Origin of the sequence: Bacillus sp. FSL R9-9492, assembly GCF_038007365.1 — a bacterium.
GTDB classification, from domain to species: Bacteria; Bacillota; Bacilli; order Bacillales; family Bacillaceae_G; genus Bacillus_A; species Bacillus_A mycoides.
In genome coordinates this window covers 1634676-1692346 of record NZ_JBBOXC010000001.1, presented here as the reverse complement: position 1 = coordinate 1692346, position 57671 = coordinate 1634676, and the positions used below count along the sequence as shown (strand labels likewise).

Here is a 57671-nt window from a genome sequence, read left to right as displayed (position 1 = left end):
TATTTGCTGTTGGTAAGTGCATTACATTCGTTTGATATAAATCTGGATTACTCTTTAAATCCGCAGTATTTTTTTTGTATAATGCACTGCTCATATTCATTTGCTCAGCAAATGTTACATCTTGTGCTTTATAGCCAGGTGTATTCGCATTTGCAATATTACTAGAAACGGTATTTCGCTTCGTTACTAAATAGTTCATATAATGACTTACATCACTAACTAAATCTGGCATATTCCACACCCTTCCTTTTCCATCATGCTCGTTTAGCGCATGATCATCCACTGATGGAAGTTTCACTTTATTATTCATTTTCCTATATGTATTTATTTATTAAAATATTATCTATTTTGTACCCTTACATATTTTATTCCATTTTTCCATTGTTGTCTTTAGAAAAATACAAAAATATAAAAAAGAATATAAAAAACTGTATACGCGTAGTAATCCATGTAACATTTTGATATATAAACAATAAAAAAAGAGCTTCCATACACTTCTCTCCATAAAATAAAGACATCTTATTTTTCATTGTTTGGATTATTACCATTCTTTTTATTACAGTCATAAAGTGAAACCTCAATCAGCGGAACGCCTTATTCAAACAATGGAATGGATCCCCTTTTAAAAGGGGTATCCATTTCCATACTTTTCTATTAAAATTTACCGTAAAACGAATTCGCTTTCATTCGTCCATCATTTGTCATAATCATTTCTTCCAAAATCTTTTGCTTATCTCGAATATGCTGTGCTGCCTTAATTATTAATGGACTCACTTCCGCTGCAACATCTGCGCGCGTCTCTTCATCCAATGTCATCATCCAGCGATTTAACATTGCACTCTTCTCAGCAAATTCTTCATCTGACACTTGTAATTCACCGATTTCATTAAAACAGCCGACAAACGCTCGATAAATATCATTGTTCATTTTCAAGTGCTCCGCGGTAACCGTCTATTAAATCTTGTAACACTTGCACAATCGCATCCATGTCTTTTACTTCACGCGTTACTTTCATCGTCTGAATTTGAATGCTAATCCAATCGTATAAACCGAATAGACTATCATATAAATCTTTAGTGATCTCTGGATTTAATTGAAGCTTTAACTCTTCAAAAATACGTTCTAATTTTTCAAGAAGCGCGTCTCCTTCTTGCAATTTAAAACTATTTAAAAGTTCTTCTAAATTACGAAACTCAACGATACATCTTTCATAAATAAAAATTGTGTTTTTAATTGGATTACTCGTCATAATATCATTTTGCATATAACGTTGCCATGCTTGCATACAATCACTTCCTTAACTTTCATTAATCATCACTTTTTTGTTTTGTCATTGCTTTAATTGTTTTCAGCTGGCTATCAAGCGCCGCTAATGTACTTTCTAATTTTTGATACTTTTTCACAATTTCATCTTGCTTTTGCAAGTTTTGCTTCTCAATATCTCTAATCTTTTTATCTAAATCACTTACACGTGAGTCAATGTTCTTTACTCGCTCTCCGACTACACCTTTATCACCAAATAGTCTTTCAAGTGGCTCTTCCATCATTTTACCTAAACCGTTAGAACCAAAGAAAAATTGCTTCGCTGCATCTGGTTTTTCTTTTAGTGCTTGTGTTAATTTTTCTTCATTAACTTCCATCGTCCCATCTTGCTTTAATTGGATACCAAATGAAAATAAATAATTATCATCTTGCGAGAATGTCACGACGTTATTCAACGCTTGACGTACGCTTTGCATAATTACCTGCCCTTGGAAAACTCCATCTTTCCCAGCAAAAAGATCCACTGTAGAAACTGCTTTATTATACTCTGCTACCATCTTTTTAATAATATTGGCTGCGTCTGTTACGTTGGAATCACTTACCGTAAATTTTAATTCTACACCTTTTGCTTTTGGATCTGTTGTTGTACCTGCATCTGGTGTTCCTTCTACTTTCGGCTCAGTCACCTTTAACAATTCAATTTTCACGCCCGGAAGAGCTTCAATTGTATTTGTAAAACTTTCAGCTCCAATACCATTAATACTATATTTGGCATTTTGTGCTTCATTAATTGTATTGACTGCTGTCCCATCCGCCTTAACTAAACCAATATCTTGAAACAGTGTAGATGTGTTCCCTGAAAAATCAATTTTCCCATCTGTTCCTTCTTTTTTCGAGGACATAAAAATTTTATCTCCAAGTGTATAAGCCGATACGCCATAATCTCCATCATTAATTTTATTTATTAAATCTTTATATGTCATATCAGTTGTTACTTTTAGATCTTTACCGCCTAGTTTTAATGTTTCATCTTTAGGAAGCTTCGCATTTATATCAGCAATCTTATTAGAAGCTATTTGATGACGCTGCGCAAGCTGTGTAATCGTCATATTAAAAGTCCCTGCAATCGCTCCACCATCAGCTTTTACATTAATGTAACCGTCTTGTGTCGTTGTAACTTTTTTCTCATTCCCTTTAAAAGCTGCTAAATCTTTAAACACTTGAGTAAAAGGGGTAAATTGTGTCTTTAAACTTGCATATACTTGTTTATCTTGCGTAAGTTGTTGCTTCTCAGTAGTATATGGTGTTTTTCTCATATCTAACGCTTGCATTTCTAATTCTACAAAGTTAGATGTATCGATCATATTATTTCCGAGGTTCCAAATCTGTTGTCTACCACCAATACCTGTTAACGTCCCTGCCATATTTCTCACTCCTTATTGTTTACATGTAATCTAAAATGCTCGTTTTACTCATCGTACTAACTGCTTTAAGCGTTGCTTCATAAGTTGCATTAATATAAGCTAGGTCAGAAATTGCTACCGCTAAATCAACATCTTCAATTTCTTTACGATTTTCTTGAAGCGCTAAATTTTGCTCGCTTAAAATTGTTTTAAACGTCTCCATCGTGTTCATAGTTGAACCAACTTCAGTTGTACGGTTAATGACGCTATCTAAGTTTTTCTTATTTTCTCCTAATAACGGTTGTAACGCTTTTTGGTCACCATTTTGCATCGCTTCACTCATCTGTTTTAACGTTTTTATAACCGGGGATAATAATGCTTCTCCGTTACGAAATGCTTTTAATTGATAACCGTCATTTAGTTGCCAGTTCACATCATTTTTTCCACCTTGATACGTACCATCTTCTGTAAATGGAGCTTGTTCAGCACTATCCCCACCGAAAATATAACGGCCTTGCTCTTTCGTATTCGCTAAATATACAACTTGTTTTAAAATTTGATCAATCTCTGCACCGATTGCCTTCAATTCTTTTTCGCTATTTGTCCCATTTAACGCTTGCACTGTTAATTGATCCGCTCTTGTTAAAGATTTAAAAACACCTTGTAAAGTATTTTCAGTTTGTGTTAATACATTTTTCGAATCCGCTAAATCTTTTTGCATTTGTTCAATATTTGCTAACGAATGCTGAATCGCAAATGATTTACTTGCCGCAAGTGGGTCTTCGCTCATAAAAAGATTTTTTTTCCCAGAAGTTACTTGATTTCGATGATATTGCTGCTGCACATTCAAATCCATCATCTGATTCTTTGCCCAGTTTGCATTTTGAAACGTAGATACTCTCATCTCTATCTTCTCCTTTATCTATATTTGACTGGGCTAGAGAAGCAACTGCAACTATGTACTGTTAGTTTCTTCCCTAGCCTTCAACCATTTCATATCTCTGATCTAACACGGCTTGGCCCACTAAAAGGCTCTATCCGCTTCCACACTATACCGGATCCTCTCTCTACACATAAAAAAGGGGCTTCGTTTCTATTTGACATGGCTGTTCTCTAAGCTAACTTATCCCACAACCACTTCATATCTCTGGTCTCATATCGCTCGGTCCACTAATAGGCACTGACCGCCTCTATCTAACTCAGGACCCTCTCTCTAATCATAAAAAAGGGGGCTTCGTTTCTATTTGACATGGCTATTCTCTCCCTTAACTTCCCCTTCACCCATCTCATATCTCTGGTCTAACATGGCTTGGTCCACTAAAAGGATCTGTCCGCTTCTACCTTGCGCCGGATCCTCTCTTCCCTCATAAAAAAAACTTTTTCGATCCTTCTACATGTTATCTAATAATCGAAAACAAACTATCAAACACTTCATTCATCGTCGTAATAGCTTTAGAGTTTGCGACAAAATATTTTTGGAAAGCCATTAAATTAACCATTTCTTCTTCCATATTTACGCCTTCAATACTCATTTTTTCTTGTTGAATACCTTCTAATAAATCTTTATGAATATTTTGATAAGCATTCACTGCACTTTTATCAGAAGCTACACCAACTATAAATTGGTCTAATGCTTGTTTATAAGAAAGACCTTCTTTATAATCTCCATCTGTAATTCCTGCTAGTTTATTTGCTGTTTCAGCGGAGATTTTCATTTTCGAAACATCTTTTGCGAATTCAGGGTTTAACTGAATATCTTTCGCATGATCTCCAACGAAGAAATCTTTTCCCATCACTGTATTCACTTGACCTTTTACAGAACTCATTAATTCTTCAAGGTTTTTCTTATAACTAGCAATCTTCGCTTTCGTATCTATCGCTGATTGAATTGCTCCACCATTTAAAGGAATATCCGATCCATAAATCGCAACAGACATTGGTTCTTTTTCTTTATTTAATTGAAGTGGATATGTATCTTGTCCATTTACTGTTAAAACACCATTCATTCTAACACTCGCGATATTAGGATTCATAGATTCATAAGATACTTCAATATTGGCATACTTAGACATCTCTGTAACGATGCGATCACGTTCGTCTAATAGTTGATTAGGTACTTGTGTCCCTGCTTGTCCAATTTTTTTATTCGCCTCTGCTAAACTAGCACCAAGACGATTAAATTCATTCACATGTGCTTCAATATCTTCTGTCGTCTGTGCTTCTGCTGTATCTAAGTTTTTCGCAAGACGATTTATCTGACTTGTGAACTTCCCAGTTTCAGAAACTAATGTATCGTAGTAGTTTGGTTGTTCTGGATTTTTTGCAACTTCACGAAAAGCATTGAAGAATCCATCCATTAAACTAGATAATGAATTTTTCCCTGTCGTTCCTACCATAGACTCTACTCGTGATAAAGTAGAATTCATATATGCGTAGTAAGAGAACTGTGACAACTGATCATTAAATTGCTTCGTTTTCACTTCATCTGTAATACGGTCAACTCCTAATGTTTGTACACCATAACCGATTCTCTGTTCAGGCGTATGACCGTTACTTGCTCCAACAGATCCGTAATTTACCATTTGACGAACATAACCCGGCGTATGAATGTTAGATAAGTTTTGTTTTGTCGTTTGTAATCCCATTTGGGCCGCTAGCATACCAGATAACGGCGTATTATAATCAGATAATCTCATAATGCTTCACTTCTCCTTTACAATAGTTCATTCATAAAGATTTGCGAATTATTGTTTTTCTCCAAATTGTATTCAGAAACGGAATCCACAATACTTTCTGTAGTTTTTAATAGTACGTTTAAGTAATATTGATTTTTCAAAAGAATCATTTTTACATTTTCTTCTAATTCATTTAAACTTTTTTGTAATTCTTCCATTTTTTCATTTTCTTCCTGTGAAAAATACGAAAATAGCGAACGCATACGCAACGGTTCAACTTGTTTTTCTTTACAAAGCTGAACAACCATTTCCTCAAAAGATCGCGATAATCCTTTAACACCTTCTATGTACTGCAATTGCTCTACTTGCAACTTTTGCACTGCATTTACATTTTTATTTTTTAAATTCTCATATATTTGTTCCCCAAGCGTTTGAATATTTTCATATGCCTTTTGAATAATAACGAGCTTTTCATATAATTGTATGTACATATAGCTTCCTTTCCTTTACAAGACTAAATTTACAATCAAACCATGAATTTCTCCAATTTGATTTAACATTTCTAAATGCCCTGTTTTCGTATTAATTAAATTCATAACATCTTCTAACTCAGTTAATCCCATTTCAGCTTGTTTTACGATCGTCATTTTCTGCGAATATCCGTAACGCGGATGACGAGACATAACATCTTTATACTGCAATACGTTATCAACGTAAAAATTCAAAAATGATTTTACAGTATTTTTGTATTCCATTACATTATCGAGCGTTAACTCTAACTCGATTTTCTCTTTAATTTCTCCAATGTTATCAACAAGTGCTTCCATTTGTTCTAACAATTTATCGTTTTTCGGATCTGCATGCAAATTATCCGAAAAAGCAAGTCCTGTCCTGACATTTGCTTCTTTCGGCATTTGAGTAGCAGGCGGTATATGCGATAAAATTGGATTATGCGAGATAGAACGCAGCATATATATCACCTATTTATTTTTTTATTTCCTTCTAAACTTAATCGTAAAATCTAGTTATTTATAATTATACTCTGTACAATGATATTTTGCAGTTATTTTTTATAGAAGATATGTTACAATTTAGCATGAGGTGGCACAAATCTATGAATATTTTTCTTTGTGGTTCAAATCAATTAACAGCATTAGATCAGGAAGAAATAAAAAAAATTTTAATTGACTATGCTCACAAACATAAAATTTACATATTATGTTATAAATCTATTGAAAATGAAGTTCTTCGTTTTTTCATTGAAAATGAAAGACTCGCTCAAAATTTATGCTTTTACACGCTACAACCGTTACAAGTATTAACAGACGAATTTCAAGAAGTCGTTGATTACTTAAAAAAACACGGAGCCGAGTATATTGCTTTTGATCATCCTTCCGACTCCATTTATCGATCAGATTATATGTTTTTTGTAAAGCAAATTGTCGAAGATACCGATTTAGTTCTCTGTTTTTATAACGGAGATAAACATACGTCTGTCATTCCCGTTGACGTTGCAAAAGAAGCAGGAATTGATGCTGTTATTTATGATTTACCAGGCTTACATGAAAAGCAGATGAAAAAAAGCTTTGAACAAAAAATTCGTATGATGTAAAGGGGGAGGCACAATATCGTTATTGTGCCTATTGTAAATATGATAACTGAACAAGATTACAATCAATTTGTCGTAAGTTTTAAACAGCACTTTAATATGGATATCGCTTCCTATAAACAAGATAGAATGCGCCGAAGAATCGATGCTTTCATTTCGAGAAAAGGTTTTGAAAATTACACAAACTTTTCAAATCATTTACGTACTGATCAAACGTTATTTTTAAGTTTTATTGACTATATTACAATTAACGTATCAGAGTTTTTCAGAAATAAAGAGCGCTGGCAAACGTTAGAGACGAAAGCTCTACCAAAGCTACTTGAACAAAATAACGGTAAATTAAAAATTTGGAGTGCTGCTTGCGCTGCCGGTGAAGAACCATATACACTTTCTTTAATATTATCGAAGCATCTAGCTCCATTTCGCTTTGAAATCCAAGCAACAGATCTCGATTACCATATTTTAGAAACTGCAAAACGTGGTCAATATACGGAACGCTCTTTGAAAGAATTACCTAATGATTTAAAACAACGTCATTTCACAAAAGAAGATGATACATATATATTGCATCAAAATATTAAACAGCAAGTTACATTTAAACAACATGATTTATTAATGCAGACATTTGATACGAACTACGATTTAATCATTTGTCGAAATGTAATGATTTACTTTACAGAAGAAGCAAGAATAAAGCTTTATGAAAAGTTTAGTCGTTCTTTACGAAAAGGCGGCGTACTATTCGTTGGTAGCACAGAACAAATTTTAACACCCGAACGCTACAACCTTCAGCGTTTTGATACATTCTTCTACGAAAAAATATAGAAAAAGGTCGTCATAATTGAAATGACGACCTTTTTTTATTATATAATACGAATCAATATGATACCTATAACCCATATAAAGAGAAATAGAGCTGTAACAGACCATTTATGCTCTTGAATCGTATGTTTCAACGCATGCGATAATTGCGTCATATTCATTTCTGCAAGTGCTCTCCACACACTTGCATCACGTTCTTTAGAAATACGATCCGTACCGCTAATTAAAATTGTTTCGTTAGACAATTTTGTCATGTAAGCTGTAATAACTGTTATCATTAAATTCGTATTTCCTTCTGATGTATCTTGTTCCACTCTAGAAATGAGCGCACTTACATCAAGTAACGGAATATGCACTTTTCTTCCAAACGAAAGCTGCACTTCAGCGAAATCATACGTTCCGTCTAATAACGGAACTCCCTTTATATGAGCTTGTTTAATAAGCCCCTGCAAACTTTTAACAATTTGTTCATATATTTTTTCCGATTGCTTTCCTTCCTCAGACAACATATGTAGCTTTGAAAACAACTGCAACACGGTATCCATTTCCTTAGAAAGCATATCTTTTACAATCTTTCCATCACCTAAACTCGCAAGTAGAATCCCTATTTCATTATTTTTCGAAATGATTTGGGACCGCCCGGTAAACACAAGATTACTCCGTTTTCGCTCTTTTTGAATTTCATGTTCTGAAATAGCTGCAGGCTGTTTTAATGGTTGTAGCGTCTTATTTTCAATTGTAGTACGTTTAATTTCCATCTAAGCGCCTCCACTACTATCAAATTATTAGCCCCATTCTTTATTACTCTTTAAAACTAAAAACAGTACAAATAATCCTGACATAACAGCAAACACATTAGAAGCCTGTACTCCCTGCTCACTTTTTTCCTCTTTCTTTTCTTGTTGTTCTTCTATTTTCTCTTTCTTTTTAGAAACGACTTGATTGTCATTTCCGCTTTTTTTCTCTTTATGAACCTTCACATTATTTACTTCCTTGTTGTCTGTTAACGACTCTTTTATAACGTAGTTGATTTCCTCTTTTTCTTTCAACGGCTCTTTTATATAAGAGTTCACTTTCTCTTCTTGCTTTGGAATTTGAACAACTGGAAGTTTTTCTTCTGGAAGCGGCATCTCTATTTTCGGATCTTCCTGCTTCTCAATTTCTTTCTTATCTTCTACTTCATTTTGATTCTCTTGCTCTTCTATCTTTTCATCATCTTTCACTTTTTGTTCGATAATAGAAATGGTATATTCACTCTCTGTCACAAGTTTGTTACCTGCCCCATCTGTTACTTCCACAATAAGTTGATGTGGCCCAACAGGTAAAGCTTCTGTTATTTCAAATATTTTCTGCCAATCCATGTCGTGTTTATTATAGTCTAATAAAAAAGTAATATCGTTACCTTCTTCTTTTCCTTTTAATATAACGCGCACTTCTTTAACAACCGATTCTATATCTACCGTTTGTACTCGTATATGAACGGATTCTCCCTTTTTCCGTTCAATTAAGTTCCCTTTTGCCTCATCAATACTAACTTTCTCTAACTTTGGCAATTCTTTATCTATAGTTGGTGCTTCATTGTTTATACGAATGAGCGGGACATTTAATTCGTTCTCTATTACTTCTTCCTTCTCATCTTCTTTATAGCTTTCAACGAGCCTAAGGTTCCAATCACCTTGTAAATCATATATTCCGGCCTTATAATTAGCGATCCATCGCTTCGTTTCTTCTTCATACTCAAAAGATATTATTCTCTCTTGTCTGTACTGCTCACCATTTTTTTGTAATTGTAATATACCTTTTACACTTTGAATGTTTTTTTCATTTGGTTCTACAGCAATCCGCACTTCTTCGCCAACCTTTAGCTCCTGCTTATTAACTGTAATAACCCCTCGGTCTGTTTCTATCGTTCTTTCTTCTTTTTTTTCTTTCCCTTGCTCATTTTCTACTGCTTTTTTTTCATCTTCAACCGAGGGCATTTCCACTTGTTCCGGCTGTTCCTGAACTTCTTTATTTTTTCCCTCTTGGTCATTCATTTCGCTTATATTTTGATCTTGTACACTTTTTTCTTCTGCTTGCCCTTGTGATGGTAAAAATATACATATATGTAAGAATAGCCAACTAACTAGAAAAAACTTTACGTTTTTCATCTATTTGTTCAAACTCCTATTTTGACGCCTTATAGCGATTTCGTCACTTTTACTCCGAAAAACCCATCTACATTTACAAGTTCTCCATACGCCACTAATACATCGTTCACATAAATTTGAATCGGTTCATCAATATCTTCATCAAGTACGACCGCTTCATTTTCTTGTAGACTTAAAATATCTTGAATTGTTCTCACTGTACTTCCAAATACAAATTTAACATTCATTTCTACATTTTGTAGAATAGATGTATCCATATATACTGGCTCAACTTGCTTGACTTCTTTATATTCAATTGGCTGTACGACTGGTGCAGGAATTTCTTCCTCTTCAACAACTTCCTCAACTATTTCTTCTTGCTCTTCCACCATCGGATATAGAAGTCTTCTAACCATTTCTTTCGCTTCTGATATCGGTAGTATTTGATACATCTTTGATTGAAGGAGATCACCAATTTCAAGATTAAAAGTAATTTGAACGAGTTCGTCAACTGCCATCGACTCTCCCAAATATTCCATTTCTTCTTTTAAAGAAACAAATTTAACGTCTGGTGGTGTCATATCCATTTTTTCTTTAAACATTTCTGACATCGCTGTTGCAGCATGCCCCATCATTTGGTTCATAATTTCTTTAATGCCACTTAACTCTAATTCACTTAGCTCTTTCTCCGGATCAATTTCACCCGTTCCCATCATCATTAAATCTACCATTGTTAAAGCAACATCTTTCGTAAATACGAATACATTCTCATTTTTTAGTCCTTCAACGAAATCGACATTTAAAATAACAAACGGAACCGGTACTCCTTCATAATGACGAACATTAATCGCCTCTACATTTGGTGTACTAATAGTGACAGGCTGATTTAGAAGCGTCGATAGTACTGTTGAAGCCGAACCGATTGAAATATTCGCAATTTCACCAAGCACATCTTTCTCTTCTTGTGTTAATTGCTCTTTTTCTACATGCTCTTCTAAAATCTCAGTTTCCTGCACTTCCGCCGGCTCATCTATCTCTTCTTCCACACCACCAGATAATTGTAACAATTTATTTATCATTCGCTTCGCATGTTCAACTGAAACAACCTGTACAAGCTGAGAATTCACAAGATTATCTATTTTTAATTCAAACGATACTTTAACAACCATATTATTCCCATTAATACCAGAAATCTTCTCCATCTCTTCTGTAAGTTGCACAACTTTAATTGTTGGCGGAGACATGTCTACCGTATCTTGGAAGAATTCTGACATAGATGTTGCTGCGAATCCCATCATTTGATTCATAGCTTCTTGTACTGCACTTAGCTCTAATTCACCAAGCTCTTTTCCCTCTTCAACTTCACCTGTTCCCATCATCATTAAATCAGCAATAGATAAAGCAACATCTTGTTGAAGAACAAGAAGATTTTCCATATCTAATCCTTTTGTGAAATGGATATTTAATACAACATGTGGAATTTCAACATCACTTGTATCATATAAATCTACCAATTCTACTTGAGGAGCAGTAATACTTACTTGCCTATTTAAAATTGTTGATAATACAGTCGAAGCTGAACCAAATGATATATTAGCAATCTCACCAAGAATATCGCATTCTTGAGGCGTTAAATGTTCATTTTCTTTTTCTAGCACAATTGTGCCAGTATCCCCTTTTGTGTGTTGCTCAGGCATTTTTCCTGCCTCCTCATTTTTGTTTTTCTATCAAATGATTTAAACTCTCTATTACACTCGTTATATTTTACCAAACTTATCATCCGAATTGTGAACATGTATTTATTTCCACAACATGTGTAAACGACGGTTTTCATATACTTATATTATTAGTTCTACCCAAAAAGCTCCCCAATTGTATACAAGTGGGGAGCTTCCTTCATTCCTATTATAAACCTTCTGGGTTTAAAATGAGGACCACTCGTCCATCACCGAGAATTGTCGCACCAGAGAAATAGTTAGAGCTCTCTGCAAAGAAATCACCTAATGACTTTAAAACTATTTCTCTTTGACCGATAATTGTGTTTACGATAAGTCCATAGCTACGATGTGTATTACGAACAATTAACACAGGAACCATTTGACTATCATATGATGCGAACGCCTCATCTACTGTTTTTTCACCAAATACAGTACTTAAATGTTTCACTTCAATAATTTGATTGCGATAGTTTAAAACGTCTTTCCCTTGTAACGATTGTATGTCTTCTTTCTTAATTCGAATGGCTTCAGCAATATTGCCAAGAGGCAAGGCATAACGCTTATCATTTGTTTGAACAAGCATTGATTGAATAATAGACAATGTTAAAGGAAGTTCAATTCTGAATGTACTTCCTTTTCCTTCTTCAGAATCAATAATTAAATGCCCACCTAAACTATGAATCGTATGTTTAACAACATCTAATCCAACCCCACGTCCAGAAAGGTCAGATACAACTTCCGCTGTACTAAATCCCGGTTGGAAGATAAGATCAAAAACTTCACGATCCGTTAATTTATTTGCCTCTGATTCCGTTACCACACCATTTTTTATCGCTTTTTCTAATACTTTTCCTTTATGAATACCATTTCCATCATCAGTAATTTGAATTACGACATGATTTCCACTATGAAACGCCTCTAATTTAATAGTACCGGTCTCATTTTTCCCGGCATCACGTCGGTTTTCGACAGTTTCAATACCATGATCAATTGCATTACGAATTAAATGAACGAGTGGATCACCAATTTCGTCAATAACAATTTTATCAACTTCAGTATCTTCACCTTTAATTTGTAAATCGATTTTTTTACCTAAATCTTTCGCTAACATACGTACCATACGCGGAAAACGATTGAAGACCGTTTCAATCGGTACCATACGCATATTTAACAATACATTTTGGATATCTTTTGAAATATCCCCTAATCTATTTAAATGCTCGATTAACTCTTTATTTTGAATCGTTTCTGCTAATTCATCAATTCGTCCACGCTCAATTACACTTTCTTCAAACATATTCATTAATCTTTCGATTTTTTCTAACTGAACACGAATAGAACGATTCTCTACTTTAGCATTTTTCGTTTTTGTAGTACTTTTAGCCGGTTTAGTACTAGCTGTTGGAGTTCGTGCCTCTAGAGATGGATCCAGCTGCGTTGCTGCAATAGATTGTACGATTCCTTCTCCAGCTATATTTCCTTGCTTCACTTCTACTTTCTCAATTTCAGAAACGTGAAGCACCACCTGTTTCAATTCTTCAACACTACGATCAGTATCCATATATACTGTAAACTCAAATCCAAAAGCATCCGCTTCGATTTCTTCAATGCTTGGAACCGTTTTTTGTATATCCCCTACATTTTGTAATGCTTCAATACACATAATGGCACGTACTGCTTTTAAAATGGCTTGTTGTTCGACGGTTATATATACTTCATGTGAAACTGTATCATCATTGTTTATACTACTTTGCTCTACTTGTTCCATAGAAGCTTCTACATTACCATTTAATAATGCTTCTAATTTATGCTTTGTAGATACAACATCAATATTACCCATTCCGCCCTGCTGCACATCTGCAACCATCTTTTCTAAATTATCAATGCACTCAAAAATAACATCAGTAATATTAGCATTCACCATCATATTTCCATGACGGATTTCGTCTAAAACATTTTCCATCTTATGAGTTAAATCTGCCATTTCCGCAAATTCCATACTCGCAGACATACCTTTAAATGTATGAGCTGAGCGGAATATTTCCCCTACAACACCCATATCGGCAGGATTCTGTTCTAAATTTAGCACATTTTCATTTAGCGACTGTAAATGTTCTTCTGCTTCTTCAAAAAATATATTTAATAGATCTGTTTGCATTTTAATCCCCTACCTGTCTAACAAACATTTCATTTATGTATAACAATTTAGTGTTTTATAACGAGAAAAAAGGGGGCCACACGTCTATCCGCTATCATTGATTTGATTCTTTGTGGCACCCCTTCTATATTAGCTATTTGCTACTTTTGTTAAAGCTTCGATAACACGATCGGCTTGGAATGGCTTTACAATAAAGTCTTTTGCCCCGCCTTTAATTGCATCTAATACCATACCTTGTTGTCCCATTGCAGAACAAATAACAACCTTTGCACTCGAATCAATTTTCATAATTTCTTTTAATGCTTCAAGTCCGTCCATTTCTGGCATAGTAATATCCAGTGTTACAATATCAGGTTGAAGTTCTTTATACTTTTGAATCGCTTCTACCCCATTCTCTGCTTCACCGATAACTTCAAATTCAGAATTACTTTTTAATAAGTTTTTAATCATTGTTCGCATAAACATCGCATCGTCTACAACTAAAATTTTATGTGCCATTCTTTTCGGTTCTCTCCTTTTATGTATAAATATATCTTAATATTTCACCTTATCATTCTCACTCATTATACAAAATAAAACGAGAAAATTTAATATTTTTTTAAAAGAATTTCTGTATTTTTATTATTTTATTAATAAAATGGAAATATATTATTCTTTAATATATATTACAACGCGCCGGTTTTTCTCCCAATTTTGCGGTGAATCATTTGATGCTACTGGTTTTGTGTCCGCATATCCTACCGCTGCTAATCGTTTATCATCTACATTATACACTTCAATTAAGTGGTGAATCATATTAGCTGCTCGTGCTGAAGATAATTCCCAGTTGGAAGGAAATTTTTCATTATGAATCGGTCTACTATCTGTATGTCCTTCTACAACAATTGGGTTTGGTACCGATTGAAAGAACCCTACTAATTGACTAATTACTTCTTTTGCTTCCGGCTTAACATTCGCATCGCCTGTATCGAATATTAAGTTATCTACTATAACGATGCTAACACCTGTATCTTCTCGATATACATTCACTTGACTAACACCATTATTATCTACATATGCTTTTAACTTTTTATACAATTCATCCATTCGTTTTTTTGAAACTGCTTTTTCATCATTTTTTTCATGTGAAATATCTGGTATTGTACCTTCCATTACTTTCGCATCCACTTGTTCTGCATCACTAAACTTTTCAAGCATCTTCGATAATTTTACTGTATCTTGTTTTGATGTAGCAACTAATAGTACAAAAAAAGTCAATAACAACATCGTTAAATCAGTAAAAGTCGTCATCCAACGAGGCGATCCTTTTTGCGGTCGTTTTATCATCACCATACCACTCCTTGAAATATTAGGCTGCTCGTTTTTCTTTTTTTATCTTCGTTTCATATACGTATGTATCAAGTTTTAACTTTAACTTAGAAGGAATTTGTCCTCGGTAAAGCTCTGTGATTGCTTCTATTACAAACTTCTTCTCTGTATACAAATCTTCAATGCCACGATACACTTTTTCAGATAACGGTATTGCAATCATGTTTGCAATAACAGATCCATACAATGTCGTCAACATAGCAACTGCCATTCCTGTACCAATTTGCGATGTATCTTGCAAGTTTTGAAGCATAATAATAAGACCAATTAAAGTTCCTATCATACCCCACGCTGGAGCGAAATCACCAATCTTATCTAATAATGTTGCTCCTTTTCTTAACTCATATACTTCTGTTTCAACATCTCTCATTAATACTTCTTTTAATTCTGCTTCATCATATCCACTTAACATTAAACGAATCCCCTTTTGAATAAAAGGATTGTCTACTTGCTCTCCATCAACTTCTAACGAGAGTAAACCATGTTTTTTAGACTTCTTTGAAAAATCAACGAACAAATCCGTTAACTGTTCTAGATTTTCCTCTCTTCTATGTAAAACAGTAAAAATACTTTTCGTATATTTTTTTATTTCTCCAAATCTATATGCCACAATAATTGTCGCTGTTGTTCCCCCTATAACGATCAAAATAGATGAAACATCTAAGAAATTTTTAAAAGCTTTTATTCCACCACCGCCAAGCATGATCGCTGCAATTAAAATAACGAAACCTACTACAATGCCAAAGGGGCTAGAAATATCAAACTTCCTTTTTTTCCTTTGCGGTCTAGCTAATCCTTGATTTTCGTCTCCCATATTCCTGCCCTTCCTTTTTCGTTTTCGTAAAACATTTTTTTATTTTAATAATGCGTTTTCACATATAACAATCATTATACGCGTATCATCTATTTATCGCAATATACTCATTAAATTGACACATTTCATTTCTATATTAGAATTATAGTATGGAAATATGAGGAGGATCACGATGGAACATAACATTTTACAAGTCATTGCATTAGCAGAAAAACTAAAATATGAAATGCGACATAGTTGGCTTTCTAACGGACGTCAAGAAAGTGTTGCTGAACATACGTGGCGTATGTCCCTAATGGCTATCTTAGTTGATCCTTATTTGGATCAAAAAGTAAATATAGAAAAATTACTTAAAATGGTTATTATTCATGACCTTGTCGAAGCAGAAGCTGGTGATATTCCTGCCTTTGATACGATGAATAGCCGTGAATTACAATTACAAAAACAGAAAAATGAGCTAGAGGCCATTTTAAATATTAAACGTACACTAGAAGGTCCTCTCGGCGTGGAATTATACGATTTATGGATGGAGTTCGAAGCGAAAGAAACGTATGAAGCAAAAGTTGCTAACGCACTTGATAAACTTGAAGTGAAAATTCAGCATAACGAAGCTGATATTGATACTTGGTTACCAATTGAGCATAAAATGACTTTCCAAGTTGGTAAACATACAGATTTTGACTCTTTCTTATCTAAATTACAAAAAATCATTGAACAAGACGGAGAAAAAAAATTACTCGCTGCCGGCATTGACGTTGAAGCATGCAAACAGTAACCATTTAATTATGAAATAAGACACTCAAAATGAGTGTCTTATTTCATAATTGTTGATATTGCATGCTTATAAATAAGTTGTTGTTTTCCATCTACTAATATTAATACTGTAAATCTATCTACTCCAACTACTTCCCCTACTATTCTTACTCCGCTCTTTAAAAATATAGTAACTGCACCTTTTTCTTCTTTTATTTGTTTATACAACTCTTCTTGTAAATGTTCCATAACTGTTTTCCCCTTTACAAATAAATAATCCTAATATAAAAAAATAAAGATTAATCACTTATATACTTTGTCTTTTATATTCATAAACTTATTAATTAGTATATCTAAATCTCGACTAAATAACAAAACTTTATCATGATCTAATCCATGCCTAGCAACAAGTTGAATTAACTCTTTCTTTTTGTGTTCTATTTTATTGTGTAATTGTCCCATCTCCATCTCTATACTAAAACTCCCTTTTCCCATAATATTACTTGTAAAATTATAGTACATTTCCACTCATAAAAAAATAAAAAAATGGCTTTTTTTACAAATTTTATATTTATGAAAAGAAATTTTAATGTAATTGTAAGTTACATACCCCTTTCATTTGCAATACATTCACCTAGTATACACTTCTATATTGTTTTACCATTTTAAAAAAAGCGCTATGAAACAAAGTAAATATCACATTTAAATCCGATCACAGGCTCTTGTCTAATTAGAAGTAAGACTTGCTCCTTTTCTAAATAAAAACATATCTTATAAAGTAATCCATTAGTTATATAGATTAATTTCCTAAAAAGGAGGAAAAAACATGAGCTTTGGTGGTAGTTGCGCTGGTTTCGGCGGTGGATTTGCTTTACTCATCGTGCTATTCATCCTTCTAATCATTATCGGATGTAGCTGTTGGGGTGGCGGCGGAGGGTTTTAAATATAATACGTATTCCTTTTCGCTAAACTCTAAATGACTGAAATATGTTAACTAAAAACTATACGAAAACAGCTCATATTTGAGCTGTTTTTTCATACTTTCGTATGAATTTATGTCCATCTTTTTTGTGATTTCAACTAATAAGAAATCGTTTACTATGGAATAAGAAACATTTTTACTAAGGAGGATTATAATGATTAAAGGTCTTTATGAAGCACATTTACCTGTCTGTAATTTAGAAATTTCGATACCTTTTTATGAATCACTGGGGTTAAAATTATATAAAAGAGACAACGATATCGCCTTCTTTTGGATTGTAGAAAATGAAAGTTGGATTGGTCTTTGGGAAGGAAAAGAATACAAAGTCAATTATCATCCATCCTTACGACATATCGCTTTCCAAGTAAGCTTAAACGATTTAGAAAACGCAATACACTGGCTCAAACAGAAAGGAATTCCAGCGCGAAAAGACTTTGGAATGGAGCCAATTGAGCCAATCGTTTTTCCAGAATTAGCACACGCCTCCGTATATTTTAACGATCCTGATGGAAATAGTTTAGAATTCATTGCACAATTACCTGTTGGACTACCTAAAGCAGAGAAAATGTATTTAAGTGAATGGAAAAAGCATGTACAAACATCGCCAATAGATAGGGATTAATTTTTATGTCGGTGCAATCAGTTTCTTATTCCACACTTCTTAGAACAAATAAAAACTTTAAAAAACTATTTTATGGTCAAACATTAAGTGTACTTGGGGATTGGTTTCATACTGTCGCTTTATTAACACTCGTCTATAGCATAACAGAATCTTCATTTATGTTAGCACTCACCTTTATGAGCAAAGGGTTACCTCAACTTCTTCTGAGCCCATTCATAGGCGGAATTGTAGACCGTTTTTCAAAAAAGAAAATTATGATTTTTACCGATAGTTTACGAGGAATTATCGTCCTCACTTATTTATTAGCATTCTACAAAATTGAAATTATTTTCGTTTCTAATATATGCTTATCAGTACTCTCTTGCTTATTCGAGCCTGCTAAGCAATCAACTCTAAAAAATATCGTACATCAAAAGCATTTCGTAACCGCTAACTCTCTTTCTAGTACAATCAATGGTTTTATGTCTATTATGGGAGCTTCTTTAGGTGGGCTCATTGCACAATCTTTAAGTATCGAAATTGCCTTTTTTATTAATAGCCTATCATACTTTATTTCAGCCTATATTATTTATAAAATAAAGATCCCTTCTCGTGACACTTTTAGCAAGAAAAAAGCGTTTTTCACTGATATAAAAGATGGTTATACATACATATTACAAAGCAAAATTATTTTAACATTAATTCTTGTCGGCATTTCATGGGGCATTATTGGAGGTGCCTATCAGTTACTTCTAACAATCTATGCCGAAAGAATCTTCCACACTAACATTGGTATTTTATATGCGGTTCAAGGGGCTGGACTTATGATTGGCAGTCTCTCCGTTAATCTTTATATGGCTAAAAATGAAGACAAAATGAAAAGAGCATTTGGTTGGGCCTATTTACTACAAGGAATTTTCTTTCTCGGATTCATTCTATCCGATCAACTTATTATCGGTATCATTACATTACTCTGTATGCGTATAGCAGGAGGAATCATCGTTCCACTTGATACGACATTACTACAAACGTATACGCAAGAAAACATGATTGGTAAAGTTTTTTCATTTCATTATTCCATCTACGGATCGCTTATTCAGTTATCTATGTTTATTACAGGATGGTTTTTAGAAATCTTTTCTCCTCAAGTGATTGGTAGCTTGTTAGCTATATGCTGTATTTTTGTTAGTTTTATATGGCTTTTCTTGTTTTATCGCGGTGAGCTTGGTGAAGAATCTATTGATAATCAATAGATTCTTCACCAAATTTTATTTGATCTCATTTATTAGCGCTGCGTAACAATACAATTATTTGAAAATGGCAACCATATTCGTTAATGGGCCCTATACGTGAATACTATTTGAGAAGAAACTAAGTTTTTATGTTAAAATAAAAATAAGATTGTGAAACATTGCACTTATGCTATAGGCTCAAAATAGCTAAATTCAATTTTCATGGTATTAAAATATTTATTGTATTTGATTAAATAGGAGGGCTATTTTGGAGATTACATTAAGTTTCATATGTATTATATTGGTGGCTTCTGTTTTGCAAACAAGTACAGGTTTTGGCTTTTCCATAATGGCAACACCTTTCTTACTAATGTTATTCTTACCACAAGAAGCTATACAAATAAATATCATTTTATCATTAATTATTTCCATATCACTCATTTGGAAAATAAGAATGGACATTGACTTTATTCTACTGAAAAGGTTAACTATTGGAAGTATAGTTGGTGTACCTTTTGGTATTTTACTCTTCATTTCCATTAATATAAACGCTTTTAAATTAGCAATTAGCATCCTGCTCTTACTATTAACATTGATGCTAATATGCAACTTTAAGGTTAAATCAACACCATTTAGAGATTTTATAGTTGGTGGATTATCAGGGCTTTTAACGACCAGTATCGGTATGCCAGGACCACCCCTGTTACTTTACTTTACAGGAACTGATACGAAAAAAGAGACGTTGAGAGCAACTACTTTAGCTTTTTATCTATTTATATATTTCATTAGTCTACTAACTCAAATACTCTTTACTGGCACAAACAAAACAATTTGGGAATCAAGTTTTTATGCTATTCCAATCGTATTTCTAGGTTTGTATATAGGTCAAATTATTTTCAAATGGCTTAATCAACGGATTTTCAAAATATTTACGTACATCCTTTTAAGTTGTACGGGGGTTTATCTTCTTATTGAAAGTTTGAACTTGTTATAGAGGGTGCTTTAGGTAGTGCACAATAATAGATAGGTTCAAACGAAATTATTGCTGCATTTTCAAGTGCGATGGGGCATTCTATATCAAAACTTAAATAACTTTATTGGCAGTTTACAATTAGCAATAATCGTTCTTTCATAAGACAAATATTTTAAATCGAATACTAAATATAACGATAAAAAGCGGCTATTATGCCGCTTTTTACATTAAATATTTTATAAAGCAAAGACCTGCACTTACTATCACGAATATATTAAAAAATAAGAAAAACCCTTTTTCAAAATCTGTATACTTTTCTACTTTTACTCCGCGTTTTTTTAACTCCATAACTATCATTGCAACTTCACGTGCATACTCAATACTTCCAAATTGTATATGAGTGTTATTATATTTAATCTCAAAGACATTTTTCATTTTTTTATGTTGCGAAATGGATTGTATATCCTCTATTGGCATGCTATGTTCATTTGTTTTTTTAAAATAACAATCTAATCCTTTCATAATCACTCTTTTATTTGTTAAAACGATATAATAATAAAAAGTAGCTCCTACGTAATATATATTTGGTATTACTTTATTATTTGCCATATATCCTTCGTCTACTAACAGTTCCTTCTCAATTTCTTCACCAGCTTGTAATTCGTTGCGAATTGACTCTTCCAACATTTGTAAAGTTATTTTTTTTAATAACTCTCCATTTCTCACATAATACTTATCTATATTTATAGACTCATTCGCTTCTTTCTCTAAACGTGTAATTTCTTCTTCTGAATATTGGAGTTCGTTTAACATCGATAATAGTCTTTTATCCATATTACACACTCCCCTTCCACAGTTTTTGAAGTTTTTTCTTCCCTCGAGAAATTCGATTATATATATAATCCGCTGTTACTTTTAATTCTTTTGCAATATCGTCAATGGAATATCCATCAATATACCTCTTTAAAAAGATATATCGATCCTTTTTATTTAAATCTTGTACTATTTCCATAATCTCTTCTTCTTGTTCTATTTCATAACTATCATGCATACCTTTATCTATTTCTGCGTCTTTATCCATTTTGTTCTCTCTATATATTTTCTTTTTATATTCCAATGCCTTTAATTTAGTAATACCAATCATCCAAGATTTTAAGTTTCCCTTTGCTATATCAAATTGGTCGATATTAAACCAAATGACAGTAAATACATCGTTATAACAATCATCTACATATTGTTTCTCAATAGGGGTACTTAATGATTTATGAATAATGTATAAAACTAATTTTCCATATTGATCAATGACTTCTTTCAAAGCATCTTGATCACGTTTTTTCATAGCTATAATTAAATCCTCTTCAGAATCAAAAATCATAAACATCACCTTCCTCAGTTCCCCTTTAGCAGCTGCTTTTACTTACTATTGGCATTTTATCCCCATTTTCTATCACTTTTGTAAAAATTTATTAATTTTTATTTCTATGTATATGATAGCAAAAAAAATACATTTCTCCTCCAAAAAAGACAAACCCGCATTCCAGGTTTGCCTTTTTACTTATTTCTTATTTAATCCTTTTTCATTTAAAAACTCTTTCATATGCATTCTTTTCTCTTTGGACATAAATGAGCTCATTGATTCCGTCCATGTTACGTTTTTTTGATTTGACGATCTTTCTTTGTAATACGCACTCATCGTTTCATCATATTCGTTTAATAATTCATCATATTTCTTTTCATCGTATCCATTTTCATGAAGAATGGCCGCTACCGGTAAACGCGGCTTAACTCCATGCTCTTCATTTGGTACGCCCACTGTCATTCCGAATACCGGATATACTTTATCCGGTAAATGAAGCAATTCACTCACTTCTTTCGGGTTATTACGAATTCCGCCAATATAACAAATGCCGTATCCTAATGATTCAGCTGCAAGTGCTAAGTTTTGTGCAAATAATGAAGCATCTACTGTTGCTACAATAAAGTCCTCTACTCCCTCATGTTTAATTTCTGTTCCATGTTTCTCACATGCAGTTTCTAGACGTTTTAAATCCGCACAGCATACAAAGAATGCTGCGCAGTCTTTCACATGACGATTCCCGGATAATTCAGCTAGTTTAGCCTTTAGTTCCTGATCTGTTACATATATAAGAGAATACGCCTGTACAAAATGTGAGGAAGCTGCATGCTGCGCAGCTTCCACCATTCTTTCTACTATCTCTTTTGAAATTGGTTCTTCTTTATATTTACGAACTGAAACGTGTTGCTCCATTTTATGTATCATCTCATTCATAAAAACCACTCCTTTTTTCTCTTCATAATAAAAAATTAACATATCTTTTTCATTATTCACAACTTATAAGCAAAAAAAGAGCACTCCTTTGTGAAGTGACCCCTAAAAGTTAGACACGGTTATTTCATTAGGCAACTTGATCCAAATGAGTCCGGTATTGTACCGGGCTCATTTTTAATTTTGCCTTAATCCGTTTCGTATTATAATAATCTATATATTTTTCTAATTCTATTTTAAAATGCTCAATACATTCAAATTCTTTTATATAGAGGAACTCCGACTTCATAATCCCAAAGAAATTCTCTATTACTGCGTTGTCGTAACAGTTTCCTTTTCGAGACATACTCTGTACGATAGCTCTTGATTCAAGTGTACGGACGTACTGTCTCATTTGATAATGCCATCCTTGATCCGAATGCATCAGTAGCTGGTGGTTTTCAGGTAAACGTTCTAATGCTTTCTCTAACATCTCTGAAACAAGCGAATACGTCGGTCTAGAACCAATTGTATAGGTAATAATTTCACCATTATACAAATCTAATACAGGTGATACATACAGTTTTTCTCCAAACAATTTAAACTCTGTGATGTCTGTTACCCATTTTTGATTCGGTGCGTCTGCATAAAAATTACGCTCTAAAATATTGGGTGCAATTTTACCGACTTTCCCCTTATAAGATTTATATTTCTTCATGCGCACAACGCACTTTAAGCCAAGCTCTTTCATAATGCGTTGCACCTTCTTTTGATTCACTTTCTGACCACGATTCGTTAATTCATCACGAATGCGACGGTAACCATAACGACCTTCATTCTCCTCATAAATCGCTTTAATCTCAGCTTTCAAATCGGCATCTACATCTGGGCGATTCATTTTTTTTACTAAATCATAATACGTGCTTCGTGGAATACCAGCTAGCTCCACGAGTGCCTTCACCAAATATTTATGCCTTAATTCATAGACTACTTGCGCTTTATCTTGTTTTGTGATTTTTCCTTGTTTTGAACTAAGGCATTCAACTTTTTTAAGTACTCATTTTCCATTTCAAGCTGTTTAATACGTGCTTCAAGTGCTTCGACTGACCCTTCAGCTAAAGCTTGTTTTAATTGTTTATTTGAATCTTTTTTCATGGATGAACGCCCCTTTTTCTTAGATTGAAGGGCATCAATTCCTTGTGTTTCGAGTTGTTTTTTCCAAACAGAAATCGTTGAAGGGGCAGGAATGTTAAAGATAGCTGCCGTCTCAAATAAGGACATACCGTTTTCAATCATAAAGTTTAGTACGTCTAGTTTAAATTGTTGTGTGTAATTTGTACATCGTTTTAGAAAAGCTTCCACACCATTTTGCTTATATTGGTTTACCCAATTCAAAATGATTGTGCCACTTATACCGATCGCTCTACCCATTTCTCGATAACTTTCATTTCCGTTCAAATAACGTAGAACGATTTGTATTTTTTCATCAGCTGTAAATTTAGCCATAGAAAAACTGCACCTCCAATTGTTAGACTGTGTCTAACAATTGGGGTGCAGTTCATTGTGAGTTGCTCTTTTTTAAATACATATTAATATGGTAAATGAAATTATATTGACTTTACACACATAACGACAACGTTAAGCTGCTTTCAATACTTTAATACCTTTAACAATATTCCAAATGAAGTAGTAAATCCCTACAAGAATAAACACTGCATACGTTATAACCATCCCAATTCCAACGCTCTCAGACTGATTGAAACTTAAACCGTATACTCCTGATAAAGCTAACCCTCCAAATAAAATTGCATATGGGAAAATATGTGACCAAAATGCTTTTTTCGCATGATATTTTACTTCATCTTCCGCAACGAAGTAAACGATAATTGGTAGTAAAAATGGTGCAAAAAAGATACTAAAATAACATAGCGAGGATAAAATATTATTTCCTTTCATACGATTCACCTCTAAAGTTTTTTATTACCTTCATTATGTCAGGAAACCTTTCCAGAAACTATCGCTTTACCTTTCATGAACATGACATTTTTGTAAGATTTTCCTCGAAAGTAATCCCGCCTCAAATTTTGGGCGGGATTACTTTAACTATATTCGATTCATAAACCAATATTGCGTAATCGCTAAATATTCTCGTACATTCGATGGAATGATAATTGGCTTCGGTGTTTTGGCCGGAAGCCCTTCTAATTGCAAACCTTGTTTTGCAGCTATTTTTTTCGCTCTAAACATATGGAAATCGTTTGTTACGATCATACCTTTTTTCATATTGGCTGGAATTAACAGTTTTGAGAATTTAATATTTTCATCTGTGCTCGTCGACTTATCTTCCATTATAATGCGGTCTTCTGCAATATTTTGTTTCATTAATCCTTGTTTCATCGCTAATGCTTCTGTAATATCTTCACCTTTTCCTTGGCCTCCAGATACAATAGCAATTGTTTTATCATGTAATTTTAAATACTCAGCTGCTTTATCAATACGATATTGCAATGAATAAGAAGGTTTTGTTCCATTTACTTTCGATCCTAGTACAATTATATAATCCGCATCATCAATTGCATTCATATGCCCATGCTTATAAATGTTATATTGTAAAAACCCCGCATATACGGCGCAAATCATTATAACAACTAAAATATACTTGATTATTTTCTTCTTTCTCATATCCATATACCCATATACCCCTATTCCCTTTACTTCCTTTATCATAATATCCATTTATTCGTTTGTATACAAACGAATTCCAATTAAGCCTAATTTATCCTCCAAAAGGTAATATTTCTATTAATTTCGGGAATAGTAAGTACAACTTCGCACGAAGGAGTGTCCCTATTGCTTCTCTTTTTATGTAACGTATCATTCTTTTTCATCTTATTTTTACTATCACTTAAGCTACTTGGTAAATCTGCATTAGCACAACTAACTCCTCATGATTTTGGGGCTATTATCTTTTTATCTTATTTAGCTTTTCAAGCCATACCAGTCGCTGGTGCTTTACAAGCATTTCTCGGTATGGTCGTTATTACATGTTTGCATTTGCTTCTTACAAAATTAAGCCTACTCAACAAACTAAATCGTTTTATTCTCGGACACCCCATTATTTTAATTAAACATGGTGATATTATTTTTGAGAACTTACAAAAAAGTAGATATCCGATCCCTGAATTGCTTTCTAACCTTCGCGTCGCAGGATATCCAAGTGTTCATGAAATCGAGTATGCGATATTAGAAGCGAATGGAGCTATTAGTATTTTACCAAAAAGAGAACTTGTGCCTCTGACTCCAAAAGATTTGAATATAAATGTTAAGTATGCAGGCTTACCAATTGCTCTTATCGTTGATTCACAAATTCAATACGATAACTTAAAATTAATCCATAAAAATGAAAAGTGGTTACATGCAGAGTTAATGGAGAAAGGCGTTACAAATATTAAAAATGTGGCTTTCGCTTCTGTGCAGGAGACAGATGGATCTTTTGCGATTAGTTTAAAAGAATGAAAAAAAATCCCCTTACTTGTTCAAGGGGATTTTCTTCACTATATTGCTTTTTTCTCTCTCGCCATGTTTAACGGAACAGGATGTTTCATACGATTCATCGTAAATACGATAATTGCTGTCAATACTTCCGCTACTGGCATAACGAGCCAAATTCCGTTTATACCAAATACTTTTGGCATAATCCATAACAATGGGATAACAAATAGTAAACCTCGGCTCATTATTATAAGTACTGATTTTTTCGTTTGTCGCACTGATTGGAAATACTCTCCATACACAATGTTATAGCCTAAAAATACATATTGAATAAAGAATAAACTAATACCTGTTAACGTTAACTCCAGTAGTTCTGGCGATTGAACATTAAATAAACCTATAATATATTTCCCGAAGAATAAACCGACAACAATTGCAATACCTCCGAGTACAAGCGCAATTTTTATAGCAAACTGCAATCCTTCACGCAATCTTTCTGATAAGTTTGCACCGTAATGGAAACTAGCGATTGGTTGTAACGCTGCACCAACACCGAAGAATAATAGCAATGTCATTGCATGAATACTATTCACCATCGCATAAGAAGCTACACCTAGTTCTCCTGCATATTGAACGAATGCAATGTTAAAACCGATTGTTACGATTGCAACTGTACTTTCTGCTGTAAAACTTGGGAAACCGATCACCATAATTTGTTTAACCGTATCCCATTCAAAATGGAATTTCGTCCATTTTAAAATACTACTTTTTCTAAAGAAGTGAGTTAATAATACAAGGAAACCAATTGCCGCCGAAAGAATAGTAGCTGAAGCAGCACCAGTTACACCCCATCCAAAGATGAAAATAAAAATATAGTCGAACACTATATTTAATACAGCCGTTACAACAAGACCTGCCATTGCTAAATTAGGATTTCCGTCATTTCTTATAAATGTACTTAAAATATTTTCTAAAACGTATATCATTCCAAATGTTAATAACACCTGTAAATAGTCTAATGCGTATGGTAAAATCACTTCATTCGCACCAAATAAATATGCTAAATCTTCTATTCTCCATAAGCAAATAGCCGCTAAAACGCCCACGATAACAACTGCTACTGTCATAGATTGAGTAAAGATAGACCTTGCTCTTTCCAGTTTATTTTCACCTAGTGCAATGGAATATAGCGTTGCTCCGCCCATTCCAATCCATAATGAAATAGAGAAGAAAATTGAAAATGCTGGAATAGCTACGTTTACTCCGGCTAAACCGTTCGCTCCAACTCCTCTACTAATCATGACTGCATCAATCACAATATTAACCGACATTAATACCATCCCAAGAACAGCTGGTATTAAATACGTAATAAATAAACTTTTAATTGGTTTTTCTCTTAATTTTTCTGTTGTTTCCATCATATAAATGCTCCTTTTTCAATGCTCTGTTCACAGTTTAAACCTTCAAGTTACTTGAAGGTCAATAGAGAATCGAAAAATATATAAGCCTATTTTTTAACAACAGGTATTTGAATTTCCGTTACTTGCTCCTTCGGATTTTCTGTTACGGACCAATCAATTAATGCAAGTTCCAGTGCATCTCCGCACACTTCATATCCTTCGTTATCAATGTGCTTTAATAATTCCGTATACGTTGCGTCTGTTTCTTCATATGGTCCATGGTGATAAGAACAGGCAAATATCCCTTCTTTTATTTCATCTGAAGTATGCGCTTCAAAAGGCATGTAATCCAATAAAATAAACACACTGTTATATGCTTGAAACTCATTTTGCATTAATGCTTTTTTTGAAACTGTTACACCGATATCACCTGAAAATAAACTATTATCAATTTGCTTCATATTTTTTTGCAACGAATGGATATAATATTCAAACATATCATCCGTTGTATTTGGTGCAACTGCAATTGCTGTAATTTTTCGTTTCGGTATCTTTTTATAAATAATTTGATTTGCTTCAGATTTCGTCGCTTTCTTCATTAAATGGATTTTATGTTCCATTTTTGCCAAAGCATACTCGATTTCTCTTTGTTTTTTCAGCATCATTTCTTGTTGTTTTTCAAGTAAATTCAGCGCATAAGATGGATTTCGTTCATCAATATATTTCTTTATTTCCTTTAACGGGATGTTCAATTGGCGTAAAAATTTAATCGTATCTAATAGTGAAAACTGATCAATTGTGTAATAACGATAATTGGTTTGAGGGTCAACAATTGACGGATGAAAAATCCCTTTTTCATCATAATAACGTAATGTAGATTCCGCTATATTATGCATTTTCGCCATTTCCCCAATTGTAAAACGTTGATTTAATAACATTTTTCTTTCTCCATTCATTATATGTAAACTTTATTACTTCCTATTATATATCTATATCCCCCGTTTCTAAAACGAATCCTCTCATGAAAATCTGCTATTTTTTCATTGATTTTTAATAAATTTTATTATATATTAATTACAGGTTCAAATTACAAGTTCAAAAGAACTCGTAAATAGACCCTTTGTTTAATGGATCTTTACATATTATCATTAGGCAAATTCCGAGAAATCGTATGATAAAAATAAAAAATGATGAGGAGAGGATCAAATGGAATTCGAATTTTTCTTTCAGATTGCACTTATTTTATTAAGTACAAAGCTCGCTGGTGACCTTAGTGTTAGATTAGGTCAACCTTCTGTACTCGGTAAATTAATCGTTGGTATCGTTATCGGTCCAGCTATATTCGGATGGATTGAAAATTCAGAGCTTCTAACACAATTAAGTAATGTCGGAGTTATTCTTTTAATGTTTATGGCAGGACTTGAAACAGATTTAGAAGAATTAAACGCAAATCGTAATTCTTCTTTAGCTGTTGCACTTGGAGGTATCGTTCTTCCATTCGTAGGTGGTTACGTTGCCGGTCTTGTTGTCGGTATGGAACAAGGGAATGCTGTCTTTTTAGGATTACTTCTATGTGCAACAAGTGTTAGTATTTCCGTTCAAACACTTCGTGATTTAGGTAAAATGAAAACACGTGAAAGTACGACGATGCTTGGAGCCGCTGTATTTGATGACATTCTTGTTGTTATTTTATTAGCATTTGCAATGAGCTTCTTAGGCACAGATGACGTTAACTTAACAATGATTATCTTGAAGAAAGTAGTATTCTTTGCTTCTATCATTTTAATTGGTTGGAAAGGTGTTCCAGCAATCATGCGTTGGTTATCACCGCTTCGCGTATCTGAGTCTATCGTTAGTGCTGCGCTTATCATCTGTTTCTCATTCGCATACTTCGGCGAACTATTAGGAATTGCTGGTATTATCGGTGCTTTCGCAGCTGGTATCGCTATTTCTCAAACGAACTACAAACATGAAGTAGAAAAGAAAGTAGAACCAATTGCTTACGCTATGTTCGTTCCAGTATTCTTTGTTAGTATCGGTATGAATATTACATTTGACGGTATTGGCGATCAAATTTGGTTCATCTTAGCATTAACAGTTATCGCTGTATTCACAAAACTAATCGGTTGTGGATTTGGTGCACGAATCACTGGATTTGATGCAAAGTCTTCTGCAATTATCGGTGCTGGTATGGTTTCTCGTGGTGAAGTTGCACTTATCATCGCAGGAACAGGACTTTCTTCTGGCCTATTAGCACAAGATTACTTTACAGCAATCGTTATCGTAGTTATTTTAACAACGATGATTACACCACCAATGTTAAAATACACTTTTGGTGCAAAAGATAAAGCAATGAAAGCAAGTAAATAAGTTTCATATAATAAAAGGAGATTGCTCTCTTATAAGATAGCAATCTCCTTTTTCATTTTATCTTTAAACAATTCCATTCATTTTTAACCAGTTTTCAAACATAGTTCGCGCTTCTTCATCATCGATATCATTACTAAATGAATACACCTTAATGCCATAATCATCTATATATTCACCTAGCTTCATTTCCTCCACTTTTTTGTAAAAATCATCTACCTCATAGTGTGGAATATATGCATCCCAAACTGCCTCATTTATTCTTTTGTACGCTGTCACTTCTAAATCATATCCGTCTTCATAATAACCAATGTGATAATGTTTGTTAGGATCATATTTCTCCATTAAAAGCTCCTCCTTGTAAACAAAAGCGAGCCTTATATTACAGCTCGCTCCTCTCGTTCTATTTATTAAATACGTTCCATCGCTGTCTTCAACGTTCCGACAATAAAAGCAATTTCTTCACCTGAAATAACAAGCGGCGGTGCTAATGTTAAAACGTTATTATAACCTGCTGTTGTCATACCGTTACGCCCAATAATAAGCCCTTTTTCTTTACAAGCATTTACAACACTTGCAATTTTGTCATTATCAATTGGTTCTTTCGTCGCTTTATCATTTACTAGTTCGATTCCAACTAATAGCCCTTTCCCTCTAATATTACCAACAAGTGGATGTTCTCCGATTTCTTCTTTTAATTGATTTAATAAAAGCGAACCCATTTGTGCAGAGCGCTCAATTAAATTTTCATTTTCCATAATCTCTAAGTTTTTAAGCGCTAATGCACAAGCCGCTGGATTTCCACCAAATGTATTAATATGGCGGAAGAATTCATATTCTCCTGTTCCTTTAAATGCCTCATAAATTTCTTTTTTTACAGCTGTTGCTGATAATGGTAAATATGCGCTCGTAATACCTTTTGCCATCGTAACGATATCAGGCTTAACGTCATAGTTCATAAACCCAAATGCTTTTCCTGTACGCCCGAAACCACAAATAACTTCATCACTTATAAGTAGTGCTCCGTGTTTTTGACATGTTTCGTGAATTGCTTTCATATAGTCTTGTGGTGGCATTAAAATACCTCCGCCTGTAATAATTGGCTCCATAATAAATGCTGCTATCGTTTCACTTAATTCCCATGTCATAACACGATCTACTTCTTTTACGCATTCTACATCATAAATATTTTCTGATTCCATTTCTGGCATGCGGTAACAATCTGGAGGCGTTACATGTAAAAACCCTGAAGCAAATGGCTCATATTGGTATCTACGTTGTGCTTGGCCAGTTGCCGCCATCGTTGCCATTGTGTTTCCGTGATAACCACGATAACGTGACATAAATTTGTAACGATGCGGTTCACCTTTTTGAGCATAATATTGTCTTGCTATTTTAAAAGCGGTTTCATTCGCTTCTGATCCACTATTAGAGAAGAAAATAACATACTCTCCACCAAGCCACTCGTTTAACTTTTCAGCGAGCTTAATTGCTGGTTCATGTGATTGTGACATCGGAAAATATGATAATGTTTGCAATTGCTTATAAGCTGCCTCTGCAAGCTCTTTTCTTCCATATCCGCTATTTACACACCAAAGACCACTCATACCATCTAAGTATCTTTTTCCTTGTATATCTTCAACCCAGCACCCTTCTGCTTTTGCCCCTACCATTGTACTACTTGGACTAAAGGGACGCATTCCGTGCCACACATATTGCTCATCTTTTGCTAATAATTCATCGGTTTGTTTTGTCTTCATCATTTCTTCCACCTTCCATAACAACTTATTTTTCACAAAGCTGCGCTGGTGCCATGATGAGTTAAATTTCTCCCTGCCTATTTTCATTCCACAAACACAAGACAAATCCTACCAAAATTAAAGTAATATTTATAAGAAAATGTCAAAAGAAAGAGGAGCTTTTCTTATATTTCGAAAAGCTCCTCTTTTTTAATGCGAAGATGCATCACTAATACCATGACCAGTATTAGATTTCACAAGAATTTCATCAAATTTCGCTGCATCTTCTTTCTTACTAGAGAAAACAGTTCCTAAATATGCTGCAAGAAACCCGAGCGGGATCGAAATAATTCCAGGTGTCGTATATGGGAATATCGCTTCTCCAACAAAAATAGCTTTTCCAGCTACTGGGTTCCAAACATTTGGACTTAACGCTACAAGAACAATCGCTGATACAAGACCAACAATCATACCAGAAATTGCTCCTGTTGTATTAAAACGCTTCCAATAGATTGTAAATAATATAACCGGTAAATTTGCACTCGCTGCAACCGCAAATGCTAGTGATACTAAAAATGCTACGTTTAATGTTTGAGCAAATAAAGCAAGTATAATAGATACTATCGCTACTCCAATAGACGCGTAACGAGCCATTGACACTTGCTCTTTTTCCGTTGATTTTCCTTTACGGATAATCTCATTATAAAAATCATGCGCGAATGCTGATGCTGCTGTTAACACAAGTCCTGCTACTACAGCTAAAATAGTTGCAAAAGCAATTGCTGATACGAAAGCAAATAAGAAATCTCCGCCTAATGCTTTTGCTAATAAAGGTGCTGCCATATTACCAGCAGGGTTTGCTTTAATAATCGCCTCATTTCCTACAAACGCTGCTGCCCCAAACCCTAAGAAAATTGTCATAATATAAAACGCGCCAATTAACCACGTCGCATATACAACAGATTGACGTGCAGTTTTTGCATCACGTACTGTAAAAAAGCGGACAAGAATATGTGGTAATCCCGCTGTACCAAGGACTAGTCCTAAATTTAAAGAAAGTGTATCAAGACCATCCTTATACTTTACTCCTGGATTTAAAAACGAATCTTTTAATGGAGTAGCTGTTTTCATGTGAGCGAACATTTCAGTCACACTGAAATTAAATTTGGAGAAAACGATAACAGAAATAATAAATGTCCCTGCCATAAGTAGTACAGCCTTTACAATTTGAACCCAGCTCGTAGCTGTCATTCCTCCAAAAATAACATACACAGTCATAAGTGTACCTACGATTAATACAGATGTTGTATATTCAATACCTAATAATAGTTTAATAAGTGCACCCGCACCAACTAATTGTGCAATCATATAAAAAATTGAAATCGTCATCGTATTAAGCGCTGCTATACCACGAACTTTTTTCGCATCAAAACGTGCCGCAATCATATCCGCTAAAGTGTACTTCCCTAAATTTCTAAGCGGTTCTGCGACAAGATATAGAACAACTAAATAAGCAACTAAAAAGCCGATACTATAAAAGAACCCATCAAACCCAGTTAACGCTATCGCTCCGGCTATACCAAGAAATGACGCAGCAGACATGTAATCCCCAGCAATAGCCAGACCATTTTGCCAGCCAGTTAATCCCCCTCCAGCCGTATAAAATTCACTCGCATTTTTCGTTTTTTTTGATGCAAAATAGGTTATGACGAGCGTACCAAGGACAATAATTAAAAATAGTGCAAACGCAGTAGTATTCAAATTCAGCCCCTCCCTTTTTGCATATCTTGCAGAATTTTTTGCGAAATTTCATCAAAGGATTCGGCTTTCTTACTGTAAATCATACATAATGACCATGTCATAATAAATTGCGCAAAAGCAAATACCCATGCCCATGTCACATCACCAAACGCCGGTGTATTAAGCACCTTTGAATACGATGTTAAAATAGGTAGTGCTATAAAAAAACTTAAAAAGAAAATACTCATCGGAATGATAAACTTCTTTTTCGTATTTAATAACAATTGAAACTCTTCAGACTGAACAACTTCTGTATAGTTCACCTCATTTTGTAACTTACGTGCTGACGTATCATCTCGTTTCATTCTCTGGTCCCCTCTCTTAACTTAAAATACAATTCCTCCTTGCATACGTAAAGACTAAATTTTATAAATATTCAGAAACTTATTTCCATTTTAGACAATCCATACATTCCTGCAAAGATTTTCCGATAGACATTTTCCGTCATTTTCTCCTAAATTTTCAATATACTTTTTTAACATAAAATTTGATTGATTCGATTAAACTTTTATTCCCATTAATAGAATAAAAAAGTAGTGCTTATCGCACTACTTCTTTCTTTGTCTCCTTTTCTAAATTACGAGCTGTTTCACTTAATTCAACGTCTTTTCCATCTTTAAGTGTTCTAAATATAAAATCGAATACTGGATTTGAAACTCCGAACCAAAACTTTTCATTTTTATAATGGTGTAATATGTGCTGTTTTTTTAGCCATCTTCCAAACTTAGTGAAGGGACGAATCGGTTTATGTGCAATATAATGTTTCCATTCATAAACGAGGAGCATGATAATCATTCCGATTCCGAATGAAAGTGTAACAGTAACACTTTTTGTAATACCATACGTTATAAGTAAATATATAGTAAAGCTAGGTATACTAAACCATACAGGCAAAAATAAAAGTTTTAAATCATCTGGATATACGTGATGATCATAATGTAATCTTCTTAACATTTTTAATAAAAATGCGTTTTTAGGCGGCTTTAAATGGAATAAAAAACGGTGTGTCATATATTCGTTAAACGTATAAAAAACAATCCCAAACATACACGCTAACATACCAATCCATGTAAAAAATTGCATTTTTAAAATAATAATAAAAATTAATAGAACACTATACATAATAACAATATCATGTTGTAAAAAAAACTCTTTCACCACTCTCTTCATCTTACTTCCCCCTTTTCCACAAAAACAGCCGCAACATATCGTTACGACCATTTTTTTCTATTTTATTCTTATTCCATTCACTTTACAAATTTGCCTGCTGTTCTATTGTCGAGAAAAAAGTGTTCGGACCAAATATATTTTGCTTCGGAATAATGTGTTCTACTGCAAACACTGTTACTTCTCCTCTTTGTACTTCTCCAATAATGAGACCAAATACTTCATGATTTACCGCAAACGTTGGTTGTTTCGTTTGCAGTAACCTTGCTGCATTTTTAAATACCGCTTCATATAGTGGATTCCTATCAGTAATTTCTTTTCGGATTTTTGGTGCTAAAGTGATGATAATTTCTTTTCCGTCAATAGTGGTTCGATACATAAAAATCTCCCCTTCAATCTTATATGAACAACTGTAAAGCTTTGTATGCAAAATGGATAGAATATCCTACTAAAATAATACCTGCTCCGGCTGTAATATAGCCAAGTGCTTTTTTCTTTAATAAAGTTCTTCCAAAATGTACAGAAAAAGCAATATTTAAATTCCACAAAATAATACCAACAATAATACAAAGACTGTACAAAAAAGCTTCTTGTTTCGTTACCTTTGTAAGCAACGAGCTAAGTGTACTTCCATATATACCAAACCAAAAAACGAGATTTAATGGATTGGATATCGCAATTAGAAATCCTGCCATAAAAGATTGTTTAAGTCCACCTATCTCTTCTTGTTTATATTCCATATTAGAGTGAGAAATTCCTTGTTTTACACTTTGAAACCCTAAATAAAACAACAAGAAAAAACCAGCGCAATACATAAAAGCTTGTACATATGTATACATAAACACAGAAGATAAACCAAAATAAATAAGCAGCATAAACAAAATATCAGCAGTCATTCCTCCGATTCCAACAATCCACGCATGCCAAAATCCACGTTCAATTCCTCGTTTTAACATTTCAATATTAATCGGACCTACAGGTGCAGCTAATGAAATACCTAATACTATTTGTTGTATAATTGCTCCAAACATCGCTCTATCCTTTCTACTTCTTTTACTATTAAGTAATGATGCAAATAAAGAAAATAGACTAGCTTTCATAAAAATTATTCACTAATACAATACCCTTTTTTATCCAAAATATGCAAAAGAGCCATCCAATTGATGGCTCTTATTTCTCTACTCTATGATGAAAAGGACATTTACCTTTAATCGGCTCAATATCATCCCCTATGAAATATTGTTTCCATTCACGATGATTAGGATCGCCGTAGTGACTAATGTTAGGGTGCTTCGGCAACTGATCCCACTTTTCAACTCGTTCACGGACCATTTGTCTTGAATACGACCCTTTAGGACGATCTCCTTCTAATCCATCGAAAATAGTTCGTGGCTGAAATCCAATAACGAGAGAATTTCCTAAATGCCTAGTCTTTCGCTGTTTATAAGCTGGCGCATTCCCAAATGCAAATATTGGTTCACCACCAAATGAAAATTCCCATAAATGATGGTCTGGATTTTTCGGGATTTGCTTTGGCCATAATTGATTATCTTGTTCATGCAAATATTGTAGTACTTTCCAAAAATAATCTCGATAATATTCGATTGATTTTTCTTCACATTCCGGTTCCACAAAAAGAAAAAATCCTCTTCTTACAATCGGCCGCTCTTTCATTAGCTCCAAAAAAGTTAACATTGTATTGGGCAAATGACTCCAATCATTATGAGAGAGAAATGAATAACGAAGTTCATTCTTCTTCAAAGCTGTTAAACCGAAATAACACGGGAAGGTTGGTTCTAACACGACACTCGAAAAATCATGAAATTCTTTTGCAACCCAATTCGGTATGTCGACTCTATTTTTCATCCCTTCATTATCTAATAAATAAGACTTATCCATTCTTTCACCTCATTATGTACAGCATTCACTTAAGAATATTACATACTCGGCTTGTCCTATACCTTTTTAAAAATTCGAGAAAAATTAATTCAAAATACAAAATTTTAAAAACGCTTACTTGACTAAATTCTACCAATTCATGTATATTTAAATTAATCATTTAGCAGAATATTCGATAATATAGCATTTTTTATTTTTATTATTTTTTAATGAATTTCACTAAATGAAAAAAGGAATCGTTTTTAGGAGGAATTGTGACATGCAAGGAAAAGTAAAATGGTTTAACAATGAAAAAGGTTTTGGATTTATCGAAATGGAAGGCTCTGAAGATGTATTCGTACATTTCTCTGCTATTCAAAGCGACGGCTACAAAGCTTTAGAGGAAGGTCAAGAAGTATCTTTCGACATTACTGAAGGAAACCGTGGACCTCAAGCTGCTAACGTAGCAAAACTTTAATCCCACATATGACAGGAGGTTACCTTACTTGGTAACCTCCTTTGTTATTCCTTTGTATATTTCCGTTTTCCAGAGCAAAAACTATGTGAAATGCGCAAAATACAAAGGAGGCAATAACAATGGGGTCACATGTAAATGATTTTGAAGAGGTAAAATTCCGTGTAGAAACTGCACAAAAAATGGTAGGTTCTGCAACAATTTCAATGGATCCAGACACATTAGAGCATGCCACTACTGCAGTAGAATCGGCTCGTTCTCAGCTTGAAATCATGAAATCCGTTGCAACGGATTTAGATGAGCCATTTCTAATGAATGAAGAAAAAAAATTAAGTAAATGCGAGCATCAATTACATGAAGCGAAGCACTAAAAAACATCCAGAGAAAATTCTCTGGATGTTTTTTTATGACAATTGCTCCCCATACTTTTTCAACTTCTCTCCAACCGTACATTGCCGTATACAAAAAGAATGGGCATAGTATTTACTATGATTTTTCCGATTATGTTCCTGCAGGAAACACCCTCCGCAATACGTTTCTAATAAGTCATTTACCTCTGTAATGAGTTGCTTCTTCTTCACGTGTGCACCTCTCTATTCGGTTATTTCTTTATGACTATCAATTGTCGTCCCTTCTAATGCTTGCGCTGCTAATTGATGTGCCTCTTTATTTTGTTTTCTAGATATCGGTTCACAAATAAGCTTTAATTTCATTTGCTTCGCTTTTTGTTCAATTTGATCTAAGTAATGATTTAAATGTTCATCATAGCAAGGCCATTCACCAGCTAATTGCTGCAGTACAACTTGAGAATCTCCACGAAGTGTAACTGCTTCATATTTAATTCCTAATCCCTCGAGTGTATTCATCCCGTATAATAATGCTGCATACTCCGCTTCGTTATTATCATATATGCCTTCTATGTATGCATTGCGACGAATTCGATAATTTGTATTTCCTTTTTTATAGTATACACATATACCAACCCCAGCTTCTTTCGTCTGCACATCATAACCACCATCAAAATAAACTTGAATTTCTTGCGGATCTTCCTCCACTTGCTTACTCAGTTTTTTCATTTCTTTTAATGACCATTCCGCGTCCATTTCATCGAAAAATAAAAGTTCTTTCACCCTACCTGTTTTCTCAAAATCCTCCGCAAATTGAAGCACTTCTTCTATGTTCATATAATCTGTTGTTAATTCAGTTTGTAAACCACGCTTCGTTTTATACAACCAATGTATTTTATATTTCATACTAGATTCCCCTTTTATAAGACTTCTTATATTTATCCCGCATGAACGGTCAGTAAGACTCCCACCTTAAAATTTAACGAAAGCAAAGAAGTTAGGCGGAAGATCAACTGTCCGTAAATGCCCGATTGGTTCAACTAATAATCAGTGGGGTCCCCCCACTGATTAAAGTTTCACTTTATTTTATTATATCTTATCAAAAGTCACAGTATTATATACAATTTAATCACATACAAAAAGAGCCATCCTAAGTAAGGACAGCTCTTTCATCTATTGCATAAATCTTTCAAATTGCACTCGCTTATTAATCCAGTACATTACAGGCATACCAATTGCCATTACAACAAATTCACCAACTGCACAAGTTAGCCATGTCAATAAAAATGGCAGATCAAACGCAAGATGAAGTTCAATTGCAATCATAAACATTGTGACTGTAAAAATAACTGTATTAAAAATCATACGAGCCCAAACACCTTTAATGAAGCGCATAGAAATAATAGTTGCAAGTAATGCAAGAATGGATTGCCCTACTCCAAATACTAAATCATAAGCGATCATAGGTGAGAAAAAGAGATTCGTTAAAAATACACCTAATACAATCCCGTAAATTGCTTTCTTATTGAATACAACGAGATGATTAAACATCTCTGAAATACGAAACTGTACACTGGTAAAGCCAAATGGCTGAATAAGCATAGAAACAGCAATATATAATGCCGCTAAAATACCATTACCGACTAATGTCCTTATATTCATGACAAAATCTCCTTAGTTTTTTTACGTGGGATGGTTTCGAACCACGTTATTCTTTTTTTAAGCAACAAGAATATATTCTACGCAATAGACACTCTCTCGTCAATAGATTCCTATCATTAACTACCTTTTTTCTTTTAGAAAACGTATAATAAAACATATGAAAGTTTTAGGAGGTTTCACTTCATGACAGCAACAATTCAAAATGAAAAAGTGATCGTTTCCATTTCTGACAAAGGTGCAGAATTACAAAGCGTTCGCTTAAAAGAAGATAACACTGAATACTTATGGCAAGGCGATTCTACTTATTGGGGGCGCCGCGCACCAATTTTATTCCCAATTGTCGGCCGATTAGTAGATAATACATACTACGTAGATGGTAAACCGTATTCTTTAACACAACATGGCTTTGCTCGTGATCTTACATTCTCTGTACAAGAACAAAGTGAAACGAAAATCACTTATATTGTAACTAGTAATGAAGAAACATTAAAAAAATACCCATACGAATTCGAATTACTCGTTTCTTATGAGCTAGACGGACAAATCGTCCATGTAACATATGAAGTAAATAATCCTGCTTCAAAAGAGATGTTCTTCTCAATCGGAGCACATCCTGGTTTCAACTTCCCCTTATTAGAGGGCGAATCATTTACTGATTATCATTTAGCATTTAATGGTTCTGAACGCTTAGAAACAAGCGTATTAGAAGGACCTTATCTTTCAAGTAAAAAACAATTAATTGCTGAAAATACGAATGAATTACCACTTACATACGATTTATTCAAAAATGATGCGCTTATTTTTGAAAATATGAATACGGATGAAATCTCTATTCGTTCTCATAAACATAATAAATTTGTAAAAGTAGAATTTGACGGATTCCCATTTGTCGGCGTATGGACACCAGGCGAAAACGCACCTTTCTTATGTATTGAACCTTGGTACGGTATTGCTGATGAAGTAAATCCGGCAAAAGATTTCAAGGAAAAAAAAGGAATTCAATCTTTACAAGCGAATGAAACATTTACATGTCGTTATAGTATTACAATCGGCTAAAGTACTCTATCCCCTACTTCAAAGAAACATATAAGTAGGGGATCATCTTATAATTTGGAGGTTTCTCATTTTGATTGAAGTATATATTGATGGTGCATCAAAAGGAAATCCTGGTCCTTCTGGTGCTGGAGTGTTTATTAAAGGGGTGCAACCAGCTGTACAATTATCATTGCCCCTTGGGACAATGTCCAATCATGAAGCAGAATACCACGCCTTACTTGCGGCATTAAAATATTGCACGGAGCATAATTATAACATTGTCTCTTTTCGTACAGATTCGCAACTTGTCGAGCGAGCTGTCGAAAAAGAATACGCAAAAAATAAAATGTTTGCACCACTATTAGAAGAAGCATTACAGTACATAAAAAGTTTCGATCTCTTTTTTATTAAGTGGATTCCAAGTAGTCAAAATAAAGTTGCTGATGAATTAGCTAGAAAAGCTATCTTACAAAATTAACGGGGGTATGAGTGTGAAAAAAGATTGGGTTGCTCCTCTTGCTTTATTATTTGTCTCTTTTATTTGGGGAGCTACATTTGTTGTCGTTCAAAATGCTATGTCTTTCGTTGGTCCATTTACTTTTAATGGTATTCGCTTTTTATTCGCTGGAATTATTTTATTATTCGTTCAAATGATTTTCTCAAAAAAATCTTCAAAACAAGATATAAAACAGAGTAGTCTCGCTGGATTAATCGTTGGATTTTTTTTATGCGTTGGCTATGTATTACAAACATTCGGCTTACTTTATACAACTTCTTCAAAAGCTGGTTTCTTAACAGGACTTAGTATCGTTATGGTACCCATTTTGTCTTTTATCTTTTTAAAACAAAAAGCTACCATTTTTATCGTAATGGGCATTGCTGTAGCAACAGCAGGTTTATACTTATTAACGGCTGGTGATTCTTTTCAATTAAACATTGGAGATATACTCGTTCTCGGTTGTGCAGTTGCTTTTGCTGCCCATATTCTTGTTAACGGTTTCTTTTCTAAGAAAATATCACCTTTATTACTAAGCACCTCTCAAGTATTAGCTGTCGGTATATTTTCTTCTATTTGCGCTTTTTTGTTTGAAGATTGGGAAAAATTATTTTCAGTTTCACTATGGACGAATCAATCCTTTTTATTCGCTCTATTTCTAACTTCCCTATTTGCGACATCCATTGCTTTTTTCATTCAAACATCGGCACAAAAACATACTTCTCCAACAAGAGTAGCAATTATTTTCGCAATGGAGCCCGTTTTTGCTGCATTAACAGGCGTTCTAGTTGCAAATGAACAGCTTTCTATTTCTGCTATTATTGGATGTCTATGTATTTTCCTAGGTATGGTTTTTGTTGAATTACCTTCCAAAACAAAAAAAGAAGCGCAGGCTGCGTGAAGTTACGCTTGTAACTTCCGCATAAAAGCCTTAGCGCTTTTTTTATCTGTAATTTCTTCTTCTTTCAATCGTTCTAATAACGCAACAAAATAACTGCCATCAAACTGTAATTGATGTTTAATCGTCGCTTCTATTGCTACGTTCACAATCCCATCAGATGCACCAGTATATCCTTGTCCGAACATAATAAATCCTTGTGCTTCCTCTGATAATTTAAATCCTTTCGTATGTAAGAATGAAAGATAATCTTCTACTGTTTGCATGATATTCCCACCTACTCAAAAATTCTCCACTTCCTATCATACATGTTTTTATACTCTATGAGAATGAAATTTATTTGACAACTTTGTAAATCTATCGTCTACTTCTTAGAAAAAAAAGGAGTTCCTTACAATATAAAAGAATATGTAAAGGGGAATTTATTTTATATTAAAGGGGATATCGAATGAAACAAGCACTATTAATTATCGATGCTCAGCAAGAATTAATTAATGGAAATGAACAAGAAAATGAAGTTTTTCGTAAAACCGAGCTATTATCTACACTAAATACAGCCGTACAGAAAGCAATAGATGCAAATGCCCTTACTGTTTTCGTAAGAGATATCGATGTTGCTTCTGGTAGCGGAGAAGGATTTGAAGTACATAATCAAATTAAAGTACCTCAGTCTGCAATCCTTATTAATAAAGCAGCAACAAACTCATTCTATGGCACTTCTTTACTTGAACTTTTAAAAGAAGAAAAAATTAATCATATTGTTATAGGGGGATGTAAAACAGAACATTGCATTGACACCGCAGTTAGAACAGCTACTGTACAAGGATTTGACGTTACATTAATTAAAAATGGTCATTCCACAACTGATTCTGACGTATTGTCTGCAGAGCAAATTATTGGTCATCATAATAAAACTCTACATGGACATTATAACGTTGATCATTTTTCAATGGTTAGAGATGTCGAGGAAGACCTTTTTCAACCTATTCATGATCAATATCGCGATTAATTTGGCTATAAAAAAGAATCCTTTTCACAAAAGGATTCTTTTTTATCCAAAAATTTGCGCTGCAATACTGTATAGTTCTCCATTTCTTTTCAAAAATTGATCACTATTTTTCATCATAATTGGTGGTGTATTAACCTTTTTAAAACCGATAATCTCTAATTCTTTCATGAAATCTTTCTTTCCTTCTGGTACATCAATTCTCAATTTACCATTATGTTCTCTTACTAAATAATGTACCATTCTCATTGCCATCTTATCATTTTTAGCAACAATTGGTCCTATTATTTTATTTTCTGGCGTTTGTATACTTATACCATATCCTAATACATTTTGTTCTTTATCCTTCACAACGATACACTGTTCACTTTGCACGATTCTTTTCTTTAAAAACTCTTCTCTATTTGTTCCAAATGCATCTTTATCTATTTGTATTATATCTTCTAAATCACGTTCTTCATAATTCACAATATACTCTTCATTTCCTACACAATGGTAATTCGCATTGTACGAGTTACATATGTATTTAGAAACATAACTAACAGCCCTGAATCCTAGTTTTTCATATAAAATTTTCCCCTCATCCGTGGCAATAAGCATAATTGGGGTTTGAGTTGATACGCTTTTAACACATGAATCCATTATTATCTTTCCAATCCCTCTTCCTTTATAATCTGGATGTACAATTACCATTCCAATTGAAGCTAATGTCTCCCCGTATAGTATAATTGCTGCGCTAGCAATAAGCTCTTCCCTCTCATTTACTACACCATATACTATACCCGTATGCAAAATCGTCTCAATTTCCTCTCTGTTGTAATCCCAGCCAATATGAGAAGATAATGCTACAATATCCTCTATTTTTCCTTTCCTAAGACGCTCCACTCTAATTTCCAATTCACTCATTCTCCATCCCCATATTTAGACGTTTGCATCATTCTTTCCGAATTAACTTGTACATGTTTCCCTTTACCAGTTACACACATATCCTATTTTGACCAAGACTCTATTGTAAATGAGGTGACAACATGCCCATTACGAATCGATTTTCTACCACCACTAACGGCGCACTCGCTATTACAGGAAACACACTAGGTTTAAGTAAAATTAGCGATCTAAACCGTGCTGGTACAATCGGTGCAATTGGTGCATTCGTAACTACGAATACTGCTTTACAAGTACCTACTTTTCCTGCTGGTACAACGTTAAACTATACACAAAATAGTTCTACCGCTCTTTTAAATATCCCTGCTGGTAGTACTATTCTTTACGCCGAACTCGTTTGGGGTGGGAACTATTTATCTCGTGATCAAAACATTACGAATGTATTAGGAAACCCAGTTTCTTTTACAACACCTGTTTCAACATACTCGATTACCCCTTCCGCTGTTACGTCTTCAAATCAAACATTCGTTTCTGGATCTGTCACATTTGGATTTTATACACGTTCAGCAGATGTAACGTCAATCGTTCAAGCTGCTGGATCTGGCTCTTATACAACAGGTTCTGTTCCTGGACTTGTAGATCCTTTAGATGCTTCTAATGGAGCAATTAATTCTGCAGGATGGACACTCATTGTCGCTTATCAAAACGGTTCCTTACCCGCAAGAAATTTAACAATTTACGTAGCTGGTAACCGCGTTTCTGTAGAAACTGGTAGTGCAGATGTATCTGTCTCAGGGTTTTTAACACCTGCAGGAGGACCTGTAAGCGGGCGATTATTTTTAAGTTCTACTGAAGGAGATGCTGATTTAACTGGGGATCAAGCTTTATTTGGACCAAATTTCAGTTCATTAAATGCATTATCTGGGCCAAATAATGCTGTTAATAATTTCTTCGGTTCTCAAATTAATAATGCTGCAGGGAACTTAGATACAACTGGTACATTTGGAACGCGAAACCAGAGTGCCTCTACAAGTACAAATATCTCCGCTGGAAGACAAGGATGGGACATTACTTCCATTGATATTTCTCCTTATTTAACAAATTCCCAAGTATCTGCCTCAATTCGTTTAACTACTAACGGGGATGCATATATGTTAAATACAGTCGGTTTACAAATCAATATAAACTCACCTAATATACAAGCAACTAAAAGCGTGAATAAAAGTGTCGCTACAATTGGAGATATTCTAACCTATACAGTTACTGTTCCTAACACCGGGCTTCTTCCTGCAAATAACGTTACTTTTACAGATGTTCTCCCTAACGGTACTTCCTTTATACCTGGAAGCGTAACGATAGATAACGTACCACAAACAAACGCAAATCCGGTCGCCGGTATATCTCTGGGGACAATTAATAATGGCTCTTCTCGTACAGTAGCTTTCCAAGCGACTGTCGTTTCTCTTCCAAGTCAAAATCCTATCTCTAACACTGCGAATATTACATTTCAATATACACCGATTGCCGGAGGAACGACTTTTAACGGTCTTGCAACAAGTAACTCTGCAGGAACACAAATTAACCTCGCAGATATTAATGGCACAAAATCAGTTAACAAACTTTTTACCGATATTGGTGAAACGTTAACTTACAGTATTGCCTTAGCTAATATAGGAAATATCGCTGCAACGAACGTTATATATACGGATCCGATTCCTAGCGGGACTACTTTCATTCCAGGGAGTGTAACTGTTAACGGGGTTACTCAAGGGGGAGCAAATCCTGCTAATGGTATATCAATTGGATCTATTGCTGCAAATTCTACTACTACCATTTCCTTTCAAGTATTCGTTCCTTCTATCCCCCAAACAAATCCAATATTAAATAGTGGTACAACAACATATCAATACATTCCTGTACCAAATCAGCCGGCAGTAAGTGGAACTGATACGACAAATATTGTCTCCACTCAAGTGAATAATGCTACTGTAACAATGACAAAAGCAGTAGATAAAAACTATGCAGATATTGGCGATACACTGACTTACACTGTTGCCTTTACAGGAACAGGTAATACGAATGCGAACAATGTTATTTTTACAGATGTCATTCCTACCGGAACAACTTTTGTTCTTAACAGTTTAACAATAGATGGCACGACACAAGTGGGCGCAAATCCCACTAACGGTGTGAACATTGGATCGATCCCAACTGGCTCCACAAAAACTGTTTCATTTCAAGTAGTAGTAAACACAATACCCGCGTCAAATGTCGTATCTAATGGTTCAAGTGCTTCTTATCAATATACCGTCAATCCTAGCCAATCACCCACTACAAAAAACATTTCTTCTAATCTCGTTTCGACTCAAATTAACAATGCGAATTTAACATTAACAAAATCAACAAATAAACAATTTGCTACAATTGGCGAAACAATCAGTTATACAATTCTTATTACAAACAGTGGAAATACAGCTGCAACTAACGTTCAACTAACAGATCCACTTCCAAATGGAACGATATTAACATTAGGTTCTGTAACGCTCAACGGAGTTTTGCAAAATGTAGATTCTCTCGTTGCCTTACCTATTGGTACAATTCCTGGTGGAGCTACTGTTACCCTCTCTTTCCAAGTAACAGTTATCAATATTACTGCACAAAACCCTATCATTAATAATGCTTTCGCTTCTTATATTTACACTGTAAACCCAAGCCTGCCACCAACTTCAAAAACAGCAAATTCTAATTCTGTTACATCAACAATTAGACTAGCAAATCTTCATGCTAATAAATCTGTAAGTCAAACGTTTGCGGAAGTTGGAGATGGATTAACTTACACCTTTGCTCTTACAAACGATGGAAATGTTACAGCGAACAATGTATTACTATCCGATTTCATTGTGAATGGCACTTCCTTTGTACCGAACAGTGTTATAGTTAACGGTGTTACTCAGCCGGGCGCAACACCAGCTAGCATCAATATTGGTAGCATCAATGCTAATACTACAATTACAGCTTCATTCCAAATATTAATAACTAGTATTCCAAACCCTAATCCTATTTTGAATAGTGCTTCCGTTTCCTATAACTTTATCGTTGATCCAAACGTTTCTCCTGTAAGTACAAACACAACTACAAACACTACATTTATCCAAGTTAATGATGCAAATGTAATTTCGGCAAAAACAGTGGATCGAGCGTTCGCTACTGTTGGAGATATATTAACTTATACCGTTTCTTTAACTAATACAGGAAGCGTTTCTGCTGATAATCCTACTTTCATAGATATAAATCCAGATGGTACTACCTTTATTCCAAATACTTTTCTTATTAATGGCGTTTTGCAAAACAATGCAGATCCAAATATCGGTGTCCTGTTACCTTCTATTCCTGCTAGCGGATTAATTACCGTTTCTTATCAAGTAACTGTCACTGCTTTACCAGCCCAAAATCCAACAACTAATTCATCGAGTACACAGTATAGTTTCGTTCTAAATCCAGGTGATCCACCAATTATAGAAACATCTTTAAGTAATACTGTAAGTACACAAATTAATTTAGCAAATGTAATTATTTTCAAAGATGTAGATTTAACTATCGCTGATGTTGGGCAACCAATCACATATACAATTGCCTTAGCCAACCCTGGGAATACTCCAGCAAATAATGTAATTGTTACCGATATACTACCTCCTGGTACGACTCTCGTACCAAATAGTATTTTTATAGGTGGTACTTTACAGCTAGGCGCCGATCCAAATGTCGGTCTTCAAGTTGGTACAATTCCAGCAGGCGGAATTACAACAATCGTCTTCCAAATTAGTGCAAGTGGAATACCTTCACCAAACCCAGTTCAAAACAGCGCTGCACTTCAATATAGCTTTATCGCCGATCCAAATTTACCTGCTGTTGTGAAAAATGCTATTAGTAATATTGTAACTACACAAATTAATACTGCTAATATTGTTGCAACGAAGCTAACAAGCACAAACTTCTCTAATGTTGGCGATGTCATAACGTATGCAACGATTTTAACGAATAACGGCAATATCCCTGCCTCTAATGTAACGTTTACAGATATCATTCCAACTGGTGCCATCTTCCTTCCTAATACTGTAACGATTAACGGTGTCCCTATAGCCAACGCAAATCCTGCTAATGGTATTTTTATCGGTACGATAGGGGCGAATTCATCACGTACCGTTTCATTCCAGGTTTTTGTACCAAATATCCCTGCTGTAAATCCGATTACGAATCAATCAGGCACAACATTCCAATATACGTACGATCCATCCAAACCAGCTGTAATGCAGATGGTGGCTTCTAACACGGTACAAACAACAATTAATAACGCTACGATCACCGCTGCAAAATCTGCAGATAAACAGTTCGCTAACGTAAATGATATTATTACGTACACGACTACTTTAACGAATAGCGGGAATACACTTGCATCAAATATAGTATTTACAGATGCCATTCCAAGTGGGACTTCATTTATTCCAAATAGTGTAACAGTAAATGGTACTACACTCCCTAATATAAATCCAACAAATGGCGTAGCAATTGATCCAATAAACCCCAATACAAATACAACAATCTCATTTCAAGTAATAGTAAATTCCATCTCTAGTCCAAATCCAATCCCGAACCAAAGTAATACAACGTACCAATATGTCGTAAATCCTAACTTACCTCCAGCATCCGCCAATGCGTTAAGTAACGTAATAACAACTCAAATTAATAACGCTACGATCGTCGCTACTAAATCAGTGAATACACCGACAGCTGCAATTGGAGATATCGTTACCTATACGATTGCAGTTACAAACACAGGTAATATCCCTGCTAGTGCAACTGTTTTAACAGATGGACTTGGTGCGGGCGCTTCATTTGTCCAAAACTCCGTAACTATCAATAATGTTCCACAACCAGGACTAGATCCATCACTTGGTGTTCACTTAGCAGATATTCCGCCAGGAGATACTGTATTCATTACTTTTCAAGCACAAATTTTAGCGATACCATCTAGTGGCACATTAACAAATAATGCCCTTGTAAATTATGAATATACAGTGAACCCAAACCAATCACCTGCTGTTGGTAGCACTGTAACAAACACGACCATTACTCCAATTGTTGATGCTACTTTAGTTTTAAATAAAAATGCGAGTACAACTTTCGCTACGATTGGTGATACGATTACATTCACCTCATCTGTTACAAACACAGGAAATACAACTGCTAACAACATTGTTTTTACAGATATGATTCCAAATGGTACTACCTTTGTCCCAAATAGCTTTAAAATAAATGGTGTAACCGTCCCAAATGCAAATCCACAAAACGGTATCAATATTGGTAACATAAATTCAAATGCATCGGTTACACTTAGCTTTCAAGTAAACATTACAACACTTCCAAACCCTAATCCAATTCCGAACAAATCATCGCTTCTATATAGCTTTATTGTAGATATAAATGAACCGCCTGTTTCACGAACAGTTCAATCCAATAAAACTTTTACACAAGTAAATACTGCTTCTGTTATCGCAACAAAAGCTGCAAACAGTACATTTGCTGCTGTTGGAGATACAATTACGTATACAACAACCCTTACCAATAGCGGAAATACAACTGCAAATACGCCTGTTTTTATAGATATATTACCAACTGAACTTTCATTCGTTCCTGATAGCGTACAAATTAACACCATCCCACAACTTGGATTTAGGCCAGATAGCGGGATTCCTTTAGACCCAATTCCAGTTGGAGGAACGACAACCATTAGCTTCCAAGCTATTGTCGGTTCAATACCAGCTTCAAACCCTACGATGAATCAATCTAGCACAACGTACTCTATCATTGTTGACCCTACCGAGCCGCCTGTTACAGAAACAGCTACTAGTAATCCGGTCTTAGTTCAAATAAATGAAGCGATCATTCAAGCAACGAAAAGTGTGGATCGTATCTTTTCTGACATCGCACCTGGAAATTCATTTTTAACGTATACTGTTTTACTAGAAAATGTCGGGAACACGACTGCTACTAATATCATTTTTACAGATCCGATTCCAAATAATACAGTATTTATAGAAGATAGCGTTCGAGTAGGTGGGGTTTCATTACCTGGGGTAAATCCAGCGAATGGTATACCAATTGGGGATATTATTGCCGAAGATTTTATAAACGTCACCTTCCGCGTGCAAGTAGTTAGTATTCCAAATCCAATTTTCACAATCGGACCTGGGGGGCCAAACTCACCGGTTGTAAACGGTGCTTCTATTAATTATCAATTTATGACCGGACCTAATTTACCACTTGTTTCACGAAGTACAACATCCAATCCTGTTTCGACACAAATAAATTCAGGGGAAATTGTGGCGGTTAAATCTGTAGATAAAAATTTTGCAACTACTGGTGATACACTTTCTTATACAATTTCACTAAGTAATCCAGGAAATGTAGCATCACAAAATGTGCTATTTACTGATATCCTTCCCGAAGGAACTTCCTTTATATCAGGAACACTTATAAAGGACTCAAGCACGCAGCAAATCGGTAATCCGGCAAATAGTATAACAGTTGGAGATATCAATCCAGGAGAAACAGTAAACATTCTATTTCAAGTTCTTGTTACAACTATACCAAGTATCAATCCAATTTCTAACTCTAGTTCCGTACAATTTCAGCATATTGTCGATCCAAGTCAACCAGCTATATCACAAACCACTTCATCTAATACCGTTACTACGACAATCAATAGTGCCATATTAACTACGACAAAAAGTGTTGATAAGTCTGTTATTTCTGTTGGCGATACACTTACGTATACAACGAATATTACAAATACAGGAAACACAAAGGCTACTAATATGATCTTTACAGGTGCTATTCCTGCTAGTACTTCATTTGTTCCTAATTCCTTCACAATAAACGGAGCTGCCCTGCCTGGAGCCAATCCAGCACTTGGAGTATCCTTACCAGATATCAACCCTAGTGAAACAGTCATTATTACTTTTCAAGTAAATGTTCTTTCTGTTCCTCCGTCGAATTCGATTATGGGTAACGATACAATTTTATATTCTTATACTGTTGATCCAAACGGCACTCCTGTTACAACTTCTACTACAACGAATATTGTTACAAACCCTGTACTTGACGCTATGATTACGATGGTAAAATCGGTCGACCAAACACTTGTAACACTAGGTGATACCATTACCTATACAACAATTTTAATGAATAGCGGTAATACAAATGCGACAAATATCACCTTTACTGACCTAATACCAAGTGGCACAACGTTTATTACTGATAGCGTTACAATAGATGGCATCAGACAAATTGGTCTAACTCCAAATATAGGCATAACGATTGGAACTATCGCTCCTAACAGTTCTATATCTATATCATTCCAAGTTACCGCTACTTCTGCACCAGTTCAAAATCCTATTGCCAATTCCGCTACTGCTTCTTACACATTTATCGCCGATCCAAATGCACCAATTGTTTCAAGAAATGTTACTTCAAACACAGTGTTTACTACAATTAATACAGCTACCATTCTTTCATCGAAACAAGTCGATAAATCCTTTAGTCGTATCGGAGACACACTCACTTATACTGTCACTTTAACAAACAACGGAAATTCCTCCGCACAAAATGTTATTTTCACAGATACCGTGCCAAGCGGAACTACATTTATTGCAAACACATTTTCTATTAATGGAATTCCTCAAAGTGATGCAAATCCAGTGAACGGTGTAAACATCGGACCTATAATGGCTGGGACTACAGTAACCGTTTCATTCCAAGTTACTGTAACATCATTACCAATCGAAAACCCAATTGTAAATTTCTCATCAACATCGTACCAATTAGTCTCACCACCTGATGCAGAAACTTCAATTAGTAATCCCGTTTCAACACAAATTAGAGAAGCCATATTATCCATGACCAAAAATGAAAGTGTATCCTTTGCAGATATCGGGCAAACTGCTTTTTACACTACTTCTGTTGCGAATTTAGGTAATACAGATGCTACTAACATTGTATTCACAGATATATTACCAACTGGACTCACATTTATTCCTAACACATTAACTGTAGATGGTATTCTACAACCTGATGCAAATCCGAATTTAGGTGTCTTACTTGCAACACTTCCACCAAATGAAATATATAGTATTGTCTTTCAAGTTACAGTTAACAGCATTCCACCTATTAATCCAGCACCGAATACAGCATCCACGAATTATGAGTTTACTGTTGATCCAAATAATCCTCCCGCTTCAAATACAGCTAATTCTAACACTACACTTCTTCAAATAAACAACGCAAATATTATAAGTACAAAAACAGCAAATCTTGCTTTTGCCGATGTTGGTAATACAATAACATTTACACTTAACCTTCCTAATACAGGGAATGTGGCTGCAACTGATGTAACTATTATTGATATTCTTGATAGCAATTTAACTTTCGATCCAAATAGTTTCACAGTTAATGGGCAAACCATTCCAAACGCTGATTTATTTACTGGTGTAAATATCGGACCTATTAATGGTGGTGATGTAGTAACCGTCTCATTCCAAGCTACCGTTACAACTCTTCCACTCAACAATCCTATTTCTAATTCTGCTCTTACCACTTACCGTTATATTGTTGACCCAGACCAGCCGTTTATTTCAACCGCTAATCAATCTAATACATCGACAACACAAATTAATAGTGCTATTCTTACTGCAAAAAAAAATTCAAATGTGTCAACGGTAGATATCGGGCAGGATATTGTATACACCGTCACAATTACAAATAGTGGGAATGCCAGCGCGACGAATGTTCTTTTTACCGACATTATTCCGGACGGAACTTCTTTTGAAACGAATAGTTTTACACTTAACGGAACTATTATCCAAAATGCAAATATAATTACAGGCGTTCCAATTGGTGAAATTGCGCCAAACCAATCTGTCATTGTAGAATTTCATATTACCGCAAATGAAATCCCGCCTATAAATCCAATTACCAATCAAGCTAGCGTTAGCTTTCAACATATCGTTAATCCGGCTAATCCTCCCGTTTCAACAAATATTACTTCTAATAACGTTTCAACAAAAATTGAAAGTGCTATTTTAACTACTATTAAAATAGGTGATAAATCATTTGCAACAATTGGCGATACAATTACGTATACAACCACTATTTCAAACGTAGGAAATATTCCTGCTAACAACGTTATTTTCTCAGACCATTTATCGACATGGACTCAATTTGTTGCAGGATCAGTCATTGTTGATGGTACTTCATTGCCAGATGCTTCTATCATTGACGGTGTTGGCATAAATACAATCAATCCAAATCAAATTGTAACAATCGTATTCCAAGTTCAAATAATAAGCAATCCAACAACCTTCACACCTGAACTCCAAAACTTAGGATTTGTTAACTTCCAATATAACGTAGGCAATTCATTACAGGCTCAGCCTGGCAATGTGGAGACGAACGTCTTCGTTACTTCTATTAATTCAGCAATACTTTCAGCTGTAAAAACTGCTAATACAGCCTTTTCGAATATCGGAGATACAATCACTTATACAGTTTTGATTCAAAACAGCGGCAATACAAACGCTACGAATGTAAATTTCTCAGATCTTATTCCAGCTGGAACGACCTTTGTTGAAAATAGTTTTTCTGTAAATGGAAGTATCATTCCAGGGGCAAATCCAAATAACGGAGTTAATATCGGAACCGTTAGTACGAACAGTTCCTTAACTGTTACTTTCCAAGTCATAGTCACATCTACTCCACCCTCAAACCCAATTACAAACGTTGCATCTATTCAATTCACATTCATTGTTGACCCGGCAGCTCCTCCTGTTACAAGCACAATAAATTCTAATGGCGCTTCAACACAAATTAATAACGCTACCGTTACTACTGTTTTAGAAGCAAATCGATCAATCGTATCCATCGGAGATATAATTACGTATACAGCAACATTAACAAATACCGGAAACTTCCCTGCAAATTCTGTATTGCTCATAAACGGAGTTCCTGTAGGTGCAGTATTCGTTCCAAATAGCGTTACGTTAAATGGAATTTCACTTCCAAATACAAGTCCAACTCTCGGTATTCCAGTTGGTATTATCGCACCAGGTGATTCTGCTACTATTACGTTCCAATTTCTTGCAAGTTCTATTCCACCGCAAGGAGCGATTATAAATCAAGCACTTACAAGTTACACTTATATTGTCGACCCAAGTCAACCTCCAGTTACAGCAACATCCTCATCTAATACGGTTAATACAGCTGTCGTTGATGCATCGTTATCCGTAATTAAAAATACAGATTCTCTCGTACAATCTACTAACGGTACAATCACTTACACAGTAGTCGTTCAAAATAACGGAAATACAACTGCAAATACAGTTAATTTAACAGATTTGGTCCCTGAAGGAACTGCATTTATTCCTAATAGCGTGACCATTAATAGCGTTTCCGTTCCAGGTGCCGATCCAAACGTAGGGATACCATTAAACGCCATCGCGCCGTCAGAAATCGTCACCGTCACATTCCAAGTTATCGTTCAATCCATTCCAAGCGTGAATCCAATTTCTAATACAGCCCGTATTGACTATACTTTTATCGCCGATCCAACCTCTCCTATCATCTCTCGTACAATTACTTCTAATCCAGCTTTCACACAAATTTCGGATGCGAATGTTCTTTCTTTAAAAGCTGTCAATGCACAACAAGCAACAACCGGTGACATTTTGACCTATACGATAACGCTAGAAAATACCGGAAATATTCCAGCTACTAATCTCATATTTTCAGATACGCTTCCAGAAGGGACTACATTCGTAGAAAATAGTTTTACACTTAATGGAACAGCTATACTTGGTGCAAATCCAAATGTAGGGGTTGCTTTGCCTAACCTAGTAGCAAACGCTACTCACCTTATTTCGTTCCAAATTCTTATTAACGATTCATTCTCGCAAGAATCGATTACAAATCAATCTAATACAACATATACAATTCAACTAGACCCAGGACAACCGCCTATTACTGAAACATCTACAAGTAATATTGTCATTACAAATTTCGTGCAAGCACAATTGACAGTTACAAAAACGTCCAATCCAATAACTGTAGATATTGGCGGAACTATACTTTATATTTCTGAAGTGAAAAATATCGGCAATGTTGACGCAATAAATATTATTTTTACAGATTCTATTCCAGCTGGGACTACATTCGTTTCCGATAGTGTCACAATTAATGGTGTCCTGCAGCCAGGTGTAAATCCAGAAAACGGAATACCACTTGGAACAATTCCAGCAAACAGTTCCAAAACGATACTATTTCAAGTGCAAACAAACAATCCACCTACTGAAACCGAAATTGTAAATCAATCTTCTGGAAATTACCAATATGTAAGTATTCCTACAGCTCCACCGGTGAATCGCTCTGCAAATTCTAACATTGTTACAACATCACTTCAAAATGCAAATATTATTTCTGTTAAAAGCGCGGATGTAACTTTCGTATCAATTGGGCAAATTATTACCTACACAAATACACTACAAAATATAGGAACCATTCCAGCTAACAATACCGTGTTTATTGATAACATTCCAGAAGGTACTATATTCATTGAAGATAGCTTATCAATAAATAATGTGATTCAGCCTGGCGCGAATCCTGAAAACGGAGTAACTCTCAGCACGATACAACCAAATGAAACAGTCACTATTTCATTCCAAGTACAACTTACAAATATACCGTCCGGCAATACAGTCATTAATATTTCAGACACTTCGTACGAATACCAAATTGACCCTAGCTCTCCGATTATTCAGCGTAGATCGTTATCAAATGCAGTAAACACGGAAGTGCGGACGGCAAATGTTAGTGCAATTAAATCCGCCAATAGATCCATTACACGCATCGGTCAAATCATCACATATACAGTCGCCGTTACAAACGCTGGTACAGTACCTATTACAAATACTCTCCTAATTGACGCAATTGCTGCTGGCACCACATTCGTTCCAAATAGCATCCTTGTAGATGGCATACCAAGACCTAACGAAAATCCAATTACCGGTATCAATCTTGGTATTATCCTTCCAAATAATACGATTATTGTTACGTTCCAAGTAAATGTAGTCTCTATACCTGCACAAAATACTATTAATAATATCGCTGTTATACACTATGAATATCAACCGGAACCAAGCGCACCACCAATTTCAGAAACGACCTCTTCCAATACTACAAATATACAATTTATTGATGCTATTCTTATCGCTACAAAATCCGCTAATAAAGTATTAGCTAATATGGATGACACCATTGAATATACAGTATTCATTCAAAATAACGGATCTACTACAACTAACTCCATCTTTTTTACAGATACTATAGAAGATGGAACAGTATTTATTCCGGGAAGTGTAACAGTTAACAACACTGTACTTCCTGCAGCAGATCCGAATATCGGCTTTTTCATTCCTAATATTGCGTCAGGGCAAGCGACTACAATAACGTTCCAAGTTTCCGTTACGAATTTACCAGCTTTAAATCCAATGCCTAATACTGCAAACATCGTCTACGACTTTATTTTCAATCCTGACTTTGCACCAATTCAAAAATCTACTACTTCCAATACTACTTTCGTCCAAATTAATGATGCCGATATCGTTTCACTGAAAACTGTTAATTCGACTTCTGTAACGATTGGCGACATTTTAACTTATACAACAACTTTAACGAATATAGGAAATACAGATGCTACTGCTGTTGTATTTACAGACAACATACCTGATGGAACAACCTTTATAGACGGTAGCGTTTTAGTAAATAATATTCCTCAGCTTAACGCGAATCCAAGTACTGGTATACTTGTAGGAATGATTGCACCTAACGTTTCTATTCCAGTCACGTTTTCCGTTACTGTATTAGCTCTTCCAGCTAGCGGTCGTATTCAAAATCAATCCACTTCTCGTTATACAATTAATGGTGAAGAACAAATATCGACTAGTAATATTACCTTCACTGAAGTTATTTCTGCTAATGTAATTGCAACAAAAACAACGCCTATCCAATATGCTGACCTACAAACTATCATCCCTTACACAATTTCCATCACAAACAATGGGAATATACAAGCAGAAAACATTATCGTTACTGATATCATCCCAGCAAATACGAGCTTTATAGAGAACAGTGTTATTGTGAATGGCACCGCTCGTCCAAATGACAATCCACTTAGCGGTATACAAATTGATAACATTCCGCCTAATACGACAGCAACTATTCTATTCCAAGTCCGGGTTACTTCCATTCTGCAAACAAATCCAATCTCTAACACGAGTACAATTGAATATGAATACACGGTACCAGATAGGCCACCTATTACTGAAACTATTATTTCATCAGCTGCCGTAACAGAAATTCATCACGCGAATTTAAATAGCAATAAAACTGTTGACCTTGCATTTGCAACGGTCGGTGATACGTTAACGTATACGATTACACTAAATCAAACTGGTAATGTTTCAGCAGATGATGTAGTCATTCAAGATATTATTCCTCAAGGTACTACGTTTATAGAAAATAGTGTCATTGTAAACGGAGAAACTGTTCCGGGAGTTAATCCAGTAAGCGGCATACCAATTGGTACTATAATTATAGGTGGAGATGCCATCGCTTCATTCCAAGTAACTGTAACTTCTATTCCAACACCAAATGAACTCAACAACAAAGCAATTACTACTTTTAACTATATAGTCAATCCAAATAACTTACCTGTTACAAATACGACTACAACAAATACTGTCACAACAACTGTCCAAAATGATAATATCGTTGCCATAAAATCTGTTAATGCCACGAATGCATTACCTAGTCAAACTTTAACGTATACAATTACAATTACTAATAGCGGTAATGTAACGATTGAAGACCTTCTTGCCATAGACACCGTACCAGTAGATACAATTTTCATTACTGGCAGTGTTACGATTAACGGGATCAATCAGCCTAATGCGAATCCTGAAAATGGTATTCCATTAGGAAACCTTGCTCCTAATGAATCTGTTGTCATTACGTTCCAAGTAACAATATCTTCTTCGACTCTTCTACCTGCAATCAATAACGATGCTTCTGTTTCCTATACTGTTATCATTGATCCGAATGAACCACCTATTACAATTACAAAGCAAACAAATGTCGTCACAACAACAATA

At 34.7% G+C, this 57671-nt stretch carries 54 protein-coding genes and 1 riboswitch (2 of these 55 cut by a window edge); of the genes, 16 read left to right on the top strand and 38 right to left on the bottom strand.

Translation table 11 applies throughout. The features are described 5' to 3' along the window. The 8 genes from flgB to MKY70_RS08605 all read right to left on the bottom strand — a co-directional run. Positions 1-310: the 5' portion of a flagellar basal body rod protein FlgB gene (flgB, locus tag MKY70_RS08640; protein WP_060748978.1), read on the bottom strand. The gene continues 176 nt to the left of window position 1, outside the view; the window shows 310 of its 486 coding nt (coding positions 1-310); the start codon lies at positions 308-310; its stop codon lies beyond the left edge, outside the window. A 344-nt stretch (positions 311-654) separates the two neighbouring features. After that, positions 655-927: a hypothetical protein gene (locus tag MKY70_RS08635; RefSeq protein ID WP_060748979.1), complete on the bottom strand. Its 273-nt coding sequence runs from the start codon at positions 925-927 to the stop codon at positions 655-657. Continuing rightward, entirely contained in the window at positions 917-1285 is a 369-nt protein-coding gene (locus MKY70_RS08630; RefSeq protein WP_002086495.1) for a flagellar export chaperone FliS, read from the bottom strand. The genes MKY70_RS08635 and MKY70_RS08630 overlap by 11 nt, the downstream gene beginning before the upstream one ends. Positions 1286-1307: 22 nt before the next feature. Continuing rightward, positions 1308-2687, bottom strand: a complete 1380-nt coding sequence (locus tag MKY70_RS08625; RefSeq protein ID WP_002086496.1) for a flagellar hook-associated protein 2 — start codon at positions 2685-2687, stop codon at positions 1308-1310. Positions 2688-2706: 19 nt separating this feature from the next. Then, positions 2707-3570: a flagellar hook-associated protein 3 gene (locus MKY70_RS08620; protein ID WP_002086498.1), complete on the bottom strand. Its 864-nt coding sequence runs from the start codon at positions 3568-3570 to the stop codon at positions 2707-2709. Positions 3571-4063: 493 nt separating this feature from the next. Continuing rightward, positions 4064-5362, bottom strand: coding sequence for a flagellar hook-associated protein FlgK (gene flgK, locus MKY70_RS08615; RefSeq protein ID WP_002141110.1), 1299 nt, complete (start codon positions 5360-5362; stop codon positions 4064-4066). Positions 5363-5379: 17 nt separating this feature from the next. After that, positions 5380-5832, bottom strand: a complete 453-nt coding sequence (locus tag MKY70_RS08610) for a flagellar export chaperone FlgN (protein WP_002064619.1) — start codon at positions 5830-5832, stop codon at positions 5380-5382. Positions 5833-5847: 15 nt separating this feature from the next. After that, complete coding sequence (locus MKY70_RS08605) at positions 5848-6312, bottom strand: YaaR family protein (protein ID WP_002141107.1); 465 nt, start codon at positions 6310-6312, stop codon at positions 5848-5850. A 143-nt stretch (positions 6313-6455) separates the two neighbouring features. Here MKY70_RS08605 and MKY70_RS08600 point away from each other — a divergent pair, with 143 nt between their 5' ends. Next, positions 6456-6953 carry a flagellar motor switch protein FliG gene (locus tag MKY70_RS08600; RefSeq protein WP_341023950.1) on the top strand — a complete coding sequence of 166 codons (498 nt, stop codon included), beginning with the start codon at positions 6456-6458 and terminating at the stop codon, positions 6951-6953. Positions 6954-6992: 39 nt separating this feature from the next. Further along, positions 6993-7775 (top strand): CheR family methyltransferase, encoded by a 783-nt coding sequence (locus tag MKY70_RS08595; protein WP_060748984.1) that lies wholly within the window; start codon positions 6993-6995, stop codon positions 7773-7775. A 38-nt stretch (positions 7776-7813) separates the two neighbouring features. Here the strand turns inward: MKY70_RS08595 and MKY70_RS08590 are convergent, their stop codons facing one another. The 7 genes from MKY70_RS08590 to MKY70_RS08560 all read right to left on the bottom strand — a co-directional run bounded on the left by MKY70_RS08590 (position 7814) and on the right by MKY70_RS08560 (position 15959). Beyond that, a complete protein-coding gene (locus tag MKY70_RS08590; protein WP_060748985.1) occupies positions 7814-8530 on the bottom strand; it encodes a hypothetical protein in 717 nt (238 codons plus the stop codon). A gap of 27 nt (positions 8531-8557) precedes the next feature. Continuing rightward, positions 8558-9922: a transglycosylase gene (locus tag MKY70_RS08585; protein ID WP_341023947.1), complete on the bottom strand. Its 1365-nt coding sequence runs from the start codon at positions 9920-9922 to the stop codon at positions 8558-8560. Between the two features lie 29 nt (positions 9923-9951). Further along, a complete protein-coding gene (locus MKY70_RS08580) occupies positions 9952-11598 on the bottom strand; it encodes a flagellar motor switch protein (protein ID WP_341023945.1) in 1647 nt (548 codons plus the stop codon). Positions 11599-11806: 208 nt separating this feature from the next. Beyond that, positions 11807-13777 (bottom strand): chemotaxis protein CheA, encoded by a 1971-nt coding sequence (locus tag MKY70_RS08575; RefSeq protein WP_341023943.1) that lies wholly within the window; start codon positions 13775-13777, stop codon positions 11807-11809. A gap of 129 nt (positions 13778-13906) precedes the next feature. Beyond that, on the bottom strand, positions 13907-14275 hold the full coding sequence (locus MKY70_RS08570; RefSeq protein WP_000940577.1) for a response regulator: 369 nt from the start codon (positions 14273-14275) through the stop codon (positions 13907-13909). A 150-nt stretch (positions 14276-14425) separates the two neighbouring features. Next, a complete protein-coding gene (locus MKY70_RS08565; RefSeq protein WP_002012067.1) occupies positions 14426-15103 on the bottom strand; it encodes an OmpA family protein in 678 nt (225 codons plus the stop codon). Between the two features lie 22 nt (positions 15104-15125). Continuing rightward, entirely contained in the window at positions 15126-15959 is an 834-nt protein-coding gene (locus MKY70_RS08560) for a flagellar motor protein MotP (RefSeq protein ID WP_002012069.1), read from the bottom strand. A 172-nt stretch (positions 15960-16131) separates the two neighbouring features. Between MKY70_RS08560 and MKY70_RS08555 the strand changes: the two genes are divergently transcribed. Then, positions 16132-16734 carry an HD domain-containing protein gene (locus MKY70_RS08555; RefSeq protein ID WP_341023940.1) on the top strand — a complete coding sequence of 201 codons (603 nt, stop codon included), beginning with the start codon at positions 16132-16134 and terminating at the stop codon, positions 16732-16734. Positions 16735-16772: 38 nt separating this feature from the next. On the opposite strand, the gene hfq is transcribed toward MKY70_RS08555, so the two are convergent. Beyond that, positions 16773-16961 (bottom strand): RNA chaperone Hfq, encoded by a 189-nt coding sequence (gene hfq, locus MKY70_RS08550; protein ID WP_341023938.1) that lies wholly within the window; start codon positions 16959-16961, stop codon positions 16773-16775. Between the two features lie 54 nt (positions 16962-17015). Next, positions 17016-17234 carry an aspartyl-phosphate phosphatase Spo0E family protein gene (locus MKY70_RS08545; protein ID WP_033658168.1) on the bottom strand — a complete coding sequence of 73 codons (219 nt, stop codon included), beginning with the start codon at positions 17232-17234 and terminating at the stop codon, positions 17016-17018. 304 nt (positions 17235-17538) lie between these two features. Here MKY70_RS08545 and MKY70_RS08540 point away from each other — a divergent pair, with 304 nt between their 5' ends. The 4 genes from MKY70_RS08540 to MKY70_RS08525 all read left to right on the top strand — a co-directional run bounded on the left by MKY70_RS08540 (position 17539) and on the right by MKY70_RS08525 (position 20521). Beyond that, positions 17539-17655 (top strand): YjcZ family sporulation protein, encoded by a 117-nt coding sequence (locus MKY70_RS08540; protein ID WP_000007805.1) that lies wholly within the window; start codon positions 17539-17541, stop codon positions 17653-17655. Positions 17656-17848: 193 nt separating this feature from the next. Continuing rightward, positions 17849-18316 (top strand): VOC family protein, encoded by a 468-nt coding sequence (locus MKY70_RS08535; protein ID WP_131245963.1) that lies wholly within the window; start codon positions 17849-17851, stop codon positions 18314-18316. A 5-nt stretch (positions 18317-18321) separates the two neighbouring features. Then, on the top strand, positions 18322-19548 hold the full coding sequence (locus MKY70_RS08530) for an MFS transporter (RefSeq protein ID WP_341023935.1): 1227 nt from the start codon (positions 18322-18324) through the stop codon (positions 19546-19548). A gap of 247 nt (positions 19549-19795) precedes the next feature. Then, on the top strand, positions 19796-20521 hold the full coding sequence (locus MKY70_RS08525; RefSeq protein WP_088031653.1) for a sulfite exporter TauE/SafE family protein: 726 nt from the start codon (positions 19796-19798) through the stop codon (positions 20519-20521). Positions 20522-20722: 201 nt separating this feature from the next. Here the strand turns inward: MKY70_RS08525 and MKY70_RS08520 are convergent, their stop codons facing one another. The 6 genes from MKY70_RS08520 to MKY70_RS08495 form a co-directional block, all read right to left on the bottom strand. After that, positions 20723-21334, bottom strand: coding sequence for a PH domain-containing protein (locus MKY70_RS08520; protein ID WP_002189058.1), 612 nt, complete (start codon positions 21332-21334; stop codon positions 20723-20725). A gap of 1 nt (position 21335) precedes the next feature. Further along, positions 21336-21881 (bottom strand): sigma-70 family RNA polymerase sigma factor, encoded by a 546-nt coding sequence (locus MKY70_RS08515; RefSeq protein WP_140152325.1) that lies wholly within the window; start codon positions 21879-21881, stop codon positions 21336-21338. A gap of 174 nt (positions 21882-22055) precedes the next feature. Next, entirely contained in the window at positions 22056-22790 is a 735-nt protein-coding gene (nfsA, locus tag MKY70_RS08510) for an oxygen-insensitive NADPH nitroreductase (RefSeq protein ID WP_044438105.1), read from the bottom strand. A gap of 127 nt (positions 22791-22917) precedes the next feature. Then, positions 22918-24272, bottom strand: a protein-coding gene (locus MKY70_RS08505) for an IS3 family transposase (RefSeq protein ID WP_341074485.1) whose coding sequence is annotated in 2 segments (ribosomal slippage) — positions 22918-23819 and positions 23819-24272 — 1356 coding nt in all. Because the reading frame shifts where the segments join, the coding sequence is not laid out codon by codon here. A gap of 132 nt (positions 24273-24404) precedes the next feature. Continuing rightward, positions 24405-24722, bottom strand: coding sequence for a DUF4870 domain-containing protein (locus tag MKY70_RS08500; RefSeq protein WP_002158508.1), 318 nt, complete (start codon positions 24720-24722; stop codon positions 24405-24407). A gap of 147 nt (positions 24723-24869) precedes the next feature. After that, the gene (locus MKY70_RS08495) at positions 24870-25448 is read right to left on the bottom strand and encodes a YdcF family protein (protein ID WP_341026365.1); all 579 of its coding nucleotides are present in this window, start codon (positions 25446-25448) and stop codon (positions 24870-24872) included. 168 nt (positions 25449-25616) lie between these two features. Between MKY70_RS08495 and MKY70_RS08490 the strand changes: the two genes are divergently transcribed. Next, positions 25617-26282 (top strand): DUF421 domain-containing protein, encoded by a 666-nt coding sequence (locus tag MKY70_RS08490; RefSeq protein ID WP_002126540.1) that lies wholly within the window; start codon positions 25617-25619, stop codon positions 26280-26282. A gap of 38 nt (positions 26283-26320) precedes the next feature. On the opposite strand, the gene MKY70_RS08485 is transcribed toward MKY70_RS08490, so the two are convergent. Together MKY70_RS08485 and MKY70_RS08480 are read right to left on the bottom strand one after the other, a co-directional pair. Further along, complete coding sequence (locus MKY70_RS08485; RefSeq protein WP_044438103.1) at positions 26321-27676, bottom strand: MATE family efflux transporter; 1356 nt, start codon at positions 27674-27676, stop codon at positions 26321-26323. An 89-nt stretch (positions 27677-27765) separates the two neighbouring features. Beyond that, positions 27766-28596: a MerR family transcriptional regulator gene (locus MKY70_RS08480; protein WP_002086530.1), complete on the bottom strand. Its 831-nt coding sequence runs from the start codon at positions 28594-28596 to the stop codon at positions 27766-27768. A gap of 268 nt (positions 28597-28864) precedes the next feature. Between MKY70_RS08480 and MKY70_RS08475 the strand changes: the two genes are divergently transcribed. Next, entirely contained in the window at positions 28865-30028 is a 1164-nt protein-coding gene (locus MKY70_RS08475; RefSeq protein WP_002011888.1) for a cation:proton antiporter, read from the top strand. A gap of 63 nt (positions 30029-30091) precedes the next feature. Here MKY70_RS08475 and MKY70_RS08470 read toward each other — a convergent pair whose 3' ends face one another. The 8 genes from MKY70_RS08470 to MKY70_RS08435 form a co-directional block, all read right to left on the bottom strand. Then, on the bottom strand, positions 30092-30370 hold the full coding sequence (locus tag MKY70_RS08470) for a DUF3986 family protein (protein WP_044438089.1): 279 nt from the start codon (positions 30368-30370) through the stop codon (positions 30092-30094). Positions 30371-30435: 65 nt separating this feature from the next. After that, complete coding sequence (locus MKY70_RS08465; RefSeq protein WP_341023932.1) at positions 30436-31785, bottom strand: aspartate aminotransferase family protein; 1350 nt, start codon at positions 31783-31785, stop codon at positions 30436-30438. A gap of 189 nt (positions 31786-31974) precedes the next feature. Next, on the bottom strand, positions 31975-33525 hold the full coding sequence (locus tag MKY70_RS08460) for a solute symporter family protein (protein WP_002011892.1): 1551 nt from the start codon (positions 33523-33525) through the stop codon (positions 31975-31977). A 2-nt stretch (positions 33526-33527) separates the two neighbouring features. Next, complete coding sequence (locus tag MKY70_RS08455) at positions 33528-33869, bottom strand: DUF485 domain-containing protein (RefSeq protein WP_002141080.1); 342 nt, start codon at positions 33867-33869, stop codon at positions 33528-33530. Positions 33870-34104: 235 nt separating this feature from the next. Further along, a complete protein-coding gene (locus MKY70_RS08450) occupies positions 34105-34734 on the bottom strand; it encodes a sterol desaturase family protein (RefSeq protein WP_002126527.1) in 630 nt (209 codons plus the stop codon). 82 nt (positions 34735-34816) lie between these two features. Further along, a complete protein-coding gene (locus MKY70_RS08445; protein ID WP_002011898.1) occupies positions 34817-35110 on the bottom strand; it encodes a hypothetical protein in 294 nt (97 codons plus the stop codon). Positions 35111-35129: 19 nt separating this feature from the next. Further along, the gene (locus tag MKY70_RS08440) at positions 35130-35762 is read right to left on the bottom strand and encodes a LysE family transporter (protein ID WP_002030886.1); all 633 of its coding nucleotides are present in this window, start codon (positions 35760-35762) and stop codon (positions 35130-35132) included. A gap of 139 nt (positions 35763-35901) precedes the next feature. After that, positions 35902-36630 (bottom strand): YqcI/YcgG family protein, encoded by a 729-nt coding sequence (locus MKY70_RS08435; RefSeq protein WP_002141079.1) that lies wholly within the window; start codon positions 36628-36630, stop codon positions 35902-35904. A 259-nt stretch (positions 36631-36889) separates the two neighbouring features. Between MKY70_RS08435 and cspB the strand changes: the two genes are divergently transcribed. Then, a complete protein-coding gene (cspB, locus tag MKY70_RS08430) occupies positions 36890-37087 on the top strand; it encodes a cold shock-like protein CspB (RefSeq protein ID WP_002011904.1) in 198 nt (65 codons plus the stop codon). A 119-nt stretch (positions 37088-37206) separates the two neighbouring features. After that, positions 37207-37455 (top strand): DUF2564 family protein, encoded by a 249-nt coding sequence (locus MKY70_RS08425; protein ID WP_002011905.1) that lies wholly within the window; start codon positions 37207-37209, stop codon positions 37453-37455. 33 nt (positions 37456-37488) lie between these two features. On the opposite strand, the gene MKY70_RS08420 is transcribed toward MKY70_RS08425, so the two are convergent. The 3 genes from MKY70_RS08420 to MKY70_RS08410 form a co-directional block, all read right to left on the bottom strand. Continuing rightward, positions 37489-37665, bottom strand: coding sequence for a zinc-finger domain-containing protein (locus MKY70_RS08420; protein ID WP_002011906.1), 177 nt, complete (start codon positions 37663-37665; stop codon positions 37489-37491). Between the two features lie 12 nt (positions 37666-37677). Further along, the gene (locus MKY70_RS08415; RefSeq protein ID WP_341023928.1) at positions 37678-38337 is read right to left on the bottom strand and encodes a ribonuclease H family protein; all 660 of its coding nucleotides are present in this window, start codon (positions 38335-38337) and stop codon (positions 37678-37680) included. Positions 38338-38604: 267 nt separating this feature from the next. Beyond that, entirely contained in the window at positions 38605-39093 is a 489-nt protein-coding gene (locus MKY70_RS08410; RefSeq protein WP_002011909.1) for a QueT transporter family protein, read from the bottom strand. Positions 39094-39099: 6 nt separating this feature from the next. Next, positions 39100-39144: riboswitch (PreQ1 riboswitch) on the bottom strand. Positions 39145-39276: 132 nt separating this feature from the next. Here MKY70_RS08410 and MKY70_RS08405 point away from each other — a divergent pair. The 3 genes from MKY70_RS08405 to MKY70_RS08395 all read left to right on the top strand — a co-directional run bounded on the left by MKY70_RS08405 (position 39277) and on the right by MKY70_RS08395 (position 41525). Continuing rightward, positions 39277-40149: an aldose 1-epimerase family protein gene (locus MKY70_RS08405; protein WP_002141077.1), complete on the top strand. Its 873-nt coding sequence runs from the start codon at positions 39277-39279 to the stop codon at positions 40147-40149. Positions 40150-40219: 70 nt separating this feature from the next. Next, positions 40220-40606, top strand: coding sequence for a reverse transcriptase-like protein (locus tag MKY70_RS08400; RefSeq protein ID WP_000573873.1), 387 nt, complete (start codon positions 40220-40222; stop codon positions 40604-40606). A gap of 13 nt (positions 40607-40619) precedes the next feature. Continuing rightward, a complete protein-coding gene (locus MKY70_RS08395) occupies positions 40620-41525 on the top strand; it encodes a DMT family transporter (protein ID WP_113736011.1) in 906 nt (301 codons plus the stop codon). 2 nt (positions 41526-41527) lie between these two features. On the opposite strand, the gene MKY70_RS08390 is transcribed toward MKY70_RS08395, so the two are convergent. Beyond that, on the bottom strand, positions 41528-41788 hold the full coding sequence (locus MKY70_RS08390) for a DUF6123 family protein (protein WP_001195213.1): 261 nt from the start codon (positions 41786-41788) through the stop codon (positions 41528-41530). Positions 41789-41970: 182 nt separating this feature from the next. Between MKY70_RS08390 and MKY70_RS08385 the strand changes: the two genes are divergently transcribed. Beyond that, positions 41971-42531 (top strand): isochorismatase family protein, encoded by a 561-nt coding sequence (locus tag MKY70_RS08385; RefSeq protein ID WP_341023923.1) that lies wholly within the window; start codon positions 41971-41973, stop codon positions 42529-42531. Between the two features lie 42 nt (positions 42532-42573). Here the strand turns inward: MKY70_RS08385 and MKY70_RS08380 are convergent, their stop codons facing one another. Beyond that, entirely contained in the window at positions 42574-43434 is an 861-nt protein-coding gene (locus MKY70_RS08380; RefSeq protein ID WP_341023922.1) for a GNAT family N-acetyltransferase, read from the bottom strand. A gap of 122 nt (positions 43435-43556) precedes the next feature. Here MKY70_RS08380 and MKY70_RS08375 point away from each other — a divergent pair, with 122 nt between their 5' ends. Next, a protein-coding gene (locus MKY70_RS08375) for a DUF7507 domain-containing protein (protein ID WP_341074488.1) crosses the window boundary here: on the top strand, positions 43557-57671 show its 5' portion. Its footprint extends 918 nt past the window's final position; the window shows 14115 of its 15033 coding nt (coding positions 1-14115); the start codon lies at positions 43557-43559; its stop codon lies off the right edge, out of view.

What these genes read in the sequence shown, in the direction of transcription:
- MKY70_RS08635 (WP_060748979.1), bottom strand. Translation starts at nt 927, where the DNA reads ATGAACAATGATATTTATCGAGCGTTTGTCGGCTGTTTTAATGAAATC.
- MKY70_RS08630 (WP_002086495.1), bottom strand. Translation starts at nt 1,285, where the DNA reads ATGCAAGCATGGCAACGTTATATGCAAAATGATATTATGACGAGTAAT.
- MKY70_RS08625 (WP_002086496.1), bottom strand. Translation starts at nt 2,687, where the DNA reads ATGGCAGGGACGTTAACAGGTATTGGTGGTAGACAACAGATTTGGAAC.
- MKY70_RS08620 (WP_002086498.1), bottom strand. Translation starts at nt 3,570, where the DNA reads ATGAGAGTATCTACGTTTCAAAATGCAAACTGGGCAAAGAATCAGATG.
- flgK (WP_002141110.1), bottom strand. Translation starts at nt 5,362, where the DNA reads ATGAGATTATCTGATTATAATACGCCGTTATCTGGTATGCTAGCGGCC.
- MKY70_RS08610 (WP_002064619.1), bottom strand. Translation starts at nt 5,832, where the DNA reads ATGTACATACAATTATATGAAAAGCTCGTTATTATTCAAAAGGCATAT.
- MKY70_RS08605 (WP_002141107.1), bottom strand. Translation starts at nt 6,312, where the DNA reads ATGCTGCGTTCTATCTCGCATAATCCAATTTTATCGCATATACCGCCT.
- MKY70_RS08600 (WP_341023950.1), top strand. Translation starts at nt 6,456, where the DNA reads ATGAATATTTTTCTTTGTGGTTCAAATCAATTAACAGCATTAGATCAG.
- MKY70_RS08595 (WP_060748984.1), top strand. Translation starts at nt 6,993, where the DNA reads ATGATAACTGAACAAGATTACAATCAATTTGTCGTAAGTTTTAAACAG.
- MKY70_RS08590 (WP_060748985.1), bottom strand. Translation starts at nt 8,530, where the DNA reads ATGGAAATTAAACGTACTACAATTGAAAATAAGACGCTACAACCATTA.
- MKY70_RS08585 (WP_341023947.1), bottom strand. Translation starts at nt 9,922, where the DNA reads ATGAAAAACGTAAAGTTTTTTCTAGTTAGTTGGCTATTCTTACATATA.
- MKY70_RS08580 (WP_341023945.1), bottom strand. Translation starts at nt 11,598, where the DNA reads ATGCCTGAGCAACACACAAAAGGGGATACTGGCACAATTGTGCTAGAA.
- MKY70_RS08575 (WP_341023943.1), bottom strand. Translation starts at nt 13,777, where the DNA reads ATGCAAACAGATCTATTAAATATATTTTTTGAAGAAGCAGAAGAACAT.
- MKY70_RS08570 (WP_000940577.1), bottom strand. Translation starts at nt 14,275, where the DNA reads ATGGCACATAAAATTTTAGTTGTAGACGATGCGATGTTTATGCGAACA.
- MKY70_RS08565 (WP_002012067.1), bottom strand. Translation starts at nt 15,103, where the DNA reads ATGATAAAACGACCGCAAAAAGGATCGCCTCGTTGGATGACGACTTTT.
- MKY70_RS08560 (WP_002012069.1), bottom strand. Translation starts at nt 15,959, where the DNA reads ATGGGAGACGAAAATCAAGGATTAGCTAGACCGCAAAGGAAAAAAAGG.
- MKY70_RS08555 (WP_341023940.1), top strand. Translation starts at nt 16,132, where the DNA reads ATGGAACATAACATTTTACAAGTCATTGCATTAGCAGAAAAACTAAAA.
- hfq (WP_341023938.1), bottom strand. Translation starts at nt 16,961, where the DNA reads ATGGAACATTTACAAGAAGAGTTGTATAAACAAATAAAAGAAGAAAAA.
- MKY70_RS08545 (WP_033658168.1), bottom strand. Translation starts at nt 17,234, where the DNA reads ATGTACTATAATTTTACAAGTAATATTATGGGAAAAGGGAGTTTTAGT.
- MKY70_RS08540 (WP_000007805.1), top strand. Translation starts at nt 17,539, where the DNA reads ATGAGCTTTGGTGGTAGTTGCGCTGGTTTCGGCGGTGGATTTGCTTTA.
- MKY70_RS08535 (WP_131245963.1), top strand. Translation starts at nt 17,849, where the DNA reads ATGATTAAAGGTCTTTATGAAGCACATTTACCTGTCTGTAATTTAGAA.
- MKY70_RS08530 (WP_341023935.1), top strand. Translation starts at nt 18,322, where the DNA reads ATGTCGGTGCAATCAGTTTCTTATTCCACACTTCTTAGAACAAATAAA.
- MKY70_RS08520 (WP_002189058.1), bottom strand. Translation starts at nt 21,334, where the DNA reads ATGGATAAAAGACTATTATCGATGTTAAACGAACTCCAATATTCAGAA.
- MKY70_RS08515 (WP_140152325.1), bottom strand. Translation starts at nt 21,881, where the DNA reads ATGTTTATGATTTTTGATTCTGAAGAGGATTTAATTATAGCTATGAAA.
- nfsA (WP_044438105.1), bottom strand. Translation starts at nt 22,790, where the DNA reads ATGAATGAGATGATACATAAAATGGAGCAACACGTTTCAGTTCGTAAA.
- MKY70_RS08500 (WP_002158508.1), bottom strand. Translation starts at nt 24,722, where the DNA reads ATGAAAGGAAATAATATTTTATCCTCGCTATGTTATTTTAGTATCTTT.
- MKY70_RS08495 (WP_341026365.1), bottom strand. Translation starts at nt 25,448, where the DNA reads ATGAGAAAGAAGAAAATAATCAAGTATATTTTAGTTGTTATAATGATT.
- MKY70_RS08485 (WP_044438103.1), bottom strand. Translation starts at nt 27,676, where the DNA reads ATGGAAACAACAGAAAAATTAAGAGAAAAACCAATTAAAAGTTTATTT.
- MKY70_RS08480 (WP_002086530.1), bottom strand. Translation starts at nt 28,596, where the DNA reads ATGTTATTAAATCAACGTTTTACAATTGGGGAAATGGCGAAAATGCAT.
- MKY70_RS08475 (WP_002011888.1), top strand. Translation starts at nt 28,865, where the DNA reads ATGGAATTCGAATTTTTCTTTCAGATTGCACTTATTTTATTAAGTACA.
- MKY70_RS08470 (WP_044438089.1), bottom strand. Translation starts at nt 30,370, where the DNA reads ATGGAGAAATATGATCCTAACAAACATTATCACATTGGTTATTATGAA.
- MKY70_RS08465 (WP_341023932.1), bottom strand. Translation starts at nt 31,785, where the DNA reads ATGAAGACAAAACAAACCGATGAATTATTAGCAAAAGATGAGCAATAT.
- MKY70_RS08455 (WP_002141080.1), bottom strand. Translation starts at nt 33,869, where the DNA reads ATGAAACGAGATGATACGTCAGCACGTAAGTTACAAAATGAGGTGAAC.
- MKY70_RS08450 (WP_002126527.1), bottom strand. Translation starts at nt 34,734, where the DNA reads ATGAAGAGAGTGGTGAAAGAGTTTTTTTTACAACATGATATTGTTATT.
- MKY70_RS08445 (WP_002011898.1), bottom strand. Translation starts at nt 35,110, where the DNA reads ATGTATCGAACCACTATTGACGGAAAAGAAATTATCATCACTTTAGCA.
- MKY70_RS08440 (WP_002030886.1), bottom strand. Translation starts at nt 35,762, where the DNA reads ATGTTTGGAGCAATTATACAACAAATAGTATTAGGTATTTCATTAGCT.
- MKY70_RS08435 (WP_002141079.1), bottom strand. Translation starts at nt 36,630, where the DNA reads ATGGATAAGTCTTATTTATTAGATAATGAAGGGATGAAAAATAGAGTC.
- cspB (WP_002011904.1), top strand. Translation starts at nt 36,890, where the DNA reads ATGCAAGGAAAAGTAAAATGGTTTAACAATGAAAAAGGTTTTGGATTT.
- MKY70_RS08425 (WP_002011905.1), top strand. Translation starts at nt 37,207, where the DNA reads ATGGGGTCACATGTAAATGATTTTGAAGAGGTAAAATTCCGTGTAGAA.
- MKY70_RS08415 (WP_341023928.1), bottom strand. Translation starts at nt 38,337, where the DNA reads ATGAAATATAAAATACATTGGTTGTATAAAACGAAGCGTGGTTTACAA.
- MKY70_RS08410 (WP_002011909.1), bottom strand. Translation starts at nt 39,093, where the DNA reads ATGAATATAAGGACATTAGTCGGTAATGGTATTTTAGCGGCATTATAT.
- MKY70_RS08405 (WP_002141077.1), top strand. Translation starts at nt 39,277, where the DNA reads ATGACAGCAACAATTCAAAATGAAAAAGTGATCGTTTCCATTTCTGAC.
- MKY70_RS08390 (WP_001195213.1), bottom strand. Translation starts at nt 41,788, where the DNA reads ATGCAAACAGTAGAAGATTATCTTTCATTCTTACATACGAAAGGATTT.
- MKY70_RS08385 (WP_341023923.1), top strand. Translation starts at nt 41,971, where the DNA reads ATGAAACAAGCACTATTAATTATCGATGCTCAGCAAGAATTAATTAAT.
- MKY70_RS08380 (WP_341023922.1), bottom strand. Translation starts at nt 43,434, where the DNA reads ATGAGTGAATTGGAAATTAGAGTGGAGCGTCTTAGGAAAGGAAAAATA.